The following is a 57,671-nucleotide window of genomic DNA, read 5'->3' as shown; positions in this document are numbered from 1 at the left end:
AATATCACCTTAGCGAGAGGAAATATGCTGCTCTATATACATGGATTTAATAGTTCACCTCTTTCAGATAAAGCCAAGGAAACGGCTGACTATATAAAACAACGTTTTCCGGATTACCCTTTTCACCAACCTCAACTTCCTTCATCACCTAAAGCGGCGATGACCTTGTTATGTGGTATTGTGGAACAAGCGAAAGCCGAAGGTGAACCGTTAACCTACATTGGATCGTCTTTAGGTGGGTACTTTGCTAGCTATTTAGCTGAACAATATGGCGGTAAAGCAGTGTTGATAAACCCTGCAGTAAAACCCTTTGAATTGTTTGATGGGTTTTTAGGGCCGCAATATAACCCCTATACCGATGAACATTACCAAGTATTACCGCAACATAAACTTGATGTTGCTGAATATAATACTGAAGTCATTCGTCGCCCAGATAGATTTTTAGTTTTTTTGCAAACTGGCGATGAAGTGTTAGATTATCGTCAAGCATTATCGAAATATCATTGTTGTCAGCTTCATTTAGAGGCCAACGGTGACCACAGTTTTATTGGCTACAAAAATCAGCTAGATAAGATATGTGATTTTTTACAAATTAAATAACAAGTATTCTTTTCGGCCTGTAATATTGGGCCAATAATTGACCAAATGTGTGGACTATGAGCAATCAATATACTTCTGACGCTATCGAGGTTCTTAATGGACTCGACCCTGTTAAACGCCGTCCTGGTATGTACACCGACACCACCAGGCCGAATCATTTAGGTCAAGAAGTTATCGACAACAGTGTCGATGAAGCGCTCGCCGGTCACGCCTCAAAAATTGAAGTAGTATTGCACGCCGATAATTCATTGGAAGTGACTGATGATGGCCGTGGTATGCCTGTGGATATTCACCCTGAAGAAGGTATTCCTGGGGTTGAATTGATCCTCACTAAATTGCACGCCGGTGGTAAGTTCTCGAATAAAAATTACCAATTCTCTGGTGGTTTGCACGGGGTAGGTATTTCGGTGGTGAATGCCTTATCGACTCGGGTTGAAATTACCGTTCGTCGTGATGCTCAAGTGTATGATATGGCATTTGAAAATGGTGACAAGGTCGAAGACTTACGTGTTACCGGCACCTGTGGTCGTCGTAATACCGGTACCCGAGTTCATTTTTGGCCAGATGCCAGTTATTTTGACTCAGGTAACTTCTCGCTTACTAAGCTACTTTATTTATTGCGGGCTAAAGCTGTGCTTTGCCCTGGTTTACGGATTAAGTTTAGCAATAAGCAAAACGGTGAAGTACATGAGTGGTTTTACGAAAGTGGCTTAACTGATTACTTAAAAGAAGCGGTAAAAGATTCGGTCTTGTTACCTGAAGAGCCATTCATTGGTAGTTTTACCGGTAAAATGGACGCGGCAGAGTGGGCCATTACTTGGCTACCTGAAGGTGGAGATAGTTTGTATGAAAGTTACGTTAACTTGATCCCTACGCCACTTGGCGGGACTCACGTTAATGGTTTCAGACAAGGCTTATTGGAGTCGATGCGCGAGTTCTGCGAGTTTCGTAATCTGGTGCCTCGAGGCATTAAGCTCTCACCTGAAGATATTTGGGATAAAGCCTCATTTATTTTATCTATCAAAATGCAGGACCCACAATTTTCCGGTCAAACTAAAGAGAAGCTTTCAAGCCGTCAAAGCTCTGCCTTTGTTTCTGGTATTGTTCGTGATGCTTTCTCGCTATGGCTTAACTCTAATACCGAGCAAGCTGAACAATTAGCTGAACTTTGTATTAACAATGCTCAAAAACGCTTAAAAGCGGCTAAAAAAGTAGCCCGTAAAAAAGTTACTTCAGGGCCGGCTTTACCGGGTAAATTAACTGATTGTAGTGGCCAAGACCCAATGCGCGGTGAGCTATTTCTAGTGGAGGGTGACTCTGCGGGTGGTAGTGCTAAACAGGCGCGCGATCGTGAGTTTCAAGCGATTATGCCCCTTAGAGGTAAGATTTTAAATACCTGGGAAGTGGACGCGTCACAGGTATTAGCCTCGCAAGAAGTACATGATATCTCAGTCGCTATAGGCTGCGATCCAGACAGTGCTGATATTTCAGAGTTACGCTACGGCAAAATTTGTATTCTTGCTGATGCCGACTCCGACGGTCTGCATATTGCGACCCTATTATGTGCTTTATTTATGAAGCATTATCGTGTGTTGGTCGAGAAAGGCCATGTGTATATTGCAATGCCACCGCTGTTTCGTATCGATTTAGGCAAAGAAGTTTTTTATGCTTTAGATGAAGATGAAAAAAACGGTATATTAGACCGAATTGTGGCAGAAAAGAAAAAAGGCAAAGTGCAAGTCACTCGTTTCAAAGGTCTAGGTGAGATGAACCCATTGCAACTGCGAGAAACCACAATGGATCCTAATACCCGCCGTTTGGTGCAATTAACCATTGATGATAATGAAGACACAGTCGCACTCATGGATATGTTACTTGCGAAAAAGCGCTCGCCAGATCGTAAAATCTGGTTAGAGTCTAAAGGTGATCTAGCTCAGCTGTAATTTACTCAGTTTTATGCCCATAACAATTGCCCATAACGATTGCTGATAGCAATTGCTTATAACAACAATGAAGGCAAAAATTACTAAGATGTCGAACATAAAATTTAAAATGGACTTTAAGCAAGCTAAGACAGCGTTAAAGGCGTTGTCCGTGCTTGCTTTAACACAAATGACTGTGGTTAAAGCTTTTGCAGCCGACACCATGATGATTACTGTGACTAAAGGATTTGGGCTGACACTGTATGCCTCAGATTTAGGTGATGCCAAACAAATGGCAATGGGCACTAACGGCACCTTGTTTGTCGGCTCAAAAAAGAGCGGCACCATTTATGCTTTAGTCGACTCTGATAACGATGGTCAGGTAAACAAACGCTACCTAATTGGTAAAGGCTTAGAGTACCCAGAAGCTATCGCGTTTCATGACGGTGATTTGTATGTCGCTGATCAAGACCGTATTTTACGTTATCAAGATATTGAAGACCGCCTTAGGCGTCCTGGTAGACCCAAAGAGGTGTACTCAGGGCTGCCAAGTGTTGAGCGCAAACATGCTCGTGGGATGAAGTTTGGACCCGATGGCCGACTGTATATCTCTATTGGTTCTCCGTGTAATGTGTGTGAAGCAGAAGCGCCATTTAGCAGCATGTTAGCCATTGATATTAAGACGGGTGACACCGAACAAGTGGCATCAGGATTAAGGCGGGTTATTGGTTTTGACTGGTCGCCGAGCAGCGCTAAATTATGGTTTGCTGATCAAGGCCGAAATTGGATGGGTGATACCATGCCAGCCGATGAAATAAACCGCATAGACGTAAAGGGTAGCCATTTTGGTTTTCCCTATATTCATGGAACCAATGTTGTTGAGCCTTCTTTTAAGAAACCAGACAACCTCAATGTTTCAACACCAGAATTTGAATTACCAGCGCATGTGAAACCAACCAGCCTACTTTTTTATCAAGGTGATAATTTTCCTGAGCGTTACCATCATCAATTATTTGTTGCTGAAAATGGCTCGTGGAATCGCTCAAGTAAAATTGGTTATCAGGTGGTGATGTTAGCCCTTGAAGATGACCAAATTATCAAGCGCGAAAGAGTCGTCAGCTTTTTAGACGGTGAGTTTCCCGTTGCTAGACCTTATGACCTGATAAATGCACCCGATGGTGCAGTGTTCATCTCTGATGACCTAAAAGGCAATGTATATCGCTTGTTTTATAAAGCGCCAGAATAATCACAGGAATATTAACTAATGAGTGATGCGATTGAATTAAGCCTTGATGGTGTAGAGCAAATGCCCCTACGCCGTTTTACAGAAGAGGCTTATTTAAACTATTCAATGTACGTAATCATGGATCGTGCTTTGCCACATATTGGCGATGGTTTAAAGCCTGTTCAACGTCGTATTATTTACGCTATGAGCGAGCTTGGATTATCAGCTCAATCTAAGCCTAAAAAGTCTGCTAGAACCGTGGGTGACGTATTAGGTAAATACCATCCCCATGGTGACAGTGCGTGTTATGAAGCTATGGTATTAATGGCGCAGCCATTTTCCTATCGTTACCCCTTAGTCAAAGGTCAAGGTAACTGGGGGGCGCCAGACGACCCTAAGTCATTCGCAGCCATGCGTTATACCGAAGCGACCTTATCAAAATTTTCAGAAGTGCTTTTATCTGAATTAGGCCAAGGCACGGTTGAATGGGGCGTTAACTTTGACGGAACTTTAAAAGAGCCGAAATCATTGCCTGCACGCTTACCGCATATTTTATTAAACGGTATTACCGGTATTGCCGTGGGTATGGCAACCGATATCCCACCACACAATGTGCGTGAATTAGTGTCTGCGTGTGTGGAGTTATTGGATAATCCTAAAGCGGAACTTGAGCGCCTAATGGAGCTGGTACCAGGGCCAGATTATCCGACCCAAGCTGAAATTATTACCCCAAGTAAAGACATTGCCAAGATTTATGAAACAGGTCGTGGCTCGATTAAAATGCGCGCGGTTTACGAGATTGATAGCGGCGAAATTGTCATTACTTGTTTGCCACATCAAGCTGGTAGCGGCAAGATTTTAGAGCAAATTGCTAACCAAATGCAGGCTAAAAAGTTGCCGATGGTGGCAGATTTACGTGATGAATCTGATCACGAAAACCCAGTACGATTAATCATTGTGCCTCGCTCAAATCGTGTTGATTGCGATCAGTTAATGGCGCATTTGTTTGCCACTACGGATTTAGAAAAGAGCTTTCGAGTTAACTTAAATGTGCTCGGCCTTGATGGTCGCCCAAGGGTTAAAGGCCTGAAAGAGATGCTAACTGAGTGGCTCAGTTACCGCATCTCAACCGTGACCCGTCGTTTGCAATACCGTCTTGATAAGGTACTTGCAAGGCTGCATATTCTTGATGCTTTGATGATTGCCTTCTTAAATATTGATGAAGTCATCGAGATCATTCGCTTCAATGATGAGCCGAAAAAAGAGTTAATGTCACGGTTTGATTTATCAGATAAGCAAGCCGAAGCGATTTTAGAGCTTAAGTTACGTCATTTGGCCAAGCTTGAAGAATTTAAAATTAAAGGTGAGCAAGAAGAGTTAGCTGCAGAGCGCGATAAGCTGCAACTTATTTTGGGTTCTGAGCGCCGCTTAAAAACCTTAGTTAAAAAAGAGCTCATACAAGATGGTGAAACCTATGGCGATGATCGCCGCTCGCCTATCATTGAGCGTATTGAATCAAAAGCCTTAACTGAGCAAGAGTTGACCCCAGCAGAGTCAGTGACCGTAGTGTTATCTGACAAAGGTTGGGTACGCTGCGCGAAAGGTCATGATATTGATGGCGAAGGGTTAAATTATAAAGCCGGTGATAGCTTCTTATGTAGTGCCAGCGGTAAGAGTAATCAGCCATCAGTGTTTATCGACTCGACAGGGCGGGCGTTTGCAACCGATACACATACGCTACCTTCTGCTAGAAGTCAGGGTGAGCCAATCACGACACGGTTTAATTTAGCGCCAGGGGCGGTAATGCGCCATGTGTTGATGGGCGTTGATTCACAATGCTATTTATTAGCCAGTGATGCCGGTTACGGTTTTATCGGCTCTTATGCAGATATGGTGAGTCGTAATAAGGCTGGTAAAGCATTATTAAGCCTGCCTGCGAATGCGCAGTCCTTAGTGCCTAAATTGGTTAAAAAAGGCGTGCCTCAGTCAATTATGGCGATAACCAATGAAGGCCGAATGCTTATCTTTGATGTTGATGCCTTGCCGCAGTTATCGAAAGGTAAGGGTAACAAGATCATTGGTATTCCAACGGATCGCGCTAAGAGCAGAGAAGAGCTATTGATCCATCTTGATGTTATTCCACAAGAGGCGTCAGTTACCCTGTGGGCTGGTAAACGTAAGCTAACTTTAAAACCATCTGATCTTGAGCATTATCGTGGTGAGAGAGGCCGTAGAGGCGCGAAACTACCTCGTGGTTTACAACGGGTCGATAGTGTTGATATCGAGCTCGGTGCGCAAACGGATGCTGACATTGAGCCATCAAGCGATTAATCGCGCAGCAGAATAGCCATAAAAGAAAGACATAAAAAATGCTGCCAATGGGCAGCATTTTTTATGAGAATTTGATTTTAACCTGAGGATGAACTTAAGGCTTGAGTTAGCCTTGCTTTTTAGCAACAGCTTACGCCACTTCGTAAAATTTAGGTTCTACGTCAACTTGAGCCTGAATAATGTTGCTCGCCATACGTGCACATTTACCACATTGATCAGCAACACCTAAGCGTTTTTTAACATCAGCTAAAGAGCTATCGCCATGTTTGCTTACCGCTTCTTTAATTTGGGTATCAGTAATTCCGTGACAAAGACAAACGTACATAAAGCCTCTTCAATTAATCTGATTCATATCTTAACTTAGACAATTCATAAGGCTAAGAGATGATCGCTCGTTGACTATAATGCAATTCTAAATGAAAACCGTTCTCATTGCTAATAACTTTTTATCAATTTCTTAATTGGTGCCAAGAATATTAGTTATTAAAAATTGCTAACTTGCTCACAATTACTGCTGCAATGGGAGTTTAATGCCAATATCGGCGTTATCAATTGGATTAAAAGGAAGAGGTCTTAGGGTTTTCAAGTCGGGAGGATATAGACTCCAGAGGGGGTTACTTTTATTCAATATCAGCTCATCCATGAGATTTAAATTACAGTATGACTTAATTGTTAGGCATTATGCTGGCGGTTAATAATAAAGATTAATAGCCCTTAAAAAAATCGACCAGATGCTTTAAAGGTTGCTGTGTTGTCCATAAATGGAAGTTTTCAACGAACACTTCTACCACTTGTTCAGGAAAGCTTGGGGCGGCAATATGGGGGGTGATAATGGCATTAGGGCAATGCCAAATAGGGTGGTCTGCGGCTAATGGCTCTTGATTAAAGACATCAAGGATTGCGTTTTGTTGTGGCTTATTGAGTAATTGCGCAGCTAAGGCATCTAAATCGAGCACATTTCCGCGGCCAAGGTTGAACAGCACACATTCATCAGGTAGTAATGCCAGCATGGTTTTGCTTAATACATTCTCAGTTTCTAAGGTGCTAGGTAGCGTACTGGCGATGGTGTGTGCACTAGGCAAATAGTTAGCTAAGTGCTCAATAGTATCAACATGGTCAAAATGCGCCTTTGGCTCGCCGCTACGACTCAGGCCGGTAACCGTCATGCCGAAATGCTTCGCCGTTTTAGCAATATGCTGGGCAATCGAGCCGGTACCGAGTAACAGTAAGCCTTGGCCTTGTAAGGTTCTGTAGCTACCAGGGATCCATTGCTTATGTTGCTGCTGTTGTTTATATTTTGCATGCTCTCGCTGGTGGGCAAGTAAATAACCAAATAAATATTCACTCATCAAAGGGCCAAAAATCCCTTTGATATTGGTTAGGACGTAATCCCGTCGTTGTCTAGAACCTGTAAGGCGATCAACACCAGCAAAAGTGGATTGCATCCAAGTTAAGTTGCGACCTAAGTTAAGTAATGGCGCCGCAAGATGTGGCTCTGCAAACCAGATATCAGCCTCAGTAATACTACTAGGCTCATCGCCTAGAATTGTCAGATCCTTGAGGTGGTGAGCCGCTAATAATTGACGAAACCTGTCGTTATCTTGGGTTAACAATAATAACTTGTGTGCCATAAAATCCCTGTAAGTCGATTAAATTGAGGAAGTTAATGGATCAAATAATAGCATTTATTGCCCAGCTTGGCGCAATGCTTCATCCGTGGATGAGTGAAATTGCCACTGCGTTAGTGGCCTGTTGTATTGTGGTGTTTGCCACCGATATTAATCGGCTATTACGCAAGGCGTTATCGGGTCAGGGCTTTTTTGTCCGAACTTGGGTATTTGTACTGGTGAATGCTTTTGGTTACGGCTTAGGGATTGTCAGCGTTAGCCCGTGGTTAGCGAGGCAACTTAAATCAATGCCTTCACAATGGATGCTGTTACTGCTACTGGTGGCATTTTTTGCTGTTGGCGCTTGGGCGCAACGAAACAGGCAAGTTTAACGGTGTCACTTGCCTGTTGCTTTAGGGGGTATTTAGCCAAAGCATAAATGGTGGTCAGTTGCTTGAGAATCAGTGTCTTGTTGATTTAATTGCTGGATTACAGCGGCGGCTTTATCGGGATAGTTACTGAATATCCCATCTACGCCAATGGCGTTCAAAGCTTGAATGTCTTCGGCATTATCGACGGTGTAGACATAAATTTTAGCGCCGCGTTGATGGGCATCATTGACCATTTTATGGGTGACAAAATGTATATCAACATGGATAGAATAGGCATCAAGGGCTGATACTGATTCAGCATAGTTTAGCGGCACGCCCGCTAAAATGGGTGCCACTCTAGCATGGGGGAGATGTTGTTTAACCTCGAGTAAGTAAGGCTGATTAAATGATGAGATCAGTAGCTGATCTGGGCTAAAGCCAAGCTGCTCAATCATGTCGTTATAGCAAGCAATAAGAGGCGCGGCGGTGTGATAGCCTTTAAGCTCAATATTGACAATACAGCGACCTTTAATCAGGCCCATGACTTGCCATAGCGTCGGTAGTTTATGCTGCTTAATAGTCACATTATTGATAGTGTCTAAGCTACTTAGATGCACTAACCCTTGTCCTGAGGTTTTGGTTTCTAGGCGGCGATCATGAAATACAATCAGTTGCCCTTCCACATTATAAACATCAAGTTCAATGGCACTAACCTTTAACGCCAGTGCTTTTTCCATTGCCGCAAGGGTGTTTTCTACTTCATAACCACTCGCACCGCGGTGAGCAAAAATCAGCATTTATTTAACCTTTGATAATTTTATTAAATTCACGACTCTGACCATTATTGATATGGATTTCCATTTGTGGGTACGCCAATTCAACTTGGTTTTCTTTTAGTTTTTTACAAATACGTTTGTGAAGGTTATGCCTTAAGGGCCAACGATCGTTCATGTCTTTAGCATAGGATCTGACTTCATAATCTTGGGTGTGCTGGCCAAAACCTGCAAACCAGACTTCAGGCTCAGGGAAGGTCAATGATAAGTCACATTCTCTTACTGCTTGATGGAGTAAGGCTTCAACTTTTGATGGATCTGCATCACGCTGCACTGACACATAAACGATAACTCGGGTAATAGGATCAGATAACGACCAGTTGACCAGTTGTTCTGTAATAAAGGCTTTATTGGGGACAATAATCTCTTTTCTGTCCCAATCGACAATGGTTGTGGCTCGAATTTCAATTTTGCTGACGGTGCCGGTTAAGTCGCGAATGGTCACCGTATCGCCTATTCGAATCGGTTTTTCAAATAAGATAATCAAACCAGAAATAAAGTTAGCAAAAATTTCTTGTAAGCCAAAACCAAGGCCCACCGATAGCGCTGCAACAAGCCATTGTAATTTCGACCATTCAACCCCGACGGTGGAAAACCCGATTAACATGCCAAGAAATACCACCACGTAACTACTTACGGTGGTGATAGCAAACCCTGTACCTGGCGATAGCTCTAATCGTTGTAAAATGGTCAGCTCTAGTAAACCCGGCAGATTTTTAGCAATCATGGCGGAAAAGCCAACGGTGATAAAGGCAAACAGAATTGACTTTAAGGTGATCGGAATTTGCTGCTCTATACCGTTAACTACCGAATGGGTGCTCCATAAGGTAATGCCATCAAGGAAAGAAAACAGTGCAGTATGGGTTTGAGAAATAAGCCCAAGTAAACTAGCAAAAAAGGCTAAAATCAGTAGCGAACGTACTAACCCCAGCGACTGACTCGAGATAGTTTCCAGGTCGACTTTGGGCTCTTCATAGTTTTCAGAGACATCGGGGGTATTATTTAGTTCGCCACGCTCACGTTGCGCCAGTCTTTCTGCTCGTTTGGTTTTAGCGCGATCAAAGGCAATTAAACGGCGCTCGATTAGCATCCAACGCTTTAGTAGTTGGTACAACAATAAAAAGCCTAAGCCTAGCAATAAGGCTAATTGCAGCTGCAGTAATACTTGAAAGGCACTAAAATAGTAACCTATTAGGGCGAAAACAATGCTGGCGCAAGGCACTGTGATTAAAAATGCCCAAATGACTTTATGGAGTAATTTCATGTTCTTGCCATCATTGGCGTTGGCACGAAAATCATTAATAAAGGCATATAAATCTTTATATAGCATCAATAGCGAGATGGTGAATAAGAAAAATGCCAAACGACCAATACTGTTACGAATAAGCGAGCTATCAAGGGCTTCAGTAAAACCGATAATGCCAATTAATGGCCAGCTTAAGACAATAAAGCGCAGGGTTTTTTCTTGAAGGCGCCTAATTAAGGTTTCAGGTCTTCTAAAGTGACAGACTAAAATGCCATTATCACAGGCAAGTAATGCAAAGACTCGGTACACCAAGTAGCTGCCACCCACAGATAACACGCCAACCCCAATTGCATGCACCAAGTTCAGTTCTGAGGCAAATAAAATCCATCCAGCAAGTAGTACCGGTAATGGTTTTACTAGCGAATAACATAAACTTAGCGCCAAGGTTTTAGCGGTGTATTTGAATTTATCTTGGGTTACGTTACCCACATATTGACCATAATGTTCAATGGTTCTATTAAATTTAGGCGTCAATAAATCCTGGGCCATTAAGCACAATATCAAGGTGATCACCCACCAAGCCCAATATATATTTTGCTCTGCCCACGCTTGTTTAAGCAGTTGCCCTTGTTGGGTTTGCATCATCCATACGGTGGCATTCTTTAAGTCAATAAGCCACAAACCGGATATTGCCGCCGCATTGGGAACCCAAAATAAATGTTCATTGAGGGTGTTTTTAAGATCAAGATAAATCTGTGTTAGCTGCTCATAACTATTGCGCAGTTTAGCTTGCTCATTGAGGTATACATCATAGCTTTGTACTACTTGTTCGATTAGGCTTTGCTGAGAGGTAAGTAATTTTACTTGGGTATTATTAAGATACTTCTGATTGCTCAATTGTTGCTTATTTAACGCTTTTTGTTGCTCAGCCTGATAACGCTTTAGGCGTGAGTCAGCAACGGATGCCAGTAATTTATCTTGGTTTGTCGGCTTAGGTAAGGACTGCAGCATCTGTAAAAAACGGTCGCCAAATGCAGAGTTAGTTTCTACCCAGGTGATTTGCTCCTCAACATTAGCCAGCTGTAGCGCATGGGATTGGTATTGTTTCTCTGCTTTTTCTTGCAACTCGATGGTGTCTGAAATGGCATTATTTATACGGATTAATTCGTCAGCATACTGCTGATTTTGTGCGCTTATCTCTTGCGAGGCTTCATCGGCAAGTTGTTGCTCATCAATCAGGTTGTTGGCAATGGTATTGGCGGCTTTTTGTTGGCGATATTGATTGTTTTTTTGGTTTAACTGCTCAATTAATCGCTCTTGCTGGGCATGCTCTAAGCGCAAAAGCTGTAATTGCAGTTGCACGATTTGTTTTTGTTTAGGACCACTGGAGAGCTCAGAAGATAAGGTTGCGATATGTTGCTCAAGTAACTCAGATTGTAAGCTTTGCAGCTTGCCTAAAGGGGTATCCAAAGGCGCTTGTCGGGCACGCTTATGCTGATTTAAGGCTTCTTTGGCTTGGCGTATTAAGGTGGGTAAGGCTGTTTGTCTTTTATTAAGCTCAACTAACTGCAAGCTTAAATCATTTTCGGATTGTTTTTGCTCTGATAAATGGTAGTAAGCCATTGAGGCTTGTTGGCTAATATCAACATCGTCATTGATGATGATTGGCGCTGCGGGCTGATTGATTTTTGCAGTAATGCTGTTGATTGTGCCAGCACTTGTCGACTCAAGATCATCATAGCTTTGGGCTTCATTACGCAGCCTTGTGATACTTTGCTGGACATTGTCTATTTGAGTTGGAATGTCCACAACCGCGATTGTATTGGTATTTTTAGCAAAGCCCAAGCGCTTGTCTAACTGCAGCGGAGAGGTTGCAGAGGCAGTAAAAGAAATAATACAGAACAATAAAACCGCAATACGTATCATAGTTGGATGATTACTTAAGAGGGACTAATACAATGGTAACAAAAACCTGAGTTTACGCTTTATTTTTTTTATGATTTTGCTGAGTTTCGAAAATTGCGGTGGCTAAGATAATCAACCCTCCCACAGTGGTAGTGACATTGACTTGCTCATTTAACAATAGCAAGGCTAATACCGTGCCATAAAAGGGCTGCAGACATGAGACGAGTCCGACAGTTTTAGCGCTTAATTGACGCAGCGCTGAGGCAAATAAGGCGTGGGGGGCAGCGGTAAAAAATACCCCTAAAATGACAATTGTTGTCCACATTTCAGCCTTGATAGTATCTAATTCCACTTCTAACCACGGGCTTAACACGACTACAGCTACGAATGTTTGATAAAACATCGCCTGAGGGCCGCTATAACCACTGAAGTAGCGTTTATGGAGCAAATTGCGGCCAGTGAATAACGCAGCAGATAAAATACCTGTAGCAATGCCTAAGGTGACATCATTTTCGAGGTTGGCCTCGGGAATAAGTAACATCACTCCGATTAATACCACTAAACCTGAAATAACATCCACTAATTTAAGCCGTGTGTTATTGACTAGCGGCTCTATAAGCACAGTCATGACGGGGTAGGTGAAAAAAGCAATCATGCCAATGGCAACTGATGACAGTTGCATTGAGGCGAAATAGGTCACCCAATGCAAGCTAACAAGAATACCGAGGCCTAGGGCGACTAAGTAATGTTTGAATTGCTGTAATTGTAGCTTTTTCTTGCTTAATTTGACGATACAGCCAAGTGCAAAAAAGGCGATAACACAACGCAGTACTGTGATGTCTAGCGCATTGAGGGGGATAATTTTAGAAAATAGTGCAGTACCGCCAAATAGCAGTACTGCGATATGCAATTGAATTAACCCTGAGTTTGGATTCGATCCTTTGAAAGCGCCTGTTGGCATCATACTCGTTCAACTAACCATGTTGTGGGCAATAACGATTACTTTAAATGAGCGAAGGCTTGACCCATGCGTGTGGTTTGCGTTGGCTCAACGCCTTCGGCAAAGCTTTCAATAGCGTCTTGAGCAAATAACATTACTACGGTAGAGCCTAACTTAAAGCGGCCCATTTCGGCGCCTTTTTCTAACGTCAGTGCTTCAGGACCTTCAGTTGGGTAATCCCATGTGAAGACTTGCTTACCACAAGGCGGGGTCACTGTGCCTGCCCAAACAGTTTCAATACTTGCCACAATCGTTGCGCCAACTAATACCATGGCAAGTGGGCCTACTTCAGTTTCAAAAATAGCGACAACACGTTCGTTACGGGCAAATAGCCCTGGTACATTTTGCGCAGTTAACGGGTTAACCGAAAACAAATCACCAGGAATATAAGTCATTTTCGACAAGGTGCCAGTGATTGGCATGTGAATTCGGTGATAATCTTTGGGTGCTAAATAAATCGTTGCAAACTCGCCATCATTAAAACGTTCAGCATCCTTAATCTGACCGCCTAACAGGGCTAAGGTGGTGTAGTCATGGCCTTTTGCTTGGACAATTTTGCCAGCTTGTACTGGACCACATTGACTTACTGCGCCATCAACAGGGTGAGCGACTGTTTTCGCATCTTCAACAATTGGGCGAAGACCCGGTTTTAATGCGCGGGTAAAAAAGGCATTAAATGTTTTATAGGCTTCAGGCTCACTTTGAGCCGCTTCAGACATATCAATTTTATACTGCTTGATGAACCATCGAATACCTGCAGTGGTGATTGCGCCAGCTTCAGCGGCAGCAAGTTTACCCACAAGACGTGAAAGTAAGTGTTTAGGTAAGATGTATTGCAAAGCAATTTTAACAGAGTCCAATTGAATACCCTTTTGAGTTGTTGAGGTTGTTATAATATAACAGTTAATATTTGTACGTCAGCGACGTTACTCGTCAGCGGCGCGGAAGTGGCGAGCATGTCGCTGTTCATCTAGGCTGGCAATAATGCGCTGGTAATTACTAAATCTATCTTGGGTTATTTTCCCATCAGCTAGCGCCGCTTGCAAGGCGCAACCTGGATCATCACCATGTTTGCAGTCTCTAAACTTACAGGTACCGATGTAATCTCTAAATTCAATAAAGCACCAGCCTACGCGCGGGGCAGGTAAGTGCCATAGCGCAAACTCTCGTACACCTGGAGAGTCAATTAAGTCGCCGCCACTTTGAAAGTGAAGTAACTTTGCCGTCGTTGTAGTGTGCTGACCTAGGCCTGAGTTATTGGATACATCGCCAATTGCTAGCTCTGCATCAGGCATCAGTGCATTAATCAGCGATGATTTACCTACACCTGATTGCCCTGCAAATACGCTAATTTTATCAGCAAGTAAGGCTTTTATTTGATCAACACCTTCACCAGTATGGCTACTGACCATATAGACGGGGTAACCAATCTGGCGGTAACGCTCTAATGCCACTTCGACTTCTTCACGATTGTCATCGGTTAATAAATCCATTTTATTAAGAATGATGACTGGTGGAATATCGGTGTCTTCAGCGGCAACCAAGTAGCGGTCAATAATTTGGGTGGTAAAGCTGGGTAAAATCGACGATACAATCAAAATTTGATCAATATTGGCAGCAATGATTTTTACGCCATCATATAAATCTGGACGAGTTAGCGACGAAATCCGTGGATGAACCGCTTCAACAATGCCCCCAATACCACGATCGGTTTCATTGGCAAGGCGCACTAGCACTTTATCACCGGTTACAAGGCTAGTGATATTACGGCGAATATTACAACGGGCGACAGTGCCATCTTCGGTTTCAATATCAGCATGCTGACCGAAACGTGAAATAACAATACCCTGCTGTTCAGGCCCTAGTAGACTATCCTGTAACTCGTTAGCAGAATCTTGTGTGTCTTTGCGTTTTAGGCGCTTACTCTGATTGTCGCGCATTCTGCGCTTTTGACCTTGGCTAAGTGGTTTCTTTTTACTCACAGGCTAATCTTCATTAATTTGGTGTTTTTGTGTCGCTTAAAAAAACAGTATGATACACCCTCTTTAATAAAAAAGCCTGAATTATGGGCTTTTGACAGAATAAGGCAGATATTATGGCTGTAAACTCAAGCAATCTAATTTGGGTTGATTTAGAAATGACGGGTCTAGAACCTAGCGTCGATCGTGTAATTGAAATTGCCACTATTGTGACAGATCAAGAGTTAAACGTATTAGCCCAAGGCCCTGTGGTTGCGATTCATCAATCAGATGAAGTGTTAGCCGGTATGGATGAATGGAATCAAACTCACCATGGACAATCAGGTTTAATTGATCGCGTAAAGGCGAGTTCATACACTGAAGAAGATGCCATTAGACAGACGATTGCCTTTTTAGAGCAGTATGTGCCAAAAGGTGCGTCACCTATGTGTGGCAATACCATTGGCCAAGATCGCCGCTTTTTGAACAAGTACATGTTGGAGCTGGAAGAGTTCTTCCATTATCGCAATATTGATGTCAGTACGATTAAAGAGCTTACCAAGCGCTGGAAACCGGAAGTGATGGATGGGCTGACTAAGAAGAATACCCACCAAGCTTTAGAAGATATCAAAGAATCTATCGAAGAATTGCAGTTTTATCGCCGCGAAGTATTTAAAATTTAACCGATCAGACTTTTTTTTTGAAATAAGGGTTGCAGTGTAGTGAATATTACATATAATGCGGCCTCAACTTTTTACAGTAAGAGTCATTACTGCAAGAGGTTGAAGTTTGAAAGTTGAAACACCAAAATGCGACATTAGCTCAGTTGGTAGAGCGATACCTTGCCAAGGTATAGGTCATCAGTTCGAACCTGATATGTCGCTCCAATTTTCAAATTAAAATTTATGTGCGAAATTAGCTCAGTTGGCTCTGGTTCAAACGATACCTTGCCAAATGTTTTGATAAAGCATTAAGTGATGCGACATTAGCTCAGTTGGTAGAGCGATACCTTGCCAAGGTATAGGTCATCAGTTCGAACCTGATATGTCGCTCCAAATTTTAAAATTGATTTGATATGCGACATTAGCTCAGTTGGCAGGTTGAAAGACGATACCTTGCTAAGTGAATTAAAAAAGCAAATAGATGCGACATTAGCTCAGTTGGTAGAGCGATACCTTGCCAAGGTATAGGTCATCAGTTCGAACCTGATATGTCGCTCCAATTTCAAAAGCTTCAAAATAAAATTGATATGCGACATTAGCTCAGTTGGTAGAGCGATACCTTGCCAAGGTATAGGTCATCAGTTCGAACCTGATATGTCGCTCCAATTTCTCATCTTAAGAAAATCATTCCTTTCAAATAAAAAAATAAACCCACTCTTAGCTCAGTTGTGCTTTTAGAAATAGTGATACCTTTTTTATTGCCAAGGTATAGGTCATTAGTTCGAACCACTTTTGATGAACAGACAGGTCGCTCCAATTTCTCATCTTAAGAAAATCATTCCTTTCAAATAAAAAAATAAACCCACTCTTAGCTCAGTTGTGCTTTTAGAAATAGTGATACCTTTTTTATTGCCAAGGTATAGGTCATCAGTTCGAACCACTTTTTATGAACAGACAGGTCGCTGCAGTTTCTCCCTGCGTTCAAAATGTCTCGGTTTACCCCCCCCGCTTGCACAATATTTATGCATTGTTTAGGGTGCTGTAGCTGGGTGTTGTTTCATTGTTGCTAAATTACTTGTTTTTTATATGCAAAATATGAACTCGCTCAAATATTCTCAACTTTTTTTCAACCATAATAAATACAAGCTTTTACAATCTTATTTTTACTGACCGCCAAAGGGCGGTGACAGATGGAGTGTTTATTATGCGTATCCAACAATTAAGTGAAGTGCTTGAGTTCATTGCCAAGTCACGCTTAGACATGGGTCAGCTTTATGGCCGACTACACCGCAATGCAGACTCTACAAGAGTAAAAATGATGTTGGAATATCTACAGCAACACCAACAGCATGTGCATGACAGTATTGAAAATTATATTGATGAAGCACCAAAGCGTATGCTTGAAACTTGGTATAAAGACATCACCTTCGAAGACTTTGAAAAACGCTGCCAAGACTCGACTCTAGCAGCCAATATGAGTGAAGATGATGTACTCGAGATGCATCTTGATTTAGAAAACCGTTTGATTGGTTTTTTAGAAAAAACCGCTAACAGCACTGAGGTCACTGAAATCAAAGATGCTTTATTAGATTTAGTTCGTGTGGAGAAAACCCAGCAGAAACGTATGGTACATAGCGCATTACGGATGGAAGATATCTAAAATCCGGTTTTCCAGCGTCAATTTTATGTTAATATTTATATATAGAGCCAGCTATCAAGCTGGCTTTATTTTTTTAGGCCATCAAATAGCGCAATAGGCTAAGAGGTTAGTATTCTCAGCTATATTGCAGTTTTATATGATTAATCTCCCAAGTGCTGGTAAGTTAACATGACTTCGATTAAAAAATATCTTAAAGATGAGCAAGCAACGATTGATCTTGGTGTTGAATTATCTTTGTGGGTTTCAGCCCCATTAGTGATTTATTTAACTGGTGATCTCGGTGCAGGTAAAACCACCTTAAGCCGTGGTTTGATCCAAAGTTTAGGTCATGATGGCAATGTAAAGAGTCCAACCTATACCCTAGTTGAGCCCTATGAGCTCAAGGGAATGCAAATTTATCATTTTGACTTATATCGTTTGCTTGATCCTGAAGAGCTTGAATTTATGGGGATCCGCGATTACTTTACTGATAACACTATTAGTATTATCGAGTGGCCAGATAGAGGGCATGGCTTATTACCTGAAGCCGATGTTGCCATTCATTTAAGCTATGACGGAGAGCAACGACAGGTGGAGCTCACTGGCATGACAGGAGCTGGTAATCAGCTTGTCGCTAAGCTTTATAACTAATTAGTTCATAATAAGCTTTAAAAACAAACGCTAGTAAGCATAAGTCAATTAACTAAAATAATAATGACCCTAGAAAAAATGACACGATTTATAATCTTCATATGTTTATTATTCTGCTCCTTACAGGTTGCAGCTAATAAACTTGAAAGTGTGCGAATTTGGGATGCCCCGCAATCAACCCGAGTGGTATTTGATTTGTCTTCGGCACCTGATTATAGCTATTTTGTGCTAACAAACCCCCAGCGTTTGGTTATCGACTTAAAACAAGCTTCAACCAATGTGAAGCTTGCTGATATTGCTAAAGAGAGCAAGTTGATCAAAAAAGTGCGTATTAGTTCCCCTCCCAAAAAAGGCACTTTACGTGTGGTGCTTGATTTAAACTCACCAGCAAAGCCGAATTTGTTTGCCCTGACACCGACAGCCCCTTACGGTAATCGTTTAGTGGTCGATTTAGATAACTCTGCCAGTAAAAGTGCAGCGGTACAGTCGGTGGTGCACACTAGCAAGCGCTCTACCGATGTGATTGTCGCTATCGATGCAGGCCATGGCGGCGAAGATCCTGGTTCAATCGGCCCCAAAGGCACCTATGAGAAAAAGATTGTACTTGAGATCTCCAAACGTCTTGCACGAGAAATTAATAAAACACCAGGAATGAAAGCGGTGATGACCCGCACTGGCGATTATTTTGTCAATTTAAATCAACGCTCGGAACTGGCTAGAAATAGTCGAGCTGATTTACTGATTTCTATTCATGCAGATGCATTTACGTCACCACAACCTAATGGGGCATCGGTATGGGTATTATCAAAGCGCCGTGCCAATACCGAGATTGGTCGCGTATTTGAGGATAAAGAAAAGCATTCCGAGCTATTAGGTGGCGTTGGAGACATAATTCAAAACTCCGATAGTGAACAGTATCTTGTGATGACCCTAATCGATATGTCGATGGACCATTCTCTGGCTGAAAGTCATCATATTGCCAGTGATGTATTATCAGGTTTAGGTAAAGTGACTAAACTACATAAGAGTAAACCAGAGCATGCGAGCTTTGCTGTTTTAAAGTCGACTGATATTCCCTCTATTTTGGTGGAAACTGGTTTTATCTCTAACCCTAGAGAAGAAGGGTTATTGTTAAATGGTAACCATCAACAAAAGTTAGCTAATGCGATCCATAAAGGTGTGCTGAAATATTTTGCCGCTAACCCACCTTCAGGCACCTTATTGGCGAAACAGAGTAACACTAAGCATACAGTAAGAAGTGGCGAATCTTTATCGGTTATTGCCCAGCGATATAAAGTCAGCATAGCCAGTATTCGAAAAACCAACAACCTTAAATCAGATGTCCTACGGATAGGCCAAAAGCTGGTTATTCCAAGAGCGTAAATTATGGCTATTCAAATTTTACCACCACAGCTTGCTAACCAAATTGCTGCCGGCGAAGTGGTTGAGCGTCCTGCATCTGTAGTTAAAGAGTTGGTTGAAAATAGCCTTGATGCTGGCGCAACCCGGGTGGATATCGAAATCGACAAAGGTGGCAGTAAGCTCATTAAAATTAGGGACAATGGTAAAGGCATTTCAAAGGAAGAGTTAGCCTTAGCCTTATCTCGTCACGCGACCTCAAAAGTACACTCCCTTGATGACTTAGAAGCCATTTTAAGTTTTGGTTTTAGAGGCGAGGCCTTAGCCAGTATTAGCTCTGTCTCCCGTTTAAGCCTAACATCAAAACCTGCTGAGCAAACTGAAGCGTGGCAAGCCTACGCTGCAGGCTCGCAAATGGACGTTAAAGTGACGCCCGCTGCGCACCCTAAGGGCACTACCATTGAAGTGGTGGATTTATTCTTTAATACCCCTGCCAGACGACGCTTTTTGAAAAGTGATAAAACCGAATTCACCCATATTGATGAATGGTTAAAACGCATTGCCATCGCCAGAACCGATGTGCATTTTACCTTAACCCATAATGGTAAGTTGGCGCGTCAATATCGAGCGGCCAATACTGAAATTCAATACAAACAGCGTCTTGGGCAAATTTGTGGTCGGGCTTTTGCCGAGCATGCTCTGCACCTAGAATGCCAGCATGATGGCTTGATATTATCGGGTTATTTGCAGTCACCAAATGACTTACAACCGACTGATAGCTGCTATTTTTATGTCAATGGCCGTTTAGTGCGAGACCGATTAGTTAACCATGCGGTAAAGCAGGCATTTGGTCAGTTTCAAGTTCAGCATCAACCGGGTTATGTGTTGATGCTTGAGCTGGATCCGCATCAGGTTGATGTCAATGTACATCCAGCAAAGCATGAAGTGCGTTTTCATCAAAGCCGATTAGTGCATGACTTTATTTTACAGGCATTGCAGTCTGTTTTAGCGCAAATACCTGAATTAGATCTCGGTATAGCTAACAAACCTACAGGCGCGCAAACTGGTATTGGCGAGGAAATTGGTCATTCATCAGAGGCAGAAATAAGCAATTGGCAGCAAGTAAGTCAAGACATGCCGCAAAGTCGGGGATCTGCCACTCAATTACATCAACCTAGAGAGTTATCGAGCAGCCGCTTTGGCAGCATGTCGGTGCCAGCGCAGGGCTATCAACACCAAAGCCATCAACCACAGCATAATGCAGCTACCGGAAGCACAGGAGCTACAAGCAGTGGCAATAATCCCTATAGCGGTGGTAGAACAGCTGACACGGTAGAAATAACCCCAACGGCTATCGCTAATTATGGACAATTACTGCAAACCCAAGCTGGAAATTCTTCATTAACGCAAATTAATGAGACAAATCTGTCTGCGCATATCACTATGCCGTCTATTGTTGATGGTCGCTTCTGGGTGATGGTTACAGGTCAGCAGATTTTATTAGTTGATATCGCGCAAGTTTCTATTTTTGTTACAAAATTAGAGATACAGACTAAAATAACAACAGGGCTTGTGGGTCAGCCATTATTAATGCCGGTTTCAATTGAAGCCGATGTTGACTGGAAAATTATCCTTGAAGAGCGAGAGCAGTTATTACGTAGGTTAGGATTAACCCTTTCAATCCGCTACCAACAGTTGATAATTAAGAATGTGCCCCCATATCTCAGAGATACCCAATTAGCTGTGTTGATCCCAGAATTATTAGATTGGATTAAATTAGAGCAGCCATCGGATGAAGCGTTGGCGTTGTGGATGGCAAAACAGCAAGCAAATCATTTTTCAGCCGCAGCTGAAGTGTGGCTTCAATATAGCCAATTAACCGCAGAGCAGCAGCAAATGCAGTTATCAAAGGCGAAATCATTGCCATGGCAATCCTGGTTAGAAGAGAATTAATGTGAACCAACTCAAACAGCCCAAAGTATTGTTTTTAATGGGGCCAACCGCTTCAGGAAAAACGGCTTTAGCAATTGAAATGGCCCAGCAGCATAATTGTGAAATTATCTCTGTTGATTCGGCATTAATCTATCGTCAAATGGATATTGGCTCAGCCAAACCTGATGCCGATGAGCTAGCCTTAGCGCCTCATCGTTTAATTGACATTCTCGACCCCAGTGAAAGTTACTCTGCGGCAGATTTTCGTCGCGATGCATTAATTGAAATAGAAGATATAATTAGTCGTGGTAAGACCCCTTTATTGGTAGGGGGGACTATGATGTACTTTAAGGCATTGCTTGAAGGCTTGTCACCGTTACCTGCTGCAGATGAGCAGATCAGAGCGCAAATTATGCAAGAGGCAGAAGAGCAAGGTTGGGATGCATTACATCAACAACTTTGCCAAGTTGATGCCACAGCAGGGGCAAGAATTCATCCTAATGATCCCCAGCGGCTATCTCGCGCTCTAGAAGTATACAGAATTACGGGTAAATCGATGACTGAGCTAACGGCAACAAAGTCAGCGCCGTTACCCTATGATGTGATGCAATTTGCGATAGCGCCACATGAGAGAAAAGTATTACATGAATTGATCGCAAAAAGATTTAAACTAATGATGCAAAATGGTTTTATCGACGAAGTTCAACGATTAAAAGATCGCAAAGACTTACATTTAGATATGCCATCTATGCGTTGTGTCGGCTACCGACAGTGTTGGCAGTACCTCGATGGTGAATTTGACTACGAGACTTTAATAGAAAAAGGCACCGCTGCCACTAGGCAATTAGCCAAACGTCAATTAACATGGTTAAGAAGTTGGCCCGAGTTACATTGGCTTGAAAGTGGCGCCGAAGGAAATTTAGTTACACTTATGCAACATTCTAGCTAGCTAATTAGCTGTTGCTGTATAATACTAAAACTAAACAATAAAACATTCTTCAAAAATTCAAAAAATTTATTTTGAAAATAAAAAAAGGAAATTGAAATGGCTAAGGGGCAATCTTTACAAGACCCATTTTTAAACGCTTTGCGTCGTGAACGTGTACCAGTCTCTATCTATTTAGTGAATGGTATTAAACTACAAGGTCAAGTTGAGTCATTCGACCAATTCGTTATCTTGTTAAAAAATACAGTAAGCCAAATGGTTTACAAGCACGCTATTTCAACTGTTGTACCAGCACGCCCATTTAATGTGGCTGCACAAGGTACTCAGAGCTATACCCCAAATGATGAAGCACCTGCATCAGAATAATATTTAAGGAGTTTACTACTTGTTTGATCGCTATGAAGCGGGTGAAACCGCAGTACTTGTTCACATTGACTTTTCTGACGACGAGCGTAGAGAAGACATTACAGAGTTACAATTATTAGTCGAATCAGCAGGAGTACGCTCTGTTGGTGTTATTACTGGAAGTCGGCGTTCACCAGATCGAAAGTTTTTTGTTGGGTCAGGGAAAGTAGAAGAGCTTGCAGCTATGGTTGCAGCTACAGAAGCTAAAGTGGTGATTTTTAATCATGCACTGAGTCCAGCTCAGGAAAGAAATTTAGAACAGATCTGTCAATGCCGAGTGTTAGACAGAACAACGCTGATTTTAGATATTTTTGCTCAAAGAGCGAGAACACACGAAGGTAAGTTGCAAGTGGAGCTAGCGCAATTGCGCCACATGTCGACGCGCCTTATTCGTGGTTGGACTCACTTGGAGAGACAAAAAGGTGGTATTGGTATGCGTGGCCCGGGTGAAACCCAGCTCGAAACCGATAGACGTTTACTTCGTGGACGGATTAAAAGTATTAATCGCCGACTTGATAAAGTAGACAAACAACGTGAACAAAGTCGACGTTCACGAAAGCGCAGTGACTTATCCACTGTGTCATTGGTGGGTTACACCAATGCGGGAAAATCGACCTTGTTTAATGCGTTAACCGCCTCAGAAGTTTATGCCGCAGATCAATTGTTCGCCACACTTGATCCTACTCTGCGTAAATTGAATTTACCTGACGGAGCAGTTATTTTAGCTGATACAGTTGGGTTTATTCGTCATTTACCTCACGACTTAGTCGCAGCATTTAAAGCAACCTTGCAAGAAACACGTCAAGCTGATCTGTTATTGCATATTGTTGATTGTGCTGATGAGAATATGACGGAGAATTTTGATCAAGTTCAAAATGTGCTTGAAGAAATTGAAGCAGATACTATTCCACAATTGGTCGTTTGTAATAAAATCGACTTATTGGAAGATTTTGTGCCTCGCATCGATTACGACGATGAAGGTAAGCCAGAGCGAGTCTGGGTATCTGCACAAAAACAAATTGGATTTGAATTGCTCTTGCAGGCTATCAACGAGTTAATCGGTGAAGTCATTATAGAGCAGGCATTGAAAATTCCAGCTACGGCTGGACATTATCTTGGCCAGTTTTATCGACTGGACGCGATACAGCAGAAAGAGTACGACGATCTGGGGAACTGTATTTTGTCTGTTCGTTTATCGGATGCCAATTGGCGCCGATTAACAAAACAGAGTCAAGGCGAATTAGAGACGTTTATATTTGAGGATTCTTCTGAAGAATCAGACGTAGACGTTATTTGCTAATATCATTTATTTCATCCACTTATGGAGTGCTAAATGGCTTGGAATGAGCCCGGTAACAAGGGAAAAGACCCTTGGGGAAACAAAAACAGTAACGACAAAGGCCCACCAGATCTAGACGAAGTATTTCGTAACCTTTCAAAGCGCTTCGGCGGTGGTAAAGGTGGTTCAGGTGGATCTTCTAGCCCTTCTTTTAACCCAATGAGCCTTATTGTAGTTTTGGTGATTGGTTTAATTATTTGGGGTGGTTCAGGCTTTTATACCATTAAAGAGGCAGAGCGAGGCGTAACCTTACGTTTTGGTCAGCATTCTGGTGAAGTTGGTCCTGGTTTACATTGGAAAGCAACTTTTATTGATGAAGTGTTTCCGGTAAACATTAAAGCAGTGCGCTCTATTCCTGCATCAGGCAGCATGTTAACGGCTGATGAAAACTTAGTGAAAGTGGAACTTGATGTTCAGTATCGAGTGGATGATGCTTATTCTTACTTGTTTAGTGCAGTTGATGCAAATGAGAGTTTGAGTGAAGCAACAGACAGTGCGCTTCGTTATGTGATTGGGCATAACACTATGGATGACATTTTGACTACTGGTCGTGATGCTATTCGTCGTGATACTTGGGCTGAACTTGAGCGTATTCTTGAGCCGTATAAGCTTGGTTTATCAATTCAAGATGTCAACTTCTTACCAGCGCGTCCGCCTGAAGAAGTGAAAGATGCATTTGATGATGCTATTTCTGCACAAGAAGATGAACAGCGTTTCATTCGCGAAGCAGAAGCTTATGCGCGTGAAATTGAGCCTAAAGCACGTGGTCAGGTTGAGCGTATGGCGCAACAGGCTAGCGCGTATAAGCAACGTGAAGTCTTAGAAGCTCAAGGTAAGGTTGCTCGTTTCGAAAAACTTTTGCCTGAGTATCAAATGGCACCAGAAGTGACCCGTAAACGTTTATACCTTAATGCGATGCAAGAGGTCATGGCAGATACTAACAAGGTACTAATTGATACTAAAAACAATGGTAATTTAATGTATTTACCATTAGACAAAATGATGGGTAATCAAGCTAAAACTATGCCTGCAGAGCCAGTTGTTGAAACGCATGTGAACACGCCTTCAAATAATTCGCTTACGTCTTCTATGCCAGTTGATGGACGTCAGACTCGTGAGTCTCGTTCACGCCAAGGGAGGGACTAACTCATGGGTAGAATAGGACTGATTGTTCTGGTAATCATTTTAGGTGTTGGTTTTTCATCTGTTATGGTCGTTAACGAAGGTGAACGTGCTATCGTTTCTCGCTTTGGTGAGATCTTAAAAGATAACGTTGAAGGTCAACCTGTCACGCGTGTATTTGCACCAGGTTTACACTTTAAAATTCCAGCAATAGATAAAGTAAAATATCTAGATGCGCGAATTCAGACCTTAGATGGCGCTGCAGATCGTTTTGTTACTTCAGAGAAAAAAGACCTTATGGTTGACTCTTATGTTAAGTGGCGTATTAGCGATTTTGAAAAGTTTTACCTGTCCACTGGTGGCGGTAATGTTGCAACAGCTGAAAGCCTGTTACAGCGTAAAATCAACAATGACTTACGCACAGAGTTTGGTCGTCGTACTATTAAAGAAATTGTTTCAGGTGAACGTGATGAGTTGCAGATTAATGCACTTGAAAACGCATCTGAAAGCTCACAAGATCTTGGTATCGATGTGGTTGATGTGCGCGTTAAGCAAATCAACTTACCTGCCAACGTAAGTAGCAGTATCTTCCAGCGTATGCGTGCTGAACGTCAAGCTGTAGCAAAAGAGCATCGTGCACAGGGTAAAGAGCAATCTGAAATCATCCGTGCAACTATTGATGCTAACGTGACAGTTAAAGTGGCTGAAGCAGAACGTAAAGCATTAACGGTTCGTGGTGAAGGTGATGCATTATCTGCGAAGATTTATGCTGATGCTTATAACAAAGATGCTGAGTTTTATGGTTTCTTAAGAAGTCTTGAAGCTTACAAGGCGAGTTTCGCTGGCAATAGTGATGTTATGGTTTTAGAACCTGACAGTGATTTCTTCAAATACATGAAATCTATCGATGGTAAATAAGCCAACATTTCATTAATTGAAATTTAGCGTTAATTAAAAACCCGGTTTATACCGGGTTTTTTGCGTTTTGAGATTGTGCAGCGAAATAAATTGAATTTCTGCCAGTTGATACCATTAATCAGCTGTGACTAATTTAGATAGCGTATGTTTCATTAAATATTGTTTATTTACAGCAATTTAACTATTTTGTTTGTTCTTATCTTCATAACAACTGAACAAATCGGTAGCTTATTTTTTGCTCATCGCAAAAAAAACACGCAAATCCCGTAACTTAGTTGTGTGAATTACTATGATCTGGTTCTAATTTTTCGCTATAATGAGCCCCGCCTCAAAGTATAGATTTAGCCGTTAGTGATTCTAATGTTGCTAAGTTATTAAAATATAAGAATTCCAACACCCTCTGGGAGATAAGTGGATGAGCAAAGCGCCAGTCGATACCGGACGCCGCAGATTCCTGACAGCCGCAACCGCCGTAGTTGGTGGAGCTGGTGCCGTCGCTGTAGCGGTGCCTTTTATTAAGTCATGGAATCCGAGCGCTAAAGCGAAAGCTGCAGGTGCACCGGTAGAAGTTAACATTAGTAAAGTAGAACCAGGTCAATTAATTCGAGTTGAATGGCGTGGTAAACCTGTATGGGTTGTTCGTCGTACCGAAACCATTTTAAATGAGTTAAGTTCATTAGATGGTCAATTACGCGATCCTGCTTCAGAAGAATTACAACAGCCCGCGTATGCAGCTAATCCTGCACGTTCAATTAAGCCTGAGTTCTTTATTGCTGTCGGGATTTGTACACATTTAGGTTGTTCACCAACTTATTTACCAGATAGCTTTGGTGAGCAAGTAGAAGGTGTATCTGCTGGTTTCTTCTGTCCATGTCATGGCTCTAAGTTTGATATGGCTGGACGTGTATTTCAGGGCGTACCAGCACCATTGAACCTAGTTGTACCTCCGCATCAATATGTCGATGATGGAACTGTACTCATCGGTGTCGACACAGGAGCTGCATAATGGTTAAGAATATCGTTGATTGGATTGATGCTCGCATCCCTATGACGGCGACCTATAATCGCCATGTTGGTCAATATCCAACACCAAAGAACTTTAACTTTTGGTATTTCTTTGGTTCATTAGCATTACTTGTTTTAGTTAACCAGCTATTAACGGGCATTTGGTTAACCATGAACTACGTACCAACAGCTGAAGGCGCTTTTGCTTCAGTTGAATACATCATGCGTGATGTAGAGTACGGCTGGTTACTTCGTTATATGCACTCCACGGGTGCCTCGGCATTCTTCGTGGTGGTTTATCTGCATATGTTCCGTGGCTTAATCTACGGTTCTTATCAAAAACCTAGAGAGCTACTTTGGTTATTTGGTATGTTGATTTTCCTCGTGCTAATGGCTGAAGCCTTCATGGGTTACTTGCTACCTTGGGGACAAATGTCTTACTGGGGTGCACAGGTTATTATCTCATTATTTGGTGCGATTCCATTTATTGGTGATGACCTCACATTGTGGATCCGTGGTGACTATGTTGTTTCTGGTGCGACACTAAACCGTTTCTTTGCATTACATGTTATTGCACTGCCTCTAGTTTTAGTTGTATTAGTTTTCCTTCACTTGATTGCTTTACACGAAGTAGGCTCAAACAACCCTGACGGTGTCGAAGTTAAAAAGAATAAAGATGAAAATGGCTGGCCAGTTGATGCTATCCCTTTCCACCCTTATTACACAGTAAAAGATATCATGGGCGTCGCCGGTTTCTTAATCGTCTTCTGTTACGTGTTGTTCTTTATGCCTGAAGGTGGCGGTTACTTCCTTGAAAAGCCAAACTTTGAAGCGGCTAACCCAATGAAAACCCCTGAGCATATCGCTCCAGTATGGTATTTCACGCCATTCTATGCAATTTTGCGTGCTATTCCTGACAAGCTTTTAGGTGTTGTCGGTATGGGGCTCGCGATTGCGGTACTGTTCGTATTACCTTGGTTAGATCGCTGTAAAGTGAAGTCGATTCGTTATCGTGGACTTGTTCATAAGATTAACATTGCGCAGTTTACCGTTTCATTCTTGATCCTAGGTTATTTAGGTGCGGTTCCAGCTACGCCTACATTAACTATTGCAGCGCGTATCTTTACACTTACTTATTTTGCCTTCTTCGTGGCGCTGTGGGTTTACAGTAAAAACGAAAAGACAAAACCAGTTCCTACGAGGGTGACGCACTAATGAAAAAGCTATTAATCGCATTAGTTACATTGTTACCAACGCTAGCAATAGCGGCTGGTGGCAACAATGAATTTGTTAAGAGTCCTGATCCGGAAATCAACCTACATGACAATGAGTCATTAGAGCGTGGTTTAGACTTATTTCAACAATACTGTTCAGGTTGTCATAGTACCCAGTACCAACGCTATGGCCGTGTTGCTGAAGATTTAGGTATTTCAGTTGATGACATGCGTAACAAGTATATGTTCACCGATGCTAAAGTGGGTGAGCTAATGGAAAACTCTATCCCTGAAGCTGACGCAGCTAAGTGGTTTGGTGCAGCGCCACCAGACTTAACTTTAGTGGCTCGCGTGCGTGGTGCCGATTGGGTTTATTCATACCTTAAAGGCTTTTATAAAGATGAAAGTCGTCCATTTGGGGTAAACAATACTGTTTTCCCATTGGTGGGTATGCCCCATGTTCTTGAAGATTTACAAGGTATTTCTGTAAAACAAGAAGATGGAACGCTAGTTGCGACTGGTGGCTCTATGAACGCAGAAGAGTACGATCAAGCGGTGCGAGATATCACCGGTTTCCTTGTATATTCAGCCGATCCAGTGAAGCTTGAACGTGAAGCTTTAGGCTGGTGGGTACTCGGATTTCTATTCTTTTTCTTCATCATTGCCTATTTGTTGAAGAAAGAATACTGGAAAGATGTGCACTAGACACGAATAACGGGTAAAATACATTATTCGCATACTCTAAACGAGGGGCTTAGCCCCTCGTTTGTTTTGTTTTTCCGTTTCTGGAGGATATCAATGGCTGTAGCTGCCAACAAACGCTCTATCATGACACTGTTTTCAGGTGCCGATGATTTATATAGCCACCAAGTACGTATCGTACTGGCTGAGAAAGGGGTAACTGTTGATGTATTACAGGTAGACCCTAGCGAGAAGCCTCAGGAGTTACTTGACGTAAATCCTTACAACTCAGTTCCGACTTTAGTTGATCGTGAATTAGTATTGTATGAGTCTCGCATTATCATGGAATACCTGGATGAACGCTTTCCACATCCACCATTGATGCCAGTATATCCAGTTGCTCGCGGACAAAGTCGTCTAATGATGCACCGTATTGATACTGACTGGTATGAATTGGTTGCCCGTATTCGCCGTGGCGACAAAGCTGATGCTGCTCGTAAAGAGTTAACTGATAGCTTGGTTGCTTTAGCGCCAGTATTTGCTGAAATGCCATACTTTATGAGCGAAGAATTTGGTCTTTCTGATTGTTACTTAGGGCCGCTATTATGGCGTTTACCTGAACTAGGTATTAACCTTGATGCCCGTACTTCTAAAGATATCCATGCTTACATGACACGTATTTTTGAACGTGAATCATTTAAAGCATCGTTAACTGAGGTTGAGCGCGAAATGCGCATGGGCATGTAATGAAAGCAATTACCCCTAATCGTCCATATTTGTTGCGGGCTTACTATGAGTGGTTGATGGATAATCACTTTACCCCACATGTTGTCGTGGATGCATTTGTGAAAGGGACTCAAGTACCTCAAGAGTTTGTTAAAGACGGTCAAATCGTACTTAACATAGCTGGCGGTGCTGTGGGAAATTTGCAAATGACCAATGAATTTGTCGAGTTTAATGCTCGTTTTGGTGGTGTACCGCAGCAAGTCGTTTTACCGATGGCTGCTATCGTGGCAATTTATGCCCGTGAAAATGGTGCTGGTACCGTGTTTGATATGGAAGATGCTTATATGGCAGAAGATGAATCTGAAGATTTATCACCTGCTACAAGAGCATTTTCTACAGTAGAATCGACCGTAGATGCTACTGTTGACACTGCTGTATCAACTGAAGAAAAGCCAACTGGTGATTCTGAAAAAACTAAAGGACGTGCTCATTTAACGGTTGTTAAATAGTCGGCTCAAATCATAAAAAAACCAGTTATTAGTCCTAGATTAGTAACTGGTTTTTTATTGTCTGTTATTTACTGAGTGGCATAGTGTGCAGCTATTGAAGTCTCAGTAACATCTTAAACTTATCTTGCTAGTTTTACTTCCACTCCACTGAACTGTCCTAGTGCTTAAGCGCATGGGCTGCTAATCTTGTTAGTTTGAAAGCGACTTTTAAACAACGGTTTTCCAAATTATCATTTTCAATTTCTAGCTGGTATCGCGCCAAAATAGCCAGATAAGCACAGAGCTGCTCGCTATCCATGGCTAATGCTAATTGGGCGATTGGTTCGATAAAGGTTTGGTACTGATTTCGATAGCGAGCATTAGGAAATTGCTCACTAGGGTCCCAGTCTTGCCATAGGCAAAGATCCACTTGCTGTTGAAATTGGCATAAGGCTTCAGGGCTTATATCCACCTTAGGCAGTTGCTTTATCATCATCGCTAACAATGCTTCAACACCACTGGCAATCTGTTCTTCTGGGGTGGGTTGGTCAATAAAACAAAACTCGCCAAGGCTGAGTTGTGCATTATCAGATACGCAGGCGTCCTCAAGCTGTTTTTTGCGACCTTGATGCCAAGCAAAACTCACGAGTGGGTAGTTGGCAACCGCTGCGTTGTAATTAACACAAGCCAGGTATTCATTTTGAATATCTGGGAAACTGTCTAAGGGATAATGAGCCACTATTACCGGAACTGTTAACAGATAGTGAGGGTGTTGCTCGGTTAACTCAAATGTTGGGTAATTCAAAATAATATTTAGTGCATGATTGAGCGAGTGATCTTTATCAAACGCGCAGGGCCAATATTGCTGTGATAAAGCATGACTTGGCTCTATATACGGCGCTAACGCTGTGATTGTTTGTTGATCCCAACAAGCATGCACTGCGCGAATATGACCAAAATCCAAAAACAGTGGCAATGACATAAACCAATCTATCCATTGATAAATTGATTCGTCAGCGGGATCAAATAACGATAGGAAAAAGGGGCCTTGTTGGCTTAGGCTATCTGAATTGAGTGCTAGCTTGCTCGCGCTAACTAAAGGCTCGTCTGTGATCGGGTGGTGTTTACTCCAACCTATGGCGTTAAACTCATTTATGCCAAGCAAACAATAAGCATAACCTTCATCAACCAGCCGTTTTATAAAGTTGAGTAAGGCGATGTGCTCAATAGCGGCTGCATCGGTTTGAGCAGGCTGGTGTGACGCAATTAAGTTGCCACAAAAAACTAACTTAACAAATTGAATACTCGATTGTGGATCATCGATATCAAAATCAATTTCGGCTAATAAATCGGTTAACTTGTCTAAGCGACCATAAATATCACCAATAAAATAAAGACTGACATTTCCCACCTGTGTGACTTGTGTTCCTGAAACTTGTGTATTTAAAAATTGCATTCCCATAGTTTACCTTCCTAAGATGGCGGTAGGAGCCACTGATATAGAGCTATAGTATAACCTAGCAATTAAACGTTACAGTCAACAAAACCAGCGATAGGTCTAAACGCTTAAGCACTGAGCAAAGCTATGCTATTATCCGCCACCATTCAGGTATTTTAGCTTTCCTGATTAATTATTCTTATAAAGCAATCTTGTACTTAGGGTCCTTAATGCTGTTAATGATTGATAACTACGATTCGTTTACTTTTAACTTAGTGCAATATTTTCAGCAGCTAGGTTTTGAGATTATGGTAAAGCGTAATGACGAGATCAGCATTGCAGAAATCCAAGCCTTAAATCCAACTCATTTGGTTATTTCTCCAGGCCCTTGCTCGCCTAATGAAGCGGGGATCTCATTACAAGCAATCGAATACTTTGCCGGTAAACTGCCAATTTTAGGGGTATGTCTAGGTCATCAAGCCATTGCACAGGTGTTCGGCGCTAATGTTGTTCGTGCTAAAAGAGTGATGCATGGTAAAACCAGCAAGATAAATCACCATAAAGCTGGCTTGTTTAAACAGCTTAATCAGCCACTTACAGTTACCCGTTATCATTCTTTACTAGTTGAAAGTTTACCTGATGGTTTTCAACTTGATGCATGGTTTGATGATCCAATTCATGGCCGTGAGATCATGGCGATGCGCCATAATAGTTTGCCTATATTTGGGGTGCAATTTCATCCAGAAGCTATTTTGACCGAACAAGGTCTTGAGTTACTACAGAATTTTTTAAATTATTAACTTGCTCATTTGGGGCCAATGAGTCGCATTTGGATCCCTTTATCATCTTCTAAACGGCTAACCTTACTTTCCTCTCCAATAATCAATAATTTCCGTTACAACTTTGACCAAAAAAGCTCACAAGTTTACTCCTTTTTTATGATATAAAAGAGCAATAATAAAAGCACTTGCCAAACAGTGGTTAACGTTTAGGCGAGAATATACCAAACATCTTTGATGACAAAGGATTCAATATGACAAGGCTACTGCGCAATACTGCGCTTAGTGCGCTTTCTTTAGCGATCATTTCTGGTTGCAGCGCGACCGCAACTAGCAATAACACCCCAAGCATTTCTAACGCAGCTTCAAGTTACACAGTGCCGCTTGCGACACCTCCTCAAGTTGAACAGCCTTTAACCTTAAATCAGATCATGGCCAACCCTGATTGGATGGGTGTGTTAGCTAAAAATGCTTATTGGGGCGATGATAGTCAGTCAATTTATTTTAATCGACAAGCACATCAGGCGCCAATTGCTGAGGTTTATCAGCAAGGCGTGAGTCAAACTCAGGCAAGTCTTATTAGCTTGAATCAGTTGCATTTAACTGATCAAAAGCACGGTGTGTTGAGTGCAGATAAATCGCAAAAAGCCTATATCTATCAGGGTAATATATTCGTTAAGCAATTAGCGTCAGGGGACGTAAAACAGCTTACCCGCGTGAATACTGCCATTGATGAGGTTAAGTTCCTTAGTAGCGGCGATTTGGCTTATTTTCAAGGTAATAGTGTCTTCAAGATACATCTGCAGACTGGGTTAACTGAGCAGCTAGCAGATGTGCAAATGGCCAATGCCCCTAAAGGGGTTAGCGATCCAGAATCTTACATTGCCAAACAACAGCATCGTTTGATTGCCTATGTTGCTTTGCAGCATAACAAGAGTAAAACCCGCGCTGAATATGCCGAGGAGTTAGCGGCGCAAGACCCGACTTTTGCGGCTAAAACTTGGTATTTAGGCGATGATGAAAAAGTCTCTGATATGAGTCTTTCCGCTGATGGCCGTTACTTAGTGGTTAACTTAGTTGATAAAGACTATAGCTGGCGCAGCGAGCACGACATCATGCCAAATTATCTAGGTAAAGATGGCTATGTTGATGCAGTACCAGCAAGGGCGCGTGTGGCTGAAGACAGTTACCCAGGTGAACGATTGGTGGTCCTAGACTTGGTCGATCACGTTAAGAAAGATATCACTATTGAAGGTCTTGATGGTTACGATGCCGACGTGTTAGCCAGTGTAAAAGCTGAAAATGCCAAAGCCAAAGGCGAGCGTTATAACAGCGAAAAATCGCCACGGGTATTGCAACTGATGCAAGATTGGACTTGGAGTCAAAGTCCGATGCAGTGGCATGAATCTGAAAATAAATTGCTGGTTATGATTGAAGCGGTTGATAATAAAGATCGCTGGATCGCCAGTGTCAACCTTGAAACCGGCAAGCTAAAAACAGAGCACCGTTTACATGATGATGCTTGGGTTAACTACACCTTTAATCAATTTGGTTGGGTGGGAACATCTGAGTCATTCTATTACTTATCTGAAGAGTCTGGTTATTCACAGCTTTATGTTAAAGGTGAAAATGGCAAGACCAGCGCACTTACCAATGGCGAATATGTGGTTGATCAAGTGACCTTATCACCCGATGCGACGCATCTTTATTATCGTGCTAACAAAGACCACCCTGGAACTTATAATGTTTATCGGGTTGAGATTGCTAGCGGTAAAACTGAGCAGCTGACCCAGTGGACAGGTACCCTTGATTATGAGTTAAGCCCTAATGGTCAATCGTTGCTATTAACGGCATCAACAGCCACCCAACCTAATGAGCTGTATGTGCAGCCAATTGGCGGCGAGCTTAAGCAGTTAACTCATTACACCAGTAAAGCGTTTGCAGATTATGCATGGCAAGCCCCTCAAGTAGTAAAAGTACCATCAACTCATGGTGCGAAAGACATTTACGCTAGAGTCTATTTACCTCAGGGCTATGATGCTAATAATGCTGAAAAATATCCTGCAGTAATTTTTAACCATGGTGCGGGTTACCTGCAAAATGCCCATAATGGTTTTTCTGGCTATTTCAGAGAGTTCATGTTCCATAACTTATTAACACAACAGGGTTATGTCGTCATGGATATGGATTACCGTGGTTCTAAAGGTTATGGCCGCGATTGGCGCACCGCTGTGTATCGCAATATGGGTCATCCTGAAGTTGAAGATTTAAAAGACGGCGTTAGCTGGATGGCGGCTAACAGTCATGTTGACGGCGCTAAAGTAGGTACCTATGGCGGCTCTTATGGCGGCTTCTTAACGTTCATGGCGTTATTTAATGAGCCTGAGTTATTCCAAGCGGGCGCAGCACTTCGTCCGGTCACCGATTGGGCGCATTATAATGCGCCATATACCTCTAACATCTTAAATACCCCAGATGTTGACCCCATTGCCTATGAAAAGAGTTCACCAATTGAACACGCACAGGGTTTACAAAAACCATTGCTGATCATGAGCGGTGTGCTCGATGACAATGTGTTCTTCCAAGATAGTGTGCGCTTAGTACAACGCTTGATTGAGTTAGAAAAGCCGATGTTTGAAACCGCGATTTACCCTGTTGAGCCACATGGCTTTAGACAGGCATCAAGCTGGTTAGATGAATATCGTCGTATCTACAAATTGTTTGAGCAAGAGCTAAAGTAATGATGCGTTTTACTTAAGCTGATTTAAACCATAAGGCTTCCATTTGGAGGCCTTATTTGTAACGATAAGCAGCAGTTGAAATATAATTTTCATATAACTAACACAGAATTAAAGGCAGTTTATTTGTGGCAGTGTCGGTAGCAGGTGGCGTAAGGCCAGGAAAAGTCATTGAAGTTGAGCGCAGGCTGTATAAGCAACTGATTATGGGTAAGGAAAAGTTACCCTCGCAGCTTGATGACTTAGATAAGCAGTTAGAAGATGACGCCAATAAACTTGAAGTTGAACGTTTAGCCATTAAAGCACGTTTAGAAGAGCAAGCGCGGGCTCAGTTGGTGTTACAGCGCATATCAGAGCAATTGACTAACACTGTCATAAGCTCCCTTGAGCATCAGCTCAATTCACCTCAGCAGATGTTAGCGCAATCGGGTTTAAAAGAGTCCCATATTTTATTATTGGATTTACTGCTTAACAAAGAACCTGATCTGCGCCGAGTGCGATCGCTTGTTGAAAATATCAGCTGGCTATCGACCGATCTTATCAATTTAATCAATAGCCCAGCCTCGAGTCACCGCAGACCGCAGCGATCAGAAGTCAAAGTAACCGACATTAAGTTAGTGCTTAATTATATTGGCATTGAAAATTTGCAAGCTGTGATCCCTTACTTTTGTTTACGGCATTGGCTGCCATCGGGCAATACTAACCTGATTTGGGCTAGTCGTAAGTTATGGCGTTACAGCATGATCACCGCCATAGCGGCCAAAGCATTGGCAGCGCTGCATCAAAAGGATGTGGCATTGGTTTATAGCGCAGCTTTGATGAAGCAATTAGGCGCAGCGACTATATTAAATGCCAGCGCCAGACAATTTGAAAACACATGGGGAACCTGGCTACGTGAGACCAGCGCCAAAGGGGATAAAACCTTATACGATGCGGTAATGGCCTCAGCATTTCCAGCTGAGGAAGTGTTTGAGCAAGTGATGTCCTATGGTGAGCAGCTTAATTGGCAATTATTGGACTTAATGGATTTTAACCAGAGCCAGCTAACCCAAGTGCTAAAAGAGCTCGATTTAAATTATCACTTTAGCGAGTTTTCCACAGAAAGCGCTATCGTTGCCAAAGCCAGTTGTTATGCAAAGGTATTAATATTAGAGCAATCGCGTTTAATTGAGCCGCAAGAGAAGCGAGTGTTATTTGATTATTATGAATTTACCGAGCAAGAGCTGATCCGTTTAAAATCGCAAAATTACCGCAAGCTTAATTTAGTTTAAAGTCAGGCTTTATCCCCCTTAAGTATGACTAAATCTTGTTTAGTTATGCATTTATGATGAATAGCTAGTTTATTTGAGGCCAAATAACTTTTTTTATGACTATTTATGCTAAAAATAAGCTGTAATAGCACTTTGTATGTGAAGTTTGTTAACTCTTTATGCATTATTCATTTAAGTTATGAATAGTTAACCGCTAAAAACTGGTATTTTGATCACGTTTTAGCTAATAATGACCTGCAAGCTATACAAACATCCGCAGTCAACTTAAACCAAAATCAATACAGCAAGCGGAATAGAGTGACTTAAGTGTCGCTAATAACTTTAAGGAACGAAAAGCAATGAGCGTTGAAATGAACTTAACACGTGCCCAATTTGATGAAGTCATGGTGCCTAACTATGCGCCAGCAGCCGTAATCCCAGTTCGCGGAGAAGGCAGTCGAGTTTGGGATCAACAAGGTAATGAGTTTATTGACTTTGCTGGTGGTATTGCAGTGAATTGTTTAGGTCATTGTCACCCAGCACTTGTTGGCGCCCTAAAAGAACAAGGTGAAAAGCTGTGGCATTTATCAAACGTAATGACCAATGAGCCAGCATTAGAGCTGGCGACGAAACTGGTTAACGCCACGTTTGCTGAGCGTGTTTACTTTGCTAACTCAGGTGCTGAAGCCAATGAAGCTGCACTAAAACTTGCCCGTCGTTACGCATTAGATAATCACGGCCCACAAAAAGATCAAATCATCGCCTTTGATAAAGCATTCCATGGTCGTACCTTCTTTACTGTTACTGTGGGTGGTCAAGCGGCTTACTCTGATGGTTTCGGGCCTAAACCACAAAGCGTTACTCATGTACCATTTAATGATATTGCCGCTCTAGAAGCGGTAATTTCTGATAACACTTGTGCCATCATGCTTGAACCACTTCAAGGTGAAGGCGGTATTATCAATGGTGACCCAGAATTCTTAAAAGCTGTGCGCGCACTTGCTGATAAGCATGACGCATTAGTTATTTTTGATGAAGTGCAAACAGGTGTTGGCCGTACCGGTGAGTTATTTGCCTACATGGGCACCGATATTGTGCCTGATATTTTAACCAGCGCCAAAGCCCTAGGCGGCGGTTTCCCAATTGCTGCAATGCTAACCACTGCTAAAATTGCCGCACATCTTAAAATTGGTACTCATGGTTCGACTTATGGCGGCAACCCATTAGCGTGCGCTATTGGTAATGCTGTTATGGATGTGGTGAATACGCCTGAAGTACTGAATGGTGTTAAGCATCGCGAACAGTTATTCCGTGATGGTTTAGCGGCAATCAATGCCAAATATAATGTGTTCTCAGAAGTGCGTGGTAAAGGCATGTTATTAGGCGCAGTACTTAACGAGCAATATGCAGGCCGTAGCCGTGACTTCTTAGTTGCATCGGTTGCAGAAGGCTTAATGAGCTTGATTGCTGGCGCTAACGTCGTGCGTTTTGCTCCATCTCTTGTTATCCCAGAAGCTGATATCGCTGAAGGTTTAGCACGTTTCGAACGTGCTGTAGCTAAAGTGGTTGCAGGTTAATAGATAAGTAAAGCGTAAGGGTAAAACCTTGCGCTTTTTTATTGGGTTATCGGTAATGAAAAGTCTGTTTGTTGGTGACTTTTTATTACTGGATTATCAAGGAGAGTCAGATGCTAATCATACGACCGATTCGTGGCAGTGATTACGAAGCACTTTACAAGGTCGCCGTTGAATCGGGTCATGGGTTCACTTCCCTGCCAGTCAACGAAGAGCTATTACGCTCTAAAATCGCTAGAGCTGAAGCTTCTTTTTCCAAGCAAGTTGAGAAACCTTTCGATGAAGGTTATTTGATGGTGCTTGAAGATTTAAAAACCAATCAAGTTGTCGGTACCTGCGGTATTGAAGCCGCTGTCGGGATGGAAGATGCCTTTTATCATTACCGTTTAGGCACTGAAGTCTATCATTCTAAACAAATCTCAGTTCGTAACGAAGTGGAAACACTGACGCTTTGCCATGACTACACTGGCGCTGCAGAGTTATGTACGCTGTTTTTAAATAAAGAATATCGCAGAGGCTATAACGGCCGCATGCTTTCTCGCTCGCGTTTTTTATTCCTCGCTCAACATGAGCAACGTTTTGGCAGCACTGTAATTGCTGAAATGCGCGGCGTAAGCGATGAAAAGGGTGATTCACCTTTTTATGAGTGGTTACAAGATCATTTCTTAGGCATTGATTTTGTCGAAGCCGATTATTTATCGGGGTTAGGTAAAAAGGCCTTTATGGCTGAAATGATGCCAAGAAGCCCGATACATGTATGCCTATTGCCAAAAAAAGCACAAAAAGTGATTGGCGAGGTGCATAGAAATACTAAACCTGCGCTGAAGTTATTGCAGGCTGAAGGCTTTAAATTTAGAAATTACGTCGATATTTTCGATGGTGGTCCAACAGTGGAGTGTGCGCTAAGCGACATCCGCGCCGTGAGTCAAAGCCGTCTACTTACGGTCACTATTGGAAAGATGCCTCATGCCGATCATCAATATCTTGTCGCCAATACCTTGTTAGCGGATTACCGCGCAACAGCGGCAAGAATTTTAGTTTCACAAGAGCATGATAACGTCACCTTAAGCCCACAATTAGCTGAAGCGCTAATGGTTGAGCAAGGCCAGCAAATTCGCGTATTAGAACTGTAGGAAACAGCAAATGACACAATTTATCAAAGGCCAATGGTCTAATGGCGAAGGTCATGAAATTACATCACTCAACCCAGCAAATGGTGAGGTGATCTGGAGCGGTAAAACGGCGACAGAAGCCCAAGTTAATAGCGCCATTGATGCCGCAAGAAGTGCGCAGTTTGACTGGTTTATGCTTGGCTATGAGGCGCGTTTAGCCATTGTTGAAGCGTACCGCAGCGAACTTGAAGCGCACAAAGCTGAGCTTGCTGAAGTGATAGCCCAAGAAACCGGTAAACCTCAGTGGGAAACCGCCACAGAAGTGGGCGCTATGATAGGCAAAATTGGCTTATCAGCTGCAGCGCATGATAAGCGTACTGGTACTGAAACTAATGACATTCCCGCAGGTCGCGCCGTTTTACGTCATAAGCCGCACGGCGTTGTTGCGGTATTTGGCCCTTATAATTTCCCTGGTCATTTACCCAATGGTCATATTGTTCCAGCCTTACTTGCGGGTAACACCGTGGTGTTTAAGCCATCAGAGCTAACTCCGAAAGTCGCTGAAGAAATGCTAAAACTTTGGGGCAAAGCAGGTTTGCCACAAGGTGTGATTAACTTGGTTCAAGGCGAGCTTGAAACCGGTAAAGCATTGGCCTCGCACCCGCAAATTGATGGACTATTCTTTACCGGTAGTTCTCGTACTGGTCACTTGTTGCATCAGCAATATGCAGGGCATCCTGGCAAAATTTTAGCCCTTGAAATGGGGGGTAATAATCCATTAATTATCAAAGACGTCACAGACACTAAAGCGGCCGTTCACGATATTATTCAATCAGCTTATATCTCATCTGGTCAACGTTGTACTTGTGCACGTCGTTTGTACATCCAGCAAGGCGCCGCAGGTGATGCGTTAATTGCTGAGCTTATTACCGCGATTAAGCAAATCAAAGTGGCTAGCTGGAATGCACAGCCGCAGCCATTTATGGGTTCGATGATTTCTGCAGCCGCAGCTAAAGGCATGGTTGCCGCGCAGGCTAACTTGTTGGCATTAGGTGCGACATCGCTTATTGAGCTTACTCACGTTGAAGCGGGGACTGGTCTAGTGTCTCCTGGGTTAATTGATGTGACAGCAATTGCAGAGCTGCCTGATGAAGAATACTTTGGTCCATTGCTGCAATTAGTTAGATACCAAGCCTTTGATGATGCCATTGAGATGGCAAACAACACGCGTTATGGACTTTCTGCTGGTTTGTTGGCGGATAGCCGCGAAGATTACGATTACTTCTTAGCCCGTATTCGTGCAGGTATCGTTAACTGGAATAAGCAAATCACTGGTGCATCTGGCGCAGCACCATTTGGTGGTGTTGGTGCATCAGGTAATCATCGTGCAAGTGCATTTTATGCTGCAGATTACTGTGCTTACCCTGTGGCTTCTGTGGAAGCGGATAGTGTTAGCTTGCCTGCGACATTAAGCCCTGGTTTATCTATCTAGTGATCTAGATTGCAATGAAGGCAATGACTTTTGGGTCATTGCCTTTTTTTAAAGAAGGATTTTATTATGCATACCGACGTTAACACTTTATTCGCCGCTTTATGGCAAGACTACATCAATATGACGCCCTCGGCGGCAAACATTCAGCAACTGTTAGGGCAGGGAAAACCGATCATTAACGATCATATTGCCCTGCGTACCTTTAATATTGAAAAAGTTAACCTTGCTGTATTGGCGGCTCATTTTGAGTCGCTTGGTTATGTTGCCAGTGGTGATTATCACTTTGAGCAGAAAAAGTTGATTGCCAAGCATTTCGAGCATCCCGATCCGCATCAGCCTAAGGTGTTTATCTCTGAGCTGTTAGTGGAAGAATTTAGCCCTGAAGTGCAAAGCATTATCCATGGTTTAGTTGATCAAGTGGATGCTGCGGCGACAACTGCGGATAATTTTTTATATTCAGGCTGTCATTGGCGTGTCGATATCGCCACTTACAAAACCTTATTGGCAGAAAGCGAGTACGCAGCTTGGGTTGCGGCCATTGGTTATCGCGCTAACCATTTTACGGTTTCCATTAATGAGCTGCCTGATTTTGAAACCATTGAATCAGTCAATGAAACCCTAAAAGCTGCTGGCTTTACCTTAAACACCGCTGGTGGTGAGATTAAAGGTTCAGCTGAAGTGCTATTAGAGCAGTCATCAACGATGGCAGATCGCATGGCGGTCAGCTTTGCAGATGGCGAACTTGAAATTCCAACTTGTTTCTATGAGTTTGCCCGTCGTTATCCGATGGCTGACGGTGACCTGTATACTGGTTTTGTCGCCGCGTCTGCTGACAAAATCTTTGAAAGTACTAATGCTGTCAAATAATGCTGCTAGCTAAGTCGGTAGAATTGCGTTAATTTTACCGCTAATGAAAATGCCAAGTAAGTCAGTTTATCTGGCATTTTTCATTGTTAAGTTGCAAGGTTTTAGTACGCCATTAAGGGATTATGTTACGGCGCTACCATCTGGGGTGGTATTGGCAAATATAATGCAAACATGTAAGCCTTTTAACACATCACCACGCTCGAACTTGAGTTGATAACCATATTGCTCAACAATTTCTTTTACAATGGATAACCCCAGCCCATGGCCTAACACGGCTTCATCTAAACGTTTACCGCGATTGGTCAGTTGGCTGATTTGATCGTCATTGACGCCGGGGCCATCATCTTCGATACACAGGGTTAATGTTTGTTGCTGCTGAGATACCGTCAAATTGACCGCTGAATTTGCCCACTTGTAAGCGTTATCTAATAAATTACCAAACAGCTCCATACCATCTTCACGGTGTATCGGCAGGCGACTTATGTCATCGCTGACATCAATGCTGCAATGAATGTTTTTATGGTGATGTACTTTATCTAGAGTGCTAATGAGCGCCTCAAAATCACGTGGCACCACCATTTGCGCTGCTGGCAGCATATCACCAGTAATTCTAGCTGCAGTGAGCTTACGTTCGATCATGTTGCGGATCAGGTCTAATTGCTGCTGCATGGCTTCAGCCGCTTGCGGGTTTGATAAACCCAATACTTCAACTTGTTGCTGCATCACGGCTAATGGGGTTTTTAGGCCGTGGCTTAAATTACCTAAATTATTTCTACTGCGCTCAATTTGATTAGCGGTGTAATCTAATAATTCGTTATAGGTTTCAGCTAAAGGTTTTATTTCAACTGGAATCTTGGTGACTTCTAGGGCATCGATTTCACCTTGGCGTAATTTGGCCAGTGAAACTTGAATGTGTTTAACTGGCTTAAATGATTGGCGTAGAATGATAAAAATACCGCCAATCATTGCCAGTAGCATGGCGATATTAATCGCCAACTTAGTGCCAAACACTTCACTAAAGACCCGCCGGCCAATACTTAAGTCTTGAGCAACCGTAAGGGTGGCAACTTTATCGCCATTGATTGAGCCTATACCAATCGATAATAACTGCATGTCATTATTTTTTGGCCCTTTGGCTTGCCATACCCGGGTTTGATCATGCTGCAATAATTCGATATCTAATTGCACATCCCATAGAGAACGGGAGCGGATCACTTGATCATCGGAGTTAAATTGAAAGTATCGACCTGAATAGGCGGGTTTGTAAAAGCTGGAGAGTTGGTTTTGGTCGATGATAATTTCACCAGCATTGATATGGCTGGCGATAATGATGTGTTCTAAATCTTCTTCGAGACGATTGATGATAGAGTCATGAAACGCTTGTCTTAACATGGACTCAAATAATATGAGTCCGATGACGGTGGCAATAATGATTAAACCGCTAAGCCATAAACTTAGCTTACTGCGGATTGATATCATTCAACAATGCCGTGAAAAATATACCCTTGGCCACGGCGGGTTTCAATGGCGGTTTTACCAAGTTTTTTACGTAAATGGGTAACGTATACTTCAACCACATTTGATTCTTTTTCATCGTCAAATTGATAAAGCTTATCGGTAAGTTGTGCTTTTGAGAGTAATTTCTTTGGCGACATTAAAAATATTTTTAATAGTCTAAATTCCATGGCGGTTAATTCGTAATGCTTGTCACCGATATGCACTCGTTGCTCTGACTCATCAAGGGTAATGCCACCATAACTCAACTGCTTTGATGAGGTATTAAGACGGCCATGGGCACGATGAATAAGTGCCTGAACTCGCGCTAACAGCTCTTGAGCATGAAAAGGCTTACCAAGGTAGTCATCAGCCCCCGCATTAAAGCCTTCGACCTTCTCGTGCCACTGACTGCGCGCAGTGAGCATAATCACCGGCGTATCAATGCCTTTTTCACGCCAAGACTCGACGAGTGTTAAGCCATTACCGTCAGGCAAGCCAATATCCAAAATCACACAATCGTATTGAGTTTCTTTGATGAGGTAATCTGCTTCAACAGCTTTATCGGTTACATCAGTAACGTAGCCGGCTTGTTTTAGTTGTTTTTCAAGCTCAGCAACTAAGAGGGTGTTATCTTCAACGAGTAGCAGTTTCATTTATTTGGCATTCACTTGGTAGTTGGTCAATTGACTCTGGCATCCCATTTGTAGCATCGAGAAATAAATGGATGATATGCCCTTTTTTTATCTTTAACTGTAAATCATAACGCCATTTGTCATCCTCTTGATAGAGGCTGGCATCAATTAATTCACCCTGACAGTATTGTGCAAGTAAAGTGAGGGAATAATCAAGCGAACGAATGCTACCGGATGTAACTAAGCGTTGAACTTCATCATGTGGTAGCTCTGCAGTCATTGCTTGAGATGCTGGTGTTAGAGTCGATATAAGTAGACTGAGTAGTAATGCAGTCAGCAGCCTCATCAGACAGACTCCCATAAAAAAAGTGATAATTAGAATTGCTAATTATCACTTTAATTAATCACCCTTAAATCAAGCTGAAGCTTAACTTAACGAGTGCCATATACCACAATAGTTTTACCGTGAGCTTGAATAAGATTTTGTTCTTCAAGCATTTTTAATATACGGCCAACAGTCTCACGTGAACAACCTACAATTTGACCAATCTCTTGACGAGTGATCTTAATTTGCATGCCATCAGGGTGAGTCATTGCATCTGGTTGCTTAGCAAGGTGTAATAATGTTTGTGCGATGCGTCCAGCAACGTCTAAGAAAGCTAAATCGCCGACTTTTTGGCTAGTGCTGTGCAAACGGTAAGCCATTTGCGCAGTTAACTTCATTAGAATTTCAGGATTAACCTGAATCAGTTGCTTGAATTTCTTGTAAGAAATTTCTGCGATTTCACAAGGTTGTTTGGCACGAACCCAAGCTGTACGTTCAGCTTGTTCTTCGAATAAACCAAGTTCACCAATAAAGTCACCTTGATTAAGGTATGAAAGGATCATTTCTTTCCCTTCTTCATCTTTAATCAATACAGCGACTGAACCTTTAACGATGTAATACAAGGTATCAGACTCTTCACCTGCGTGTATCAAGGTGCTTTTCGCTGGGTATTTATGGATGTGACAGTGTGAAAGAAACCATTCCAAAGTTGGATCAGGTTTAGGCTTGCCAATCAGAGCCATGTGTATTTCCTCGATTGATAAAATGAAAGTAAGGACTATCTAATAAAGTAATTGTACTTGAGTTAATCGTGTAAAACTTTGATGAAGATCGAGTTTAACATTATGAAAAAACAGTCAAGTACGGTATTAAGTTATTAAATTAGAAATTTATTTTTGCAGCTGCACGCCACATTATTATCTAATTTAGTCTTATCTGTTTTAATTGGCAAGTTGATGTTTCTTTAAAAGCATTGTTTTATCAGATTTTTATCAAGCTTTAGATTGAAGATGAACGATTTATTATGATTAATAGGGATTGGTTTATTGTAAAAATCCCCATTGGTGGTTATTGTTAATTTGATTATCAAAGTTGAATCGCTGCAGTACGAGGTTAGTTTGAAATATTCGCAGAAATTATTAAGTGTTGGCTTAGCCTGCTCATTAGGTTTATTGACGAGTGTCAGTGCGCCAGTCAGTGCCTTTTCAATTCCTCAATCGAAAGCATCTCAAGCGGCTAGTAAATTAGTTCATATCCAATTGCGGGCGGCGGAAGGCAATGCCGACGCACAATTTTTATTAGGGCTAATGAGTTTAGCGGGGCGATTTGTCGACCAAGATATTGATCAAGGCATTTATTGGGTCGAGCAAGCGGCGCTACAAGATCATATTAAAGCGCAGCAAACTTTGGCAGATTTAACCTTTGAAGGAAAGTTATTACCGCGGGATTTAGCGGTAGCAGAAAAATGGTACCAGTCTTTAGCTAAGCATGGCGATCCACGAGCTCACTTTCGATTAGGCTTTATTTACTCTGCTGGTGGCGATGGTGTAACCCGCAGTTGCGGCAAAGCTTTAGAGCAATTCACCCAAGCAGGTGACGAAATTGCGCTGGGGAATGTGGCGTGGATTTTAGCGACCTGCCCTGAAGAAGAGTATCGTAATGGGTCAAAAGCGGTGCAGCTTGCACTGCAATTGCTTGAAAGTAACGCTAACGATCCGACCAACTTAGATAACCTTGCTGCTGCTTATGCCGAAATGGGTGAGTTTGAACTGGCTGTTGATACCCAACAAAAAGCCATTGAAGCATTAAAGCAAAACCCAGAAGTTGCCCAGAGCGATGAATTTATCATGCGACTTGAACAGTATCAGCAAGGCAGGGCTTATCGTGAAATCATTCCATTAATGAATTAAGCAATGTTTTGTTTGAATTGAAACGGCCAACAAGGCCGTTTTTTTGTGGCTAAATTTTAGTGCGCGTGGACAAATCATAGCTATTATTAGCTGATGATTAGAGTCAGTTTATTCATCACGACTAGGCGATCACAATGAATGGAATTGTAGATAATAAATTAAAGCTCTATCAGCTTACGGTGATATTTAGCTTACTGTTTTCGCTAATGGGATTCTCATATAACGTCTGGCGTATGGAGATAACAGAGCATAATAGCAATGTTAGAACAGCAAGTTTTGAAGTGCTGCTAGAGCTAGAGCTAGCGCAATTAGAGCAATTGGTCTATGCGGCGCATTACGATAATGATACTGAATTAGGTAACCCTAGGGTGGGATGGGTCAAAGTGGGCTTAATTGAAGATTTAAGTTCATTAACCAATGATCAAGTCAGGCTTAAAGCACAAAATTTAACCTTGGTTTGGTCAGAACAATGGCAACAGATGCTAGAGAGCGAAGCTGCAAGTATGGAGATTACCGCTAAAATTGATTTGGTTCGGGCTGAGATAAAACGCTTACTGGTCTCGTTAAATTAACGGTTTAACAGGGCGAGTTGAAATGGTTTTAGTCTTAATTGAACGCGGCTTATAAGGGCGCTTCAAAGAGCAAGTGACAGGAACAGCGAATAATAGAAGCAGGTTTGCTGATATGCCCAAGTGCGCTAACAGATAAATAAGGGGGAATTAACACCCAAGAGCACATCAACTATCGTTCTTTCGCCTGAAGTCCCGACAGCGAGAATGATAATGGTTTAGGCTTAAATTAAGCTTAACCTGCCAAGTTTACTTGTATTACTTGTATTACTTGTATTAGTCGTTGCTTATTCTGCTGGGCTAGCATCATCGAGCTGTTGTACTTCATCGGCAGCTGCTTTTTTCTGCATAATATCTTTAATCAGTGGGGTTAATATTAACTCCATTGCTAATGACATCTTGCCACCAGGCACGACTAAAGTATTGATGCGTGACATAAACGAGCCGTCAATCATTCTTAAGTAATAAGGAAAATCAACATTGTCAATATCTCTAAAGCGGATCACCACAAAACTTTCGTCTAAGCTGGGGATGTCTTTAGCGCTAAATGGATTGGAGGTATCAACTGTAGGAACTCGTTGAAAGTTGATATGGGTGCGAGAAAATTGCGGCGTCATATGTTTAATATAATCATCCATACTGCGCACAATCGAGCCCATGACTTTTTCGCGGCTATGGCCTCTATCTGAGGTATCGCGAATGATTTTTTGAATCCATTCCAAATTGACAATGGGCACCATGCCAATCAATAAGTCCACATGCTTTGCAACGTCAGCATCTTCTGTGACCACGCCGCCATGTAAACCTTCATAATACAACACATCAGTTTTTTCAGGTAATGGGTGCCACTGAGTAAATGTGCCGGGCATTTGGTTAAATGGCACCGCTTCATCAAAGGTATGTAGGTAACTACGAGTTTGGCCTTGGCCTGTTTCGGCATAGCTTTGAAAGCATTCTTCAAGTTTGACGAAATTATTGGCTTCAGGGCCAAAGTAACTGAGGTTGTTATTTTCAGCCTGTGATTTTCGAATTAATACTTCCATCTCTGCACGGGTGAAGTTATGGAAACTATCCCCTTCAATAAACGCTGCATTAATGCCCAGCTGGCGGAAGATATGAGTAAATGCTGTGGTCGTTGTTGTTGTGCCTGCGCCAGATGAGCCAGTAACAGCAATAATGGGGTGTTTAATAGACATTTATCCTACCTAGATCAAACGTGAAGAAGTTAATTATGATGACAATTCAGTATTTTATAATCCGTTAGTCATTCACATTCACATGTTTCAACCTGAAGAAAAACAGACTCTATTTATACGGCTTGAAACGGGTTAGGTCAATCTTGCATTAAAAGAATGGCTCTTTGTCATCACTGTTTGGATGAATGATCTGCTGTTTTTGTCTAATGGCAATGGATTCATCTTCTTCGCTAAATTCAACTATGAGTTCGCCTTGTTTTAAAGCTTGTTTACATTGATTTATGGCATTTTGTAACTGAGCGTCATCGGTTTGGCCAAAAGAGCCATCTTCAATTTGGGTAAACAAGTACTCTTTAATTAAATTGTCTAATGTTGCTGGTGGCAGTTGTAGCAAGGCATCATAAGGAATAAGCATAATTAGCTCTTTAAAAAATGGATAATTCTTGATTCAAGGTAAAAACGTGGCTTCCAAGGAACGCCGCCGCTGATAAAGCCAACATGGCCGCCCTTAGGGTGTAACTCGTATTCCACATGTTCTGATAATTCTACTGCCGCAGGAATGACATCATCGGTCATGAAAGGATCGTCTTGAGCATGGATAACTAAGGTCGACTTGCTGACATTTTTTAAAAAAGGCTTACCACTGGCTCTTTGGTAGTAATCATTAACGTCAGCAAAACCGTGTAAAGGAGCCGTCACTTTATCATCGAATAAATAAAAGGTGCTTAATTGCTGAATTTGCGCTTCAGTGACGGGCATTTTCTCAACCAAATTGCTTTGCAGTACTTTGCTGTGCATTTTGGCTTGCAGTTGCTTTATTAAATGCTGCTGATAAACTTTTGAAAAGCCCTTTTCTAATTTTTTAGCACAGGCTGCGAGCCACAAAGGCGCTGAAACAATTATGGTTTTTTCTAGCAAGCTTTGCTCGCCTTGTTCACCTTGATATTTTGCCAGTACATTGCCGCCTAGGCTGTAGCCGACGGCATACAGTGGTGATTCTGGGTACTGCTGATGTAACTGAGTTAGGGTAAAGTGAATATCTTCGGTGTCGCCACTATGGTAACTTCTGGCTAACCGATTTGGCTCGCCTGAGCAACTACGGTGATGATGGACAACAGCGCATAAGCCATGGTTTTGGGCGGTTTGTAGCATACGCCTGACGTAGTGTGATTCACTACTGCCTTCAAGTCCATGGAGGATCACTAAAATTGGCTGGCCATTTTGCGGCTTGCCTAACCAATCCAAATCAATAAAATCACCGTCAGTCAGCTCTTGGCGCTGTCTGTGGGTGTCTGGTTTGGCCACCTTAAATAAAACAGGTAAAATCGTTTGAATATGAGGACTTACTGCCCACCATGGTGGCGTGAAAATCTTTTTCATAAGGGTATGTATAGTGCAATAGTTTGTGAATGTTCAAACGTATGTTTAAATGTTGTTAGCGACCACTTTATCACAGATGTTTGCAGCAAGGGATAACTATGAAACGAAGAACCTTTTTGGCTGGCGCCTTTACCGGTACCGCTGCGCTGGCCTTGGGTGTGAGTTTATACACCCCAGACATTACCGATCATCCTGATGAAAATCATCGTTTACTTTTTAATGTGCTAATCCCTATTTTTATGGATGGCACTTTGCCAGAAGTTGCTAATTATCGCGAAGCCTTTATTAATCGTACCATAGTCGCGATTAATCAAACCATCAGTGTGCTGCCTGATGATCAAAAAAGCGAGATTAATCAGCTATTAAATCTACTTGAGAGCCGGATGGGTTTATTGCTGCTAACGAGTAGCCTGACGCCATTGATGCTTCGCTCTGCTGATGAGTTAGTGTTGATGCTAGAAGAGTGGCGCCATCATTTTCTGCAAATGCTGCAAACTGCCTATCTTGGCTTACGGGAATTAGTGCTATCCAGTTATTATGCCTGCCCAGAGCATTGGGGACGGTTACATTACGCTAAACCCACTTTTTTGACCGCCTAATTTTCTTTGATGTAAACCGTGTTTAGGAGTGAGACGTGGCCGCTAATATTATTGACCCCATTACAGAAGGTTTAAAAGCCGGCTGGCAACATATTGATGCGAGTAAACTTGAAAACGATCAGCATTTTGAAGCAGACGTAGTGATTGTCGGCACGGGCGCGGGGGGCGGAACGGCAGCTGAAATCCTCACTCAAGCGGGTCTTAAGGTCATCATGGTTGAAGCTGGACCACTTAAATCGTCCAGTGATTTTAATATGGAAGAGCGCCGTGCTTACCCTGATCTATATCAGCAAGCAGCAGCGATGAAAACCGCTGACAAAGGTATTGGTATTTTTCAAGGTCGCAGTGTGGGCGGCTCAACGACGGTTAATTGGACCACCTCAATTCGTACACCTGAGCAAGCCTTAGCATTTTGGGCCCAAGAAAAGTCAGTTAAAGGCCTATCGTCAGAAAGCTTATTGCCATGGTTTGAAAAAATGGAAACGCGGCTAAATATCAGCGAGTGGCAATTTCAACCTAACCGTAATAATGCGGCCTTAAAAGAAGGCTGTGAAAAACTCGGTTGGGAATATACGGTGATCAAACGTAATGTTAAAGGTTGCTGGAATACAGGTTATTGTGGTATGGGGTGCCCGGTCAACGCTAAGCAGTCTATGCTGGTCACCACCATACCGAGTGCCTTAGAGCAAGGCGCTCAGTTAATATCAAACGCTAAAATTACTGATCTACAGCATAAAGCCGATAAAGTGACTGGTTTAACCGCCAGAGCGCCTCTTGCTTCAGGCCATGGCGCGACTCTGACTTTTAAGGCGAAGCACTATATTCTTAGTGCGGGTGCTCTTCATACGCCGACGATTTTAATGCGTGCTAATACCCCAGATCCTTATCAGCTTTTAGGTAAAACTTTTCTTCATCCTACTTTGTTATCAGGCAGCATTTTTGATAAGCAAATTGATGGCCATAGCGGCGCGCCGCAATCGATATATTCCGATGAATTTGTATGGCGTGATGGCGCTGCTGGAGAGCTGGGTTATAAATTAGAAGTGCCCCCGATCCATCCAGTATTAATCGCATCAAAAACCATTGGTTATGGTCGTAGTCATGCCGAGTTAATGACCCAGTTTAACAATTTACAGGTGATGATTGCCTTAGTGCGTGATGGCTATTCGGCTCAGTCTCCAGGTGGGCAAGTACGCTTAACTGATACCGGCTTTGCGTTAGATTATCCGCTACAAAAACCTTTTTGGGATGCGGCGAGAAGGGCGTTTGCCACTATGGCAGAGCTGCAATTTGCTGCAGGTGCTAATGCCGTGTTGCCCATTAATGATGGTGTTGGCAAGCAGCTTAACTGGCAACAAGCCAAGCAAACCATTGCCACTATGGATATTGGTTTATTAAAAACCATTGTAGCCTCTGCCCATGTAATGGGCGGTTGCGCTATGGGAGAAGATAAAACCCTATCGATGGTCAATAGTGAGGGGAGCTCCCATTATTTTGAAAACTTGTCAGTTATGGATGGCTCCATGTTTCCAACTAGTTTAGGTGCTAATCCGCAGCTATCGATTTACGCGATTGTGGCCCGAAATGCGACCTTATTGGCAGAGCGTTTAAAGCCGTCAGTTAAGGTTTAATGCTATGTGATTTTGTTAGTCTGCAGCGGTATTAAATTGCGTGTAAATTTTTAAAATCATCATGGTTAATCCCGAATAATGATAAGTAGTTATCGGTATTTTCATTTGCGCAATGCTGATTCGCTTTAATCTCTGGGGTAACAGTGTTGAGTTTTGTTAGTAGCATTTGCTGGGATTTACGTTCCAGCATTAACTCAATGTCGAGCATCTGCTGATATTCATTAGCTTTAATATGCTCTTTCGCTAAACGGCGCAAGGTGCGATAAGGGTTAACGACCTTGGTGTCCCAATCGTTTATGGTAGCCGCTAACGCTTGCCATTGGACTAAGGGCAGTAGATAGCCTTTTTTATCAAGGTATTGCGCCAGTAGCAGCATGTTAACATTCACTTGGTAAGCATCCTGAAGGCTGATGTAGCGCTTAGGTTCAATAGCGTATTGGCTTTCACATTCTCGCCATAGTAATGAATTAAACTGCTGCACTGATCCTATCCCTTGTTATCTGCATTATGAATTAACCGATACCAAACTCTTGTTCGATGATTTCAATTTCTTCTTGTAGCTCAAACCAGTTCATTTCACTTTCGTCCATTGATTGGGTGAGCGTGGTTCTTTCATTGAGTACTTTGGTCATTTTAGCTTTATTTTCAGCTTCATAAAGTGAACCATCAGCTAACTCTATTTCTAATTCTGCTAATCTGGCAGTGATTTTTTGTTGCTCAGTTTCTAACTTTATTTGTTTTTTACGCAGTGGCGATACTTTTTGTCTTAGCTCTGCTTCAATGCGTTTTTGCTGCTTTTTATCAATACTTGGAGTTGCCGAGCTATCTTTACTGCTATTGGACTGAGCCGCTTTAGCCGCATCTAATAACCATTGATGATAGTCATCTAAATCACCTTGGAATGGTTTAACAGCGCCTTGGTCTACTAAGTAGTAATCGCTACAGCTTAAACGTAAAAGATGTCGATCATGTGACACAATCACCATCGCACCTTCAAATGTTTGCAGCGCCATGGTCAATGCGTGACGCATTTCTAAATCCAAGTGGTTGGTGGGCTCATCGAGTAACAGTACGTTAGGACGCTGCCAAACTAATAGCGCCAACACTAAGCGCGCTTTTTCGCCACCAGAGAACGGTCTAACGGGGGCAAGTGCCATATCGCCATTAAAACCAAAACCGCCGAGAAAGTTTCTAAGTTCTAGCTCTTTTGCGTTAGGCGCTAATCGCACCATGTGCTGTAACGGGGTATCATCAAGACTTAAAAATTCAATTTGATGCTGAGCAAAATAACCAATATTCATTCCTGGATTAGGTTGGTATCTACCCGTTTTGGGTTGTAATTGACCCGATAGCAACTTAATTAAGGTTGATTTACCCGCGCCATTTCGGCCCAGCAAGCCAATACGTGCACCTGGTACTAAGTTAAGCTCCACTTCGCTAAGGATGGTTTTATCATCATAGCCAATAGAGACTTTCTCCATAGTCACTAATGGGTTAGGCAAGGCTTCAGGCTCACGAAATGCCATGTGAAATGGGCTGTCTGCATGGGATGGCAGTAAGTTAGCCATTTTCTCCAGCGCTTTTAAGCGGCTTTGGGCTTGTTTAGCTTTACTGGCTTTGTAGCGGAAGCGGTCAACAAAGCTCTGCATATGTGCCCGTTCTTTTTGTTGACGCTCATAGGCCACTTGCTGCTGCGCCATACGTTCGGCGCGGATCCGCTCAAAGGAGCTGTAGTTGCCTTTGTAGTAATTAAGCTTAGTATGTTCAACATGAACAATTTCATCCACGATACCATCAATAAAATCGCGGTCATGGCTGATTAAGATCAGGGTACCTTGATAGGCCTTAATCCAGCCTTCTAGCCAGTACATGGTGTCTAAATCTAAATGGTTGGTGGGCTCATCCAGCAGCAGTAAGTCTGAGCGGCACAACAGTGCTTGAGCAAGGTTGAGTCGCATTCGCCAACCACCTGAAAAGCTCTTTACAGGATTGCTTTGCTCCGCTTCGCTAAAGCCTAGGCCTGCCAACAATGAGCCGGCGCGAGATTTAATCGCATAGCCGCCAATCGCATCAATTTTACCGTGGATGAGGGCAATTTTATGGCCGTCATCTTCATCTTGAGCTTTGTTTAATTGAACTTCAAGCTCTCGAAATTCACTATCACCATCAAGCACATATTCCAGTGCAGACACCTCTAGCGCAGGCGTTTCTTGGGCTACAGTGGCTATTTGCCAACCAGCAGGAAGGCTAAACTCACCCTTGTCAAGTTGTAACTGCCCCAAAATCAACGCTAACAGGGTTGATTTTCCGGTTCCATTGGCCCCGACCAGTCCCACTTTATGGCCCGGGTAAACGGTAAGGTTGGCATCATCGAGTAAGGTTTTAGTTCCGCGAATGAGCTGAGCTTGGCTGATGTTGATCATGAATAGCAACTTGATTGGAGTGAATACGTAAAGTGCAGTGATAATAACGTATCCCAATGCTGAATGACATTTTATTTCTGTGAAATAGTGAGACGCTTTGGCTGAAATTATGGCAAAATAGCGTCACAGGAATTGCACAATTACATTAGAAAAATAACAACATTATGCCAAAAATTAAAAAGCGCTTCGTTGCAGGAGCAAAATGTCCTAAATGTCACGCCCAAGACAGTATCGTATTATTCAAAGAAAATGGTATTGAAACTGTGGAATGTACTGATTGTGATTACCGAGAGCAACAAACGGAAGCTAAAGTGGCTGAAAAAGCCAATGGCAATATGATTGGAGTATTTAAGCCAGATTAGCGGCTGGAGTAACTGGCTTTGCTTCTCAAGAATATTGAGTTTGGCCTAGTGTTTAAGTTGATACTGGCTGTTTAAGTTGAGGCTAGCTGGTGAGGTCGATAATCAGTACTTAGCTAAAATGAAAGCGACTAAAAATCACTTTTAGTCGCGGCTAGCCTTCTTTTTGTGTCAGTGATGTTGGCGCATCACTTTCTTCGATGATTTTCTTTTTATGATCAGTTAATACGATGATAACTTGACGATTATTGCTCATAAGCTCGTCAAAGCGTGAATTGATTTCTTTCAAATCTTTAATGTAATCAGGGTCATCTTTTTCTTTTTTATGCCAATAGCGATTACGATCAAGTTTTTGGATTTCACTGGCGCGCAGAATTTCGAAGTAGCTGTTTTCTTGCTTCAATCGATACACTTCACTATCAAGCAGCTGAATTAACTTCTCTTTTGAAATGGTTTTTTTCTTCAGTAGGGCTTTGAGCGGGTCTTCTTTAAGGACAACTTTATCAGAGTCGATTTCGGTAGTGATCCCTAATTGAAATTCGATTTTGTGCTGACGATACTCTTTCGGGCAGACAGTTTGACTAAAGACGACGCGTTCATCTTTCATGCACTTATAAATGCCATTGGCTGATGCGATAGGGCTTGCAATCAACGCTAGCAAAATGAATGTTTGTAATAGTCTACTTGGCATGCGGCCACAGATCCTTTTGTCTAACCGATATCGTATCAACTTAGGTGTTGGGTTTATATCAGAAGGTTACCGCTTGGAGGCTCAATATCCATTGAGTTCCGCTGGTTGTTAATTATTATAGTCGGTTATTGCTGTAATGCTTTAGCATACTTTTTAACTATGGCTTAATTTTGGTGAGAATGCCAGTTTTTTGACGCTGGTTTTATAATGTAATAGTAAAAAATCACTATAAATTTGTAATACTTAGTGGACATTGGGTTAAGTCTTACACTGTCAATGGCGAATGGCTTAACGACTAAAAGTAAGGTTATTGATTCGGTGAGGTTTTCGCCAAAATTCAGTAATAAGTATTACAAAGTGATGATATGTTTCTGATTTAGCAATTACGATCGTAAGGCTTAGTGAATCCTCTTCTAAGTATTACTATCGAACAAGCCAACTAGCGAATGACTTAACGGCTAAAACTCAGGTTGTCGATTAGGCGAATATTGGCTAAAAAGGGCAGTAAAGCGAATTTCAAAATAACTATCTATTTGGATTAAAAATCATAATCAGAGTCAGCAATTAGACTAGTAAGACTTAGTGAATTCTCTTCTAAGTCTTACTAACGAACAAGCCAATGGTTTAACGACTAAAAGTTAGATTGTCGATTAGGCGAGTATTGCCCAGATAGGCCGCGACAAGTATAACAAAATGGTTATCTTCAGCTGTCACTGGGGCTAAAGTCGCTGCGTTTCTTACCGCTAAAAAGTCCATTTTAAAACCTGCATCAATGAGCTGTTGTTTAGCTACTTCAATGGCTAGCTCAATGGTTTCTCCAGCGGTCACTTGAGCGGCAACATAATCCATTACCTTCTTTATGCTTGTGGCTTGGATTTTTTGCAGGGCAGATAAATAGCCATTTCTAGAGCTCATAGCGAGCCCTGATGCTTCTCGAACAGTGTCGATGCCGATGATGTCGATAGGCAGAGATAAGTCTTCAACCATGGCGGTGATGACCATCAACTGTTGATAATCTTTACGACCAAATAGGGCGATATCCGCTTGAACAATATTAAATAGTTTACAAACTATGGTTGCCACACCGCGGAAGTGTCCGGGACGACTGGCGCCGCAAAACTCTTCGCCTATTTTAGGTACTTCAACAAAGGTCTGATTCTCTAAGCCTTTAGGGTAAATAATCTCTGGTGTCGGTGTGAATAGTAGCTCTGCACCCGCATTAATCAGTGCATTCTGATCATCTGCTAGGGTGCGCGGGTAAGCTGCTAAATCTTCATGTTGTCCAAACTGCATTGGATTAACAAAAATAGACACCACCACATGATCGGCTCTTTTAAGCGCTTCAGTAACTAATCTAATGTGACCTTGGTGTAAATTGCCCATGGTTGGCACAAACGCAACGGTTTCACCTTGCATATGCCATTGCTTTACTTGCTTTCTAATCTCAGCAATATTCGCGGTGGTGATCATCATTTTTACCTAAACTATTTATCCAAAATATCTATCGATTTAATTAATTGGTTCATTATTAATTAATTGGTTCACTATTAATTAATTGGTTCACTATTAATTAATTGGTTCACTATTAATTAATTGGTTCACTATTAATTAATTGGTTCACTATTAATTAATTGGTTCACTATTAATTAAATGAGTGTTCATCAGCAGGGAAACTGCCATTGGCAACTTCTTCGATATAGGCTCTTATTGCCGCGCGTATTTCGCCAGTTTGCTTGAGGTAGTTTTTAGAAAACTTTGGAATGTAACCACTGGAGATCCCCAGTACATCATGCATGACCAAAATTTGGCCATCAGTATCAGGACCTGCACCAATACCAATTACCGGTATGGTAAGCGCTTCAGAGATTTTTTTCGCGAGTGCAGTTGGAATGCATTCAACTACTAATAATTGCGCGCCAGCGGCTTCTAAAGCTTTGGCATCATCAATCATACGTTGGGCTTTATCTTCTTCTCGGCCCTGAATTTTAAAGCCACCAAATACGTGTACTGATTGCGGAGTTAACCCAAGGTGAGCACAGACAGGAATACCGCGTTCAGTGAGCATTTTAACGCTTTCAAGTAGCCATTCACCACCTTCCATTTTTACCATGGTTGCACCTGCTTGCATTAGGGTGCTGGCATTGCGCATGGTTTGTTCCGGTGTGGCGTAACTCATAAAAGGCATATCTGCGATAAGTAGGGCGCGTTTACAACCGCGGCTGACGCTGGCGGTGTGATAAGCAATGTCATCAACGGTCACAGGTAAGGTGTCATTGTGGCCTTGGAGCACCATGCCTAAGGAGTCGCCAACAAGAAGCACATCGACACCTTCGCTATCAAATGCGCCGGCAAAGCTGGCATCATAAGCGGTAAGGGCGGTAAATTTTTTACCTTCTTGTTTGAATTTTATCAGGGTTGAGCTAGTGACTTTTGACATAATAAACTCTGCAAAGAAATCATATTCAAATAATGGAAATACACTCTGAGCTACCATTACAATGGGTTAAATTTGAATTAACTCAGCTCGCATTTCAGTGGTAATAAGGTGTTGTAATTTAGTGTTACATGGTAGCACTAAATCGGCAGCAATATCTGCCAGTGGTATTAGCACAAAACTGCGTTGTTTCATGCCGTAATGGGGGACTGTTAATCTCGGTAAATCAACCATTAGCTCGCCATATAATAAAATATCGAGATCTAATGTTCTTGGTCCCCAGCGCAAATCTCTCACTCTACCTTGCTCATTCTCAATGGCCTGAAGGGCATCAAGTAAATCGATAGGGCTAAGAGTGGTGCTAAAGCTAACTACGGCATTGACATAGTCAGGTTGCTTTACATCGCCCATTGGTCGTGAGCGATAATAATGAGAGACCTTTATATGATGATCTTGCCCTAAGCTTTTTATTGCAGTAACTGCATTATCTAGCTGCTGTTCAGGGTTTTCAAGGTTAGCGCCAAGGGCAACAAATACCCTTGTTGCCTTTTCAGCGGCTTTGGTCGCCCTAGTGTGAACCTTAAGTGGTTTATGACTCATTGTTATTCTTGAGTATTAGCAGGCTTTGGAGCTGACTTAGGCTTATTAGGGCGTCTACGTTTACGCTGCTGGGCGTTACGATTTCTGCTT

At 42.3% G+C, this 57,671-nt stretch carries 54 protein-coding genes and 4 tRNA genes (1 of these 58 cut by a window edge); 36 read left to right on the top strand and 22 right to left on the bottom strand.

Going from position 1 to position 57,671, the window contains the following annotated elements:
* The first annotated feature begins 24 nt into the window (after positions 1-24).
* The 4 genes from BCU57_RS16090 (at position 25) to parC (ending at position 6,078) form a co-directional block, all read left to right on the top strand.
* The gene (locus BCU57_RS16090) at positions 25-600 is read left to right on the top strand and encodes a YqiA/YcfP family alpha/beta fold hydrolase (RefSeq protein ID WP_102439948.1); all 576 of its coding nucleotides are present in this window, start codon (positions 25-27) and stop codon (positions 598-600) included.
* A gap of 56 nt (positions 601-656) precedes the next feature.
* Complete coding sequence (gene parE, locus BCU57_RS16085) at positions 657-2,543, top strand: DNA topoisomerase IV subunit B (RefSeq protein ID WP_102439947.1); 1,887 nt, start codon at positions 657-659, stop codon at positions 2,541-2,543.
* A gap of 109 nt (positions 2,544-2,652) precedes the next feature.
* Positions 2,653-3,768: a PQQ-dependent sugar dehydrogenase gene (locus tag BCU57_RS16080; RefSeq protein WP_102439946.1), complete on the top strand. Its 1,116-nt coding sequence runs from the start codon at positions 2,653-2,655 to the stop codon at positions 3,766-3,768.
* 18 nt (positions 3,769-3,786) lie between these two features.
* A complete protein-coding gene (parC, locus tag BCU57_RS16075) occupies positions 3,787-6,078 on the top strand; it encodes a DNA topoisomerase IV subunit A (RefSeq protein WP_102439945.1) in 2,292 nt (763 codons plus the stop codon).
* Between the two features lie 130 nt (positions 6,079-6,208).
* On the opposite strand, the gene BCU57_RS16070 is transcribed toward parC, so the two are convergent.
* Positions 6,209-6,403: a bacterioferritin-associated ferredoxin gene (locus tag BCU57_RS16070; protein WP_076539068.1), complete on the bottom strand. Its 195-nt coding sequence runs from the start codon at positions 6,401-6,403 to the stop codon at positions 6,209-6,211.
* A gap of 379 nt (positions 6,404-6,782) precedes the next feature.
* Complete coding sequence (locus tag BCU57_RS16065) at positions 6,783-7,709, bottom strand: D-2-hydroxyacid dehydrogenase (protein WP_102439944.1); 927 nt, start codon at positions 7,707-7,709, stop codon at positions 6,783-6,785.
* A 35-nt stretch (positions 7,710-7,744) separates the two neighbouring features.
* On the opposite strand from BCU57_RS16065, the gene BCU57_RS16060 reads away from it, so the two are divergent.
* Entirely contained in the window at positions 7,745-8,077 is a 333-nt protein-coding gene (locus tag BCU57_RS16060) for a DUF3392 domain-containing protein (protein ID WP_102439943.1), read from the top strand.
* A 32-nt stretch (positions 8,078-8,109) separates the two neighbouring features.
* Here the strand turns inward: BCU57_RS16060 and BCU57_RS16055 are convergent, their stop codons facing one another.
* From BCU57_RS16055 to rsgA, 5 genes are all read right to left on the bottom strand, one after another.
* Positions 8,110-8,853 carry a glycerophosphodiester phosphodiesterase gene (locus BCU57_RS16055; protein WP_102439942.1) on the bottom strand — a complete coding sequence of 248 codons (744 nt, stop codon included), beginning with the start codon at positions 8,851-8,853 and terminating at the stop codon, positions 8,110-8,112.
* Positions 8,854-8,857: 4 nt separating this feature from the next.
* Complete coding sequence (locus BCU57_RS16050) at positions 8,858-12,061, bottom strand: mechanosensitive ion channel domain-containing protein (RefSeq protein ID WP_102439941.1); 3,204 nt, start codon at positions 12,059-12,061, stop codon at positions 8,858-8,860.
* A gap of 52 nt (positions 12,062-12,113) precedes the next feature.
* Positions 12,114-13,004 carry a DMT family transporter gene (locus tag BCU57_RS16045; RefSeq protein ID WP_241903573.1) on the bottom strand — a complete coding sequence of 297 codons (891 nt, stop codon included), beginning with the start codon at positions 13,002-13,004 and terminating at the stop codon, positions 12,114-12,116.
* Between the two features lie 35 nt (positions 13,005-13,039).
* Complete coding sequence (gene asd, locus BCU57_RS16040; protein ID WP_102439940.1) at positions 13,040-13,900, bottom strand: archaetidylserine decarboxylase; 861 nt, start codon at positions 13,898-13,900, stop codon at positions 13,040-13,042.
* A gap of 66 nt (positions 13,901-13,966) precedes the next feature.
* On the bottom strand, positions 13,967-15,022 hold the full coding sequence (gene rsgA, locus BCU57_RS16035; protein ID WP_102439939.1) for a small ribosomal subunit biogenesis GTPase RsgA: 1,056 nt from the start codon (positions 15,020-15,022) through the stop codon (positions 13,967-13,969).
* Positions 15,023-15,135: 113 nt separating this feature from the next.
* On the opposite strand from rsgA, the gene orn reads away from it, so the two are divergent.
* From orn to BCU57_RS15940, 19 genes are all read left to right on the top strand, one after another.
* Entirely contained in the window at positions 15,136-15,681 is a 546-nt protein-coding gene (gene orn / locus BCU57_RS16030; RefSeq protein ID WP_102439938.1) for an oligoribonuclease, read from the top strand.
* Between the two features lie 128 nt (positions 15,682-15,809).
* Positions 15,810-15,885: transfer RNA gene (locus BCU57_RS16025), tRNA-Gly, on the top strand.
* A gap of 92 nt (positions 15,886-15,977) precedes the next feature.
* Positions 15,978-16,053: transfer RNA gene (locus tag BCU57_RS16020), tRNA-Gly, on the top strand.
* Between the two features lie 90 nt (positions 16,054-16,143).
* Positions 16,144-16,219, top strand: a tRNA-Gly gene (locus tag BCU57_RS16015).
* Between the two features lie 30 nt (positions 16,220-16,249).
* Positions 16,250-16,325, top strand: a tRNA-Gly gene (locus BCU57_RS16010).
* Between the two features lie 539 nt (positions 16,326-16,864).
* Positions 16,865-17,320, top strand: a complete 456-nt coding sequence (locus tag BCU57_RS16005) for a hypothetical protein (RefSeq protein ID WP_102439937.1) — start codon at positions 16,865-16,867, stop codon at positions 17,318-17,320.
* Positions 17,321-17,488: 168 nt separating this feature from the next.
* On the top strand, positions 17,489-17,950 hold the full coding sequence (tsaE, locus tag BCU57_RS16000; RefSeq protein WP_102439936.1) for a tRNA (adenosine(37)-N6)-threonylcarbamoyltransferase complex ATPase subunit type 1 TsaE: 462 nt from the start codon (positions 17,489-17,491) through the stop codon (positions 17,948-17,950).
* A 78-nt stretch (positions 17,951-18,028) separates the two neighbouring features.
* Complete coding sequence (locus BCU57_RS15995; protein WP_102439963.1) at positions 18,029-19,333, top strand: N-acetylmuramoyl-L-alanine amidase; 1,305 nt, start codon at positions 18,029-18,031, stop codon at positions 19,331-19,333.
* A 3-nt stretch (positions 19,334-19,336) separates the two neighbouring features.
* The gene (mutL, locus tag BCU57_RS15990) at positions 19,337-21,262 is read left to right on the top strand and encodes a DNA mismatch repair endonuclease MutL (protein WP_102439935.1); all 1,926 of its coding nucleotides are present in this window, start codon (positions 19,337-19,339) and stop codon (positions 21,260-21,262) included.
* A 1-nt stretch (position 21,263) separates the two neighbouring features.
* Positions 21,264-22,190 (top strand): tRNA (adenosine(37)-N6)-dimethylallyltransferase MiaA, encoded by a 927-nt coding sequence (miaA, locus tag BCU57_RS15985; protein WP_102439934.1) that lies wholly within the window; start codon positions 21,264-21,266, stop codon positions 22,188-22,190.
* Between the two features lie 96 nt (positions 22,191-22,286).
* Positions 22,287-22,553, top strand: coding sequence for an RNA chaperone Hfq (gene hfq, locus BCU57_RS15980; RefSeq protein ID WP_102439933.1), 267 nt, complete (start codon positions 22,287-22,289; stop codon positions 22,551-22,553).
* Positions 22,554-22,572: 19 nt separating this feature from the next.
* Complete coding sequence (hflX, locus tag BCU57_RS15975; RefSeq protein WP_102439932.1) at positions 22,573-23,892, top strand: ribosome rescue GTPase HflX; 1,320 nt, start codon at positions 22,573-22,575, stop codon at positions 23,890-23,892.
* Between the two features lie 33 nt (positions 23,893-23,925).
* Positions 23,926-25,077 carry an FtsH protease activity modulator HflK gene (hflK, locus tag BCU57_RS15970; RefSeq protein ID WP_102439931.1) on the top strand — a complete coding sequence of 384 codons (1,152 nt, stop codon included), beginning with the start codon at positions 23,926-23,928 and terminating at the stop codon, positions 25,075-25,077.
* A 3-nt stretch (positions 25,078-25,080) separates the two neighbouring features.
* A complete protein-coding gene (gene hflC / locus BCU57_RS15965; protein ID WP_102439930.1) occupies positions 25,081-25,971 on the top strand; it encodes a protease modulator HflC in 891 nt (296 codons plus the stop codon).
* Between the two features lie 415 nt (positions 25,972-26,386).
* Positions 26,387-26,977 carry a ubiquinol-cytochrome c reductase iron-sulfur subunit gene (gene petA / locus BCU57_RS15960; protein ID WP_076539021.1) on the top strand — a complete coding sequence of 197 codons (591 nt, stop codon included), beginning with the start codon at positions 26,387-26,389 and terminating at the stop codon, positions 26,975-26,977.
* Entirely contained in the window at positions 26,977-28,191 is a 1,215-nt protein-coding gene (locus BCU57_RS15955) for a cytochrome b (RefSeq protein ID WP_102439929.1), read from the top strand. Before petA ends, BCU57_RS15955 begins: the two co-directional genes overlap by 1 nt.
* On the top strand, positions 28,191-28,895 hold the full coding sequence (locus BCU57_RS15950; protein ID WP_102439928.1) for a cytochrome c1: 705 nt from the start codon (positions 28,191-28,193) through the stop codon (positions 28,893-28,895). The genes BCU57_RS15955 and BCU57_RS15950 overlap by 1 nt, the downstream gene beginning before the upstream one ends.
* A gap of 93 nt (positions 28,896-28,988) precedes the next feature.
* On the top strand, positions 28,989-29,618 hold the full coding sequence (sspA, locus tag BCU57_RS15945; RefSeq protein WP_076539012.1) for a stringent starvation protein SspA: 630 nt from the start codon (positions 28,989-28,991) through the stop codon (positions 29,616-29,618).
* Positions 29,618-30,106 (top strand): ClpXP protease specificity-enhancing factor, encoded by a 489-nt coding sequence (locus BCU57_RS15940; protein ID WP_102439927.1) that lies wholly within the window; start codon positions 29,618-29,620, stop codon positions 30,104-30,106. Before sspA ends, BCU57_RS15940 begins: the two co-directional genes overlap by 1 nt.
* A gap of 157 nt (positions 30,107-30,263) precedes the next feature.
* Here BCU57_RS15940 and BCU57_RS15935 read toward each other — a convergent pair whose 3' ends face one another.
* Positions 30,264-31,547, bottom strand: coding sequence for a hypothetical protein (locus BCU57_RS15935; protein ID WP_102439926.1), 1,284 nt, complete (start codon positions 31,545-31,547; stop codon positions 30,264-30,266).
* Between the two features lie 206 nt (positions 31,548-31,753).
* Here BCU57_RS15935 and BCU57_RS15930 point away from each other — a divergent pair, with 206 nt between their 5' ends.
* The 7 genes from BCU57_RS15930 (at position 31,754) to BCU57_RS15900 (ending at position 41,335) form a co-directional block, all read left to right on the top strand.
* Entirely contained in the window at positions 31,754-32,323 is a 570-nt protein-coding gene (locus BCU57_RS15930) for an anthranilate synthase component II (protein ID WP_102439925.1), read from the top strand.
* A gap of 233 nt (positions 32,324-32,556) precedes the next feature.
* Positions 32,557-35,043 carry a S9 family peptidase gene (locus BCU57_RS15925; protein WP_102439924.1) on the top strand — a complete coding sequence of 829 codons (2,487 nt, stop codon included), beginning with the start codon at positions 32,557-32,559 and terminating at the stop codon, positions 35,041-35,043.
* Between the two features lie 125 nt (positions 35,044-35,168).
* Positions 35,169-36,311: an HDOD domain-containing protein gene (locus BCU57_RS15920; protein ID WP_102439923.1), complete on the top strand. Its 1,143-nt coding sequence runs from the start codon at positions 35,169-35,171 to the stop codon at positions 36,309-36,311.
* A 338-nt stretch (positions 36,312-36,649) separates the two neighbouring features.
* Positions 36,650-37,867: an aspartate aminotransferase family protein gene (locus BCU57_RS15915; RefSeq protein ID WP_102439922.1), complete on the top strand. Its 1,218-nt coding sequence runs from the start codon at positions 36,650-36,652 to the stop codon at positions 37,865-37,867.
* 110 nt (positions 37,868-37,977) lie between these two features.
* Positions 37,978-38,997, top strand: coding sequence for an arginine N-succinyltransferase (gene astA, locus BCU57_RS15910; protein WP_102439921.1), 1,020 nt, complete (start codon positions 37,978-37,980; stop codon positions 38,995-38,997).
* 10 nt (positions 38,998-39,007) lie between these two features.
* Complete coding sequence (astD, locus tag BCU57_RS15905; RefSeq protein WP_102439920.1) at positions 39,008-40,468, top strand: succinylglutamate-semialdehyde dehydrogenase; 1,461 nt, start codon at positions 39,008-39,010, stop codon at positions 40,466-40,468.
* 66 nt (positions 40,469-40,534) lie between these two features.
* On the top strand, positions 40,535-41,335 hold the full coding sequence (locus tag BCU57_RS15900) for a DUF1338 domain-containing protein (protein WP_102439919.1): 801 nt from the start codon (positions 40,535-40,537) through the stop codon (positions 41,333-41,335).
* Positions 41,336-41,455: 120 nt separating this feature from the next.
* Here the strand turns inward: BCU57_RS15900 and BCU57_RS15895 are convergent, their stop codons facing one another.
* The 4 genes from BCU57_RS15895 to crp form a co-directional block, all read right to left on the bottom strand.
* Complete coding sequence (locus BCU57_RS15895; RefSeq protein WP_102439918.1) at positions 41,456-42,814, bottom strand: ATP-binding protein; 1,359 nt, start codon at positions 42,812-42,814, stop codon at positions 41,456-41,458.
* On the bottom strand, positions 42,811-43,485 hold the full coding sequence (locus BCU57_RS15890; protein WP_102439917.1) for a response regulator transcription factor: 675 nt from the start codon (positions 43,483-43,485) through the stop codon (positions 42,811-42,813). Before BCU57_RS15890 ends, BCU57_RS15895 begins: the two co-directional genes overlap by 4 nt.
* Entirely contained in the window at positions 43,466-43,810 is a 345-nt protein-coding gene (locus tag BCU57_RS15885; protein WP_076538976.1) for a PepSY domain-containing protein, read from the bottom strand. The genes BCU57_RS15890 and BCU57_RS15885 overlap by 20 nt, the downstream gene beginning before the upstream one ends.
* Positions 43,811-43,896: 86 nt before the next feature.
* Positions 43,897-44,532 (bottom strand): cAMP-activated global transcriptional regulator CRP, encoded by a 636-nt coding sequence (gene crp, locus BCU57_RS15880; protein ID WP_076538973.1) that lies wholly within the window; start codon positions 44,530-44,532, stop codon positions 43,897-43,899.
* Positions 44,533-44,907: 375 nt separating this feature from the next.
* Between crp and BCU57_RS15875 the strand changes: the two genes are divergently transcribed.
* Together BCU57_RS15875 and BCU57_RS15870 are read left to right on the top strand one after the other, a co-directional pair.
* The gene (locus BCU57_RS15875) at positions 44,908-45,699 is read left to right on the top strand and encodes a tetratricopeptide repeat protein (RefSeq protein ID WP_102439961.1); all 792 of its coding nucleotides are present in this window, start codon (positions 44,908-44,910) and stop codon (positions 45,697-45,699) included.
* A gap of 134 nt (positions 45,700-45,833) precedes the next feature.
* Positions 45,834-46,271: a hypothetical protein gene (locus BCU57_RS15870; RefSeq protein WP_102439916.1), complete on the top strand. Its 438-nt coding sequence runs from the start codon at positions 45,834-45,836 to the stop codon at positions 46,269-46,271.
* 284 nt (positions 46,272-46,555) lie between these two features.
* Here the strand turns inward: BCU57_RS15870 and BCU57_RS15865 are convergent, their stop codons facing one another.
* From BCU57_RS15865 to BCU57_RS15855, 3 genes are all read right to left on the bottom strand, one after another.
* Positions 46,556-47,464, bottom strand: a complete 909-nt coding sequence (locus tag BCU57_RS15865) for a phosphoribulokinase (RefSeq protein ID WP_102439915.1) — start codon at positions 47,462-47,464, stop codon at positions 46,556-46,558.
* Positions 47,465-47,612: 148 nt separating this feature from the next.
* On the bottom strand, positions 47,613-47,879 hold the full coding sequence (locus BCU57_RS15860) for a YheU family protein (protein WP_102439914.1): 267 nt from the start codon (positions 47,877-47,879) through the stop codon (positions 47,613-47,615).
* Between the two features lie 2 nt (positions 47,880-47,881).
* Positions 47,882-48,844, bottom strand: a complete 963-nt coding sequence (locus BCU57_RS15855; RefSeq protein WP_102439913.1) for a hydrolase — start codon at positions 48,842-48,844, stop codon at positions 47,882-47,884.
* 98 nt (positions 48,845-48,942) lie between these two features.
* Between BCU57_RS15855 and BCU57_RS15850 the strand changes: the two genes are divergently transcribed.
* Both BCU57_RS15850 and BCU57_RS15845 read left to right on the top strand, forming a co-directional pair.
* Positions 48,943-49,443 carry a TAT leader-containing periplasmic protein gene (locus BCU57_RS15850; protein WP_102439912.1) on the top strand — a complete coding sequence of 167 codons (501 nt, stop codon included), beginning with the start codon at positions 48,943-48,945 and terminating at the stop codon, positions 49,441-49,443.
* A gap of 35 nt (positions 49,444-49,478) precedes the next feature.
* Positions 49,479-51,074: a GMC family oxidoreductase gene (locus tag BCU57_RS15845; protein WP_102439911.1), complete on the top strand. Its 1,596-nt coding sequence runs from the start codon at positions 49,479-49,481 to the stop codon at positions 51,072-51,074.
* Positions 51,075-51,105: 31 nt separating this feature from the next.
* On the opposite strand, the gene BCU57_RS15840 is transcribed toward BCU57_RS15845, so the two are convergent.
* Positions 51,106-51,555, bottom strand: a complete 450-nt coding sequence (locus BCU57_RS15840) for a TIGR02444 family protein (RefSeq protein ID WP_241901101.1) — start codon at positions 51,553-51,555, stop codon at positions 51,106-51,108.
* Between the two features lie 31 nt (positions 51,556-51,586).
* Positions 51,587-53,497 (bottom strand): ABC transporter ATP-binding protein, encoded by a 1,911-nt coding sequence (locus tag BCU57_RS15835; protein WP_102439909.1) that lies wholly within the window; start codon positions 53,495-53,497, stop codon positions 51,587-51,589.
* A 164-nt stretch (positions 53,498-53,661) separates the two neighbouring features.
* Here BCU57_RS15835 and BCU57_RS15830 point away from each other — a divergent pair, with 164 nt between their 5' ends.
* Positions 53,662-53,859 (top strand): YheV family putative zinc ribbon protein, encoded by a 198-nt coding sequence (locus BCU57_RS15830; RefSeq protein WP_198589351.1) that lies wholly within the window; start codon positions 53,662-53,664, stop codon positions 53,857-53,859.
* Positions 53,860-54,010: 151 nt separating this feature from the next.
* Here BCU57_RS15830 and BCU57_RS15825 read toward each other — a convergent pair whose 3' ends face one another.
* The 5 genes from BCU57_RS15825 to BCU57_RS15805 all read right to left on the bottom strand — a co-directional run.
* Positions 54,011-54,547, bottom strand: coding sequence for a DUF4124 domain-containing protein (locus BCU57_RS15825; protein ID WP_102439907.1), 537 nt, complete (start codon positions 54,545-54,547; stop codon positions 54,011-54,013).
* Between the two features lie 624 nt (positions 54,548-55,171).
* A complete protein-coding gene (panC, locus tag BCU57_RS15820; RefSeq protein ID WP_102439906.1) occupies positions 55,172-56,017 on the bottom strand; it encodes a pantoate--beta-alanine ligase in 846 nt (281 codons plus the stop codon).
* Positions 56,018-56,189: 172 nt separating this feature from the next.
* Positions 56,190-56,984, bottom strand: coding sequence for a 3-methyl-2-oxobutanoate hydroxymethyltransferase (gene panB / locus BCU57_RS15815; protein ID WP_102435750.1), 795 nt, complete (start codon positions 56,982-56,984; stop codon positions 56,190-56,192).
* Positions 56,985-57,050: 66 nt separating this feature from the next.
* Positions 57,051-57,581 carry a 2-amino-4-hydroxy-6-hydroxymethyldihydropteridine diphosphokinase gene (gene folK, locus BCU57_RS15810; RefSeq protein ID WP_102435714.1) on the bottom strand — a complete coding sequence of 177 codons (531 nt, stop codon included), beginning with the start codon at positions 57,579-57,581 and terminating at the stop codon, positions 57,051-57,053.
* Positions 57,582-57,583: 2 nt separating this feature from the next.
* Positions 57,584-57,671: the 3' portion of a polynucleotide adenylyltransferase PcnB gene (locus BCU57_RS15805; protein WP_241903440.1), read on the bottom strand. 1,250 nt of this gene lie beyond the right edge of the window; 88 of the gene's 1,338 nt are visible here — the last part of the coding sequence; its start codon lies off the right edge, out of view; its stop codon occupies positions 57,584-57,586.

The sequence above is a fragment of the Shewanella sp. 10N.286.48.B5 genome, from assembly GCF_002874355.2.
In the GTDB taxonomy this organism is placed as follows: Bacteria; Pseudomonadota; Gammaproteobacteria; order Enterobacterales; family Shewanellaceae; genus Shewanella.
This window is presented reverse-complemented; position numbering and strand designations above follow the sequence as displayed.

Excerpts from the sequence above, each read along its gene's own strand:
- hflK (WP_102439931.1), top strand. The coding sequence starts at position 23,926 with ATGGCTTGGAATGAGCCCGGTAACAAGGGAAAAGACCCTTGGGGAAAC.
- BCU57_RS15895 (WP_102439918.1), bottom strand. The coding sequence starts at position 42,814 with ATGATATCAATCCGCAGTAAGCTAAGTTTATGGCTTAGCGGTTTAATC.
- petA (WP_076539021.1), top strand. The coding sequence starts at position 26,387 with ATGAGCAAAGCGCCAGTCGATACCGGACGCCGCAGATTCCTGACAGCC.
- astA (WP_102439921.1), top strand. The coding sequence starts at position 37,978 with ATGCTAATCATACGACCGATTCGTGGCAGTGATTACGAAGCACTTTAC.
- BCU57_RS16005 (WP_102439937.1), top strand. The coding sequence starts at position 16,865 with ATGCGTATCCAACAATTAAGTGAAGTGCTTGAGTTCATTGCCAAGTCA.
- sspA (WP_076539012.1), top strand. The coding sequence starts at position 28,989 with ATGGCTGTAGCTGCCAACAAACGCTCTATCATGACACTGTTTTCAGGT.
- astD (WP_102439920.1), top strand. The coding sequence starts at position 39,008 with ATGACACAATTTATCAAAGGCCAATGGTCTAATGGCGAAGGTCATGAA.
- BCU57_RS15850 (WP_102439912.1), top strand. The coding sequence starts at position 48,943 with ATGAAACGAAGAACCTTTTTGGCTGGCGCCTTTACCGGTACCGCTGCG.
- BCU57_RS16090 (WP_102439948.1), top strand. The coding sequence starts at position 25 with ATGCTGCTCTATATACATGGATTTAATAGTTCACCTCTTTCAGATAAA.
- BCU57_RS16070 (WP_076539068.1), bottom strand. The coding sequence starts at position 6,403 with ATGTACGTTTGTCTTTGTCACGGAATTACTGATACCCAAATTAAAGAA.
- BCU57_RS15855 (WP_102439913.1), bottom strand. The coding sequence starts at position 48,844 with ATGAAAAAGATTTTCACGCCACCATGGTGGGCAGTAAGTCCTCATATT.
- BCU57_RS15940 (WP_102439927.1), top strand. The coding sequence starts at position 29,618 with ATGAAAGCAATTACCCCTAATCGTCCATATTTGTTGCGGGCTTACTAT.
- folK (WP_102435714.1), bottom strand. The coding sequence starts at position 57,581 with ATGAGTCATAAACCACTTAAGGTTCACACTAGGGCGACCAAAGCCGCT.
- BCU57_RS15860 (WP_102439914.1), bottom strand. The coding sequence starts at position 47,879 with ATGCTTATTCCTTATGATGCCTTGCTACAACTGCCACCAGCAACATTA.
- BCU57_RS15955 (WP_102439929.1), top strand. The coding sequence starts at position 26,977 with ATGGTTAAGAATATCGTTGATTGGATTGATGCTCGCATCCCTATGACG.
- BCU57_RS15925 (WP_102439924.1), top strand. The coding sequence starts at position 32,557 with ATGACAAGGCTACTGCGCAATACTGCGCTTAGTGCGCTTTCTTTAGCG.
- tsaE (WP_102439936.1), top strand. The coding sequence starts at position 17,489 with ATGACTTCGATTAAAAAATATCTTAAAGATGAGCAAGCAACGATTGAT.
- BCU57_RS15865 (WP_102439915.1), bottom strand. The coding sequence starts at position 47,464 with ATGTCTATTAAACACCCCATTATTGCTGTTACTGGCTCATCTGGCGCA.
- BCU57_RS16050 (WP_102439941.1), bottom strand. The coding sequence starts at position 12,061 with ATGATACGTATTGCGGTTTTATTGTTCTGTATTATTTCTTTTACTGCC.
- BCU57_RS15830 (WP_198589351.1), top strand. The coding sequence starts at position 53,662 with ATGCCAAAAATTAAAAAGCGCTTCGTTGCAGGAGCAAAATGTCCTAAA.
- panB (WP_102435750.1), bottom strand. The coding sequence starts at position 56,984 with ATGTCAAAAGTCACTAGCTCAACCCTGATAAAATTCAAACAAGAAGGT.
- BCU57_RS15935 (WP_102439926.1), bottom strand. The coding sequence starts at position 31,547 with ATGGGAATGCAATTTTTAAATACACAAGTTTCAGGAACACAAGTCACA.
- BCU57_RS15835 (WP_102439909.1), bottom strand. The coding sequence starts at position 53,497 with ATGATCAACATCAGCCAAGCTCAGCTCATTCGCGGAACTAAAACCTTA.
- BCU57_RS15950 (WP_102439928.1), top strand. The coding sequence starts at position 28,191 with ATGAAAAAGCTATTAATCGCATTAGTTACATTGTTACCAACGCTAGCA.
- BCU57_RS16045 (WP_241903573.1), bottom strand. The coding sequence starts at position 13,004 with ATGATGCCAACAGGCGCTTTCAAAGGATCGAATCCAAACTCAGGGTTA.
- parC (WP_102439945.1), top strand. The coding sequence starts at position 3,787 with ATGAGTGATGCGATTGAATTAAGCCTTGATGGTGTAGAGCAAATGCCC.
- orn (WP_102439938.1), top strand. The coding sequence starts at position 15,136 with ATGGCTGTAAACTCAAGCAATCTAATTTGGGTTGATTTAGAAATGACG.
- BCU57_RS15825 (WP_102439907.1), bottom strand. The coding sequence starts at position 54,547 with ATGCCAAGTAGACTATTACAAACATTCATTTTGCTAGCGTTGATTGCA.
- BCU57_RS16065 (WP_102439944.1), bottom strand. The coding sequence starts at position 7,709 with ATGGCACACAAGTTATTATTGTTAACCCAAGATAACGACAGGTTTCGT.
- BCU57_RS15930 (WP_102439925.1), top strand. The coding sequence starts at position 31,754 with ATGCTGTTAATGATTGATAACTACGATTCGTTTACTTTTAACTTAGTG.
- BCU57_RS15900 (WP_102439919.1), top strand. The coding sequence starts at position 40,535 with ATGCATACCGACGTTAACACTTTATTCGCCGCTTTATGGCAAGACTAC.
- hflC (WP_102439930.1), top strand. The coding sequence starts at position 25,081 with ATGGGTAGAATAGGACTGATTGTTCTGGTAATCATTTTAGGTGTTGGT.
- crp (WP_076538973.1), bottom strand. The coding sequence starts at position 44,532 with ATGGCTCTGATTGGCAAGCCTAAACCTGATCCAACTTTGGAATGGTTT.
- BCU57_RS16055 (WP_102439942.1), bottom strand. The coding sequence starts at position 8,853 with ATGCTGATTTTTGCTCACCGCGGTGCGAGTGGTTATGAAGTAGAAAAC.
- BCU57_RS15915 (WP_102439922.1), top strand. The coding sequence starts at position 36,650 with ATGAGCGTTGAAATGAACTTAACACGTGCCCAATTTGATGAAGTCATG.
- mutL (WP_102439935.1), top strand. The coding sequence starts at position 19,337 with ATGGCTATTCAAATTTTACCACCACAGCTTGCTAACCAAATTGCTGCC.
- hfq (WP_102439933.1), top strand. The coding sequence starts at position 22,287 with ATGGCTAAGGGGCAATCTTTACAAGACCCATTTTTAAACGCTTTGCGT.
- parE (WP_102439947.1), top strand. The coding sequence starts at position 657 with ATGAGCAATCAATATACTTCTGACGCTATCGAGGTTCTTAATGGACTC.
- panC (WP_102439906.1), bottom strand. The coding sequence starts at position 56,017 with ATGATCACCACCGCGAATATTGCTGAGATTAGAAAGCAAGTAAAGCAA.
- BCU57_RS15870 (WP_102439916.1), top strand. The coding sequence starts at position 45,834 with ATGAATGGAATTGTAGATAATAAATTAAAGCTCTATCAGCTTACGGTG.
- BCU57_RS16080 (WP_102439946.1), top strand. The coding sequence starts at position 2,653 with ATGGACTTTAAGCAAGCTAAGACAGCGTTAAAGGCGTTGTCCGTGCTT.
- BCU57_RS16060 (WP_102439943.1), top strand. The coding sequence starts at position 7,745 with ATGGATCAAATAATAGCATTTATTGCCCAGCTTGGCGCAATGCTTCAT.
- BCU57_RS15995 (WP_102439963.1), top strand. The coding sequence starts at position 18,029 with ATGACACGATTTATAATCTTCATATGTTTATTATTCTGCTCCTTACAG.
- BCU57_RS15885 (WP_076538976.1), bottom strand. The coding sequence starts at position 43,810 with ATGAGGCTGCTGACTGCATTACTACTCAGTCTACTTATATCGACTCTA.
- BCU57_RS15890 (WP_102439917.1), bottom strand. The coding sequence starts at position 43,485 with ATGAAACTGCTACTCGTTGAAGATAACACCCTCTTAGTTGCTGAGCTT.